Source organism: Vibrio sp. HS-50-1 (assembly GCF_024747315.1).
GTDB classification, from domain to species: Bacteria; Pseudomonadota; Gammaproteobacteria; order Enterobacterales; family Vibrionaceae; genus Vibrio; species Vibrio diabolicus.
The window spans coordinates 229672-287342 of the sequence record NZ_JAMPZF010000004.1 but is presented as its reverse complement, the minus strand read 5'-3'; the positions used below and the strand labels follow the sequence as shown (position 1 = coordinate 287342).

50 protein-coding genes (2 of these 50 only partly in view) are annotated in these 57671 nt (G+C 46.7%); 26 read left to right on the top strand and 24 right to left on the bottom strand.

The genetic code is table 11. The features are described 5' to 3' along the window. Positions 1-28 carry the 3' end of an RNA-binding protein gene (locus tag NDJ01_RS04440; RefSeq protein WP_005392166.1) on the top strand. The gene continues 212 nt to the left of window position 1, outside the view, so only the last 28 of its 240 coding nucleotides appear in the window; its start codon lies beyond the left edge, outside the window; it ends in the stop codon at positions 26-28. A gap of 58 nt (positions 29-86) precedes the next feature. On the opposite strand, the gene NDJ01_RS04435 is transcribed toward NDJ01_RS04440, so the two are convergent. Further along, entirely contained in the window at positions 87-641 is a 555-nt protein-coding gene (locus NDJ01_RS04435; protein WP_065645217.1) for a GNAT family N-acetyltransferase, read from the bottom strand. Between the two features lie 384 nt (positions 642-1025). On the opposite strand from NDJ01_RS04435, the gene NDJ01_RS04430 reads away from it, so the two are divergent. Beyond that, positions 1026-1274: a hypothetical protein gene (locus NDJ01_RS04430; protein ID WP_012842405.1), complete on the top strand. Its 249-nt coding sequence runs from the start codon at positions 1026-1028 to the stop codon at positions 1272-1274. 291 nt (positions 1275-1565) lie between these two features. Then, positions 1566-2042 (top strand): Lrp/AsnC family transcriptional regulator, encoded by a 477-nt coding sequence (locus NDJ01_RS04425; RefSeq protein WP_006740877.1) that lies wholly within the window; start codon positions 1566-1568, stop codon positions 2040-2042. A gap of 124 nt (positions 2043-2166) precedes the next feature. Here NDJ01_RS04425 and NDJ01_RS04420 read toward each other — a convergent pair whose 3' ends face one another. Both NDJ01_RS04420 and NDJ01_RS04415 read right to left on the bottom strand, forming a co-directional pair. Next, positions 2167-2874, bottom strand: a complete 708-nt coding sequence (locus tag NDJ01_RS04420; protein WP_005392172.1) for a DUF445 domain-containing protein — start codon at positions 2872-2874, stop codon at positions 2167-2169. A 591-nt stretch (positions 2875-3465) separates the two neighbouring features. Then, positions 3466-5316: an ABC transporter ATP-binding protein gene (locus NDJ01_RS04415; RefSeq protein ID WP_258586324.1), complete on the bottom strand. Its 1851-nt coding sequence runs from the start codon at positions 5314-5316 to the stop codon at positions 3466-3468. 403 nt (positions 5317-5719) lie between these two features. Here NDJ01_RS04415 and NDJ01_RS04410 point away from each other — a divergent pair, with 403 nt between their 5' ends. Beyond that, a complete protein-coding gene (locus tag NDJ01_RS04410) occupies positions 5720-6721 on the top strand; it encodes an arginine deiminase-related protein (protein ID WP_258586323.1) in 1002 nt (333 codons plus the stop codon). Positions 6722-6986: 265 nt separating this feature from the next. Further along, complete coding sequence (locus tag NDJ01_RS04405; protein WP_258586322.1) at positions 6987-8225, top strand: DEAD/DEAH box helicase; 1239 nt, start codon at positions 6987-6989, stop codon at positions 8223-8225. Positions 8226-8279: 54 nt separating this feature from the next. On the opposite strand, the gene NDJ01_RS04400 is transcribed toward NDJ01_RS04405, so the two are convergent. Further along, positions 8280-8984, bottom strand: coding sequence for an MOSC domain-containing protein (locus tag NDJ01_RS04400; RefSeq protein WP_258586321.1), 705 nt, complete (start codon positions 8982-8984; stop codon positions 8280-8282). A 111-nt stretch (positions 8985-9095) separates the two neighbouring features. On the opposite strand from NDJ01_RS04400, the gene NDJ01_RS04395 reads away from it, so the two are divergent. Beyond that, positions 9096-9911 carry a helix-turn-helix transcriptional regulator gene (locus NDJ01_RS04395; RefSeq protein ID WP_258586392.1) on the top strand — a complete coding sequence of 272 codons (816 nt, stop codon included), beginning with the start codon at positions 9096-9098 and terminating at the stop codon, positions 9909-9911. 88 nt (positions 9912-9999) lie between these two features. Then, the gene (locus NDJ01_RS04390) at positions 10000-10992 is read left to right on the top strand and encodes a zinc-dependent alcohol dehydrogenase family protein (RefSeq protein WP_053808200.1); all 993 of its coding nucleotides are present in this window, start codon (positions 10000-10002) and stop codon (positions 10990-10992) included. A 72-nt stretch (positions 10993-11064) separates the two neighbouring features. Here the strand turns inward: NDJ01_RS04390 and NDJ01_RS04385 are convergent, their stop codons facing one another. From NDJ01_RS04385 to NDJ01_RS04375, 3 genes are all read right to left on the bottom strand, one after another. Continuing rightward, entirely contained in the window at positions 11065-11760 is a 696-nt protein-coding gene (locus NDJ01_RS04385) for a VC0807 family protein (protein ID WP_046875662.1), read from the bottom strand. A 168-nt stretch (positions 11761-11928) separates the two neighbouring features. Continuing rightward, positions 11929-12414 (bottom strand): sigma-70 family RNA polymerase sigma factor, encoded by a 486-nt coding sequence (locus NDJ01_RS04380; RefSeq protein ID WP_047009687.1) that lies wholly within the window; start codon positions 12412-12414, stop codon positions 11929-11931. An 84-nt stretch (positions 12415-12498) separates the two neighbouring features. Continuing rightward, positions 12499-13185, bottom strand: coding sequence for a DJ-1/PfpI family protein (locus NDJ01_RS04375; protein ID WP_258586320.1), 687 nt, complete (start codon positions 13183-13185; stop codon positions 12499-12501). A gap of 126 nt (positions 13186-13311) precedes the next feature. Here NDJ01_RS04375 and NDJ01_RS04370 point away from each other — a divergent pair, with 126 nt between their 5' ends. Together NDJ01_RS04370 and NDJ01_RS04365 are read left to right on the top strand one after the other, a co-directional pair. Further along, positions 13312-14268 carry a LysR family transcriptional regulator gene (locus NDJ01_RS04370; RefSeq protein ID WP_258586319.1) on the top strand — a complete coding sequence of 319 codons (957 nt, stop codon included), beginning with the start codon at positions 13312-13314 and terminating at the stop codon, positions 14266-14268. Positions 14269-14395: 127 nt separating this feature from the next. Further along, positions 14396-14935, top strand: a complete 540-nt coding sequence (locus tag NDJ01_RS04365; protein WP_258586318.1) for a CAP domain-containing protein — start codon at positions 14396-14398, stop codon at positions 14933-14935. 77 nt (positions 14936-15012) lie between these two features. Here NDJ01_RS04365 and NDJ01_RS04360 read toward each other — a convergent pair whose 3' ends face one another. The 4 genes from NDJ01_RS04360 to NDJ01_RS04345 all read right to left on the bottom strand — a co-directional run bounded on the left by NDJ01_RS04360 (position 15013) and on the right by NDJ01_RS04345 (position 19399). Then, a complete protein-coding gene (locus tag NDJ01_RS04360; protein WP_025793617.1) occupies positions 15013-15432 on the bottom strand; it encodes a VOC family protein in 420 nt (139 codons plus the stop codon). Between the two features lie 921 nt (positions 15433-16353). Beyond that, positions 16354-17922 carry an alkyl hydroperoxide reductase subunit F gene (ahpF, locus tag NDJ01_RS04355; protein WP_258586317.1) on the bottom strand — a complete coding sequence of 523 codons (1569 nt, stop codon included), beginning with the start codon at positions 17920-17922 and terminating at the stop codon, positions 16354-16356. 157 nt (positions 17923-18079) lie between these two features. Next, positions 18080-18637 carry an alkyl hydroperoxide reductase subunit C gene (gene ahpC / locus NDJ01_RS04350; protein WP_005395542.1) on the bottom strand — a complete coding sequence of 186 codons (558 nt, stop codon included), beginning with the start codon at positions 18635-18637 and terminating at the stop codon, positions 18080-18082. 303 nt (positions 18638-18940) lie between these two features. Continuing rightward, a complete protein-coding gene (locus NDJ01_RS04345) occupies positions 18941-19399 on the bottom strand; it encodes a MarR family winged helix-turn-helix transcriptional regulator (protein ID WP_182019656.1) in 459 nt (152 codons plus the stop codon). 136 nt (positions 19400-19535) lie between these two features. Here NDJ01_RS04345 and NDJ01_RS04340 point away from each other — a divergent pair, with 136 nt between their 5' ends. Continuing rightward, entirely contained in the window at positions 19536-19958 is a 423-nt protein-coding gene (locus NDJ01_RS04340; RefSeq protein WP_258586316.1) for an organic hydroperoxide resistance protein, read from the top strand. A 58-nt stretch (positions 19959-20016) separates the two neighbouring features. On the opposite strand, the gene NDJ01_RS04335 is transcribed toward NDJ01_RS04340, so the two are convergent. From NDJ01_RS04335 to NDJ01_RS04315, 5 genes are all read right to left on the bottom strand, one after another. Next, positions 20017-20916 (bottom strand): GyrI-like domain-containing protein, encoded by a 900-nt coding sequence (locus NDJ01_RS04335; protein WP_139059674.1) that lies wholly within the window; start codon positions 20914-20916, stop codon positions 20017-20019. Positions 20917-21094: 178 nt separating this feature from the next. Beyond that, entirely contained in the window at positions 21095-22219 is a 1125-nt protein-coding gene (locus NDJ01_RS04330) for a lipocalin-like domain-containing protein (RefSeq protein WP_258586315.1), read from the bottom strand. Continuing rightward, positions 22219-24729 (bottom strand): ABC transporter permease, encoded by a 2511-nt coding sequence (locus NDJ01_RS04325; RefSeq protein WP_258586314.1) that lies wholly within the window; start codon positions 24727-24729, stop codon positions 22219-22221. The genes NDJ01_RS04330 and NDJ01_RS04325 overlap by 1 nt, the downstream gene beginning before the upstream one ends. A 22-nt stretch (positions 24730-24751) precedes the next feature. Beyond that, positions 24752-25450 carry an ABC transporter ATP-binding protein gene (locus NDJ01_RS04320; protein ID WP_258586313.1) on the bottom strand — a complete coding sequence of 233 codons (699 nt, stop codon included), beginning with the start codon at positions 25448-25450 and terminating at the stop codon, positions 24752-24754. 226 nt (positions 25451-25676) lie between these two features. Beyond that, a complete protein-coding gene (locus NDJ01_RS04315) occupies positions 25677-25922 on the bottom strand; it encodes a DUF3297 family protein (protein ID WP_005383498.1) in 246 nt (81 codons plus the stop codon). A gap of 266 nt (positions 25923-26188) precedes the next feature. Here NDJ01_RS04315 and NDJ01_RS04310 point away from each other — a divergent pair, with 266 nt between their 5' ends. Genes NDJ01_RS04310 through NDJ01_RS04290 form a run of 5 tightly spaced genes read left to right on the top strand, consistent with a single transcriptional unit; the run spans position 26189 to position 31060 of the window. After that, entirely contained in the window at positions 26189-27361 is a 1173-nt protein-coding gene (locus NDJ01_RS04310) for a glycosyltransferase (RefSeq protein ID WP_249373434.1), read from the top strand. 8 nt (positions 27362-27369) lie between these two features. Next, positions 27370-28320 (top strand): glycosyltransferase family 2 protein, encoded by a 951-nt coding sequence (locus tag NDJ01_RS04305; RefSeq protein WP_130545676.1) that lies wholly within the window; start codon positions 27370-27372, stop codon positions 28318-28320. Further along, positions 28307-28684, top strand: a complete 378-nt coding sequence (locus tag NDJ01_RS04300) for a GtrA family protein (RefSeq protein ID WP_025520528.1) — start codon at positions 28307-28309, stop codon at positions 28682-28684. The genes NDJ01_RS04305 and NDJ01_RS04300 overlap by 14 nt, the downstream gene beginning before the upstream one ends. A 13-nt stretch (positions 28685-28697) precedes the next feature. Further along, positions 28698-29414, top strand: a complete 717-nt coding sequence (locus NDJ01_RS04295) for a class I SAM-dependent methyltransferase (RefSeq protein WP_258586312.1) — start codon at positions 28698-28700, stop codon at positions 29412-29414. Next, positions 29411-31060 carry a glycosyltransferase family 39 protein gene (locus tag NDJ01_RS04290; protein WP_258586311.1) on the top strand — a complete coding sequence of 550 codons (1650 nt, stop codon included), beginning with the start codon at positions 29411-29413 and terminating at the stop codon, positions 31058-31060. Before NDJ01_RS04295 ends, NDJ01_RS04290 begins: the two co-directional genes overlap by 4 nt. A 29-nt stretch (positions 31061-31089) precedes the next feature. Here the strand turns inward: NDJ01_RS04290 and NDJ01_RS04285 are convergent, their stop codons facing one another. Continuing rightward, positions 31090-33081: a U32 family peptidase gene (locus NDJ01_RS04285; RefSeq protein WP_258586310.1), complete on the bottom strand. Its 1992-nt coding sequence runs from the start codon at positions 33079-33081 to the stop codon at positions 31090-31092. A gap of 227 nt (positions 33082-33308) precedes the next feature. Here NDJ01_RS04285 and NDJ01_RS04280 point away from each other — a divergent pair, with 227 nt between their 5' ends. Then, positions 33309-33755, top strand: a complete 447-nt coding sequence (locus NDJ01_RS04280; protein ID WP_023584460.1) for a DUF302 domain-containing protein — start codon at positions 33309-33311, stop codon at positions 33753-33755. A gap of 95 nt (positions 33756-33850) precedes the next feature. Here the strand turns inward: NDJ01_RS04280 and ptsG are convergent, their stop codons facing one another. Continuing rightward, entirely contained in the window at positions 33851-35293 is a 1443-nt protein-coding gene (ptsG, locus tag NDJ01_RS04275) for a glucose-specific PTS transporter subunit IIBC (RefSeq protein WP_258586309.1), read from the bottom strand. A gap of 253 nt (positions 35294-35546) precedes the next feature. Between ptsG and NDJ01_RS04270 the strand changes: the two genes are divergently transcribed. From NDJ01_RS04270 to NDJ01_RS04260, 3 genes are read left to right on the top strand one after another with little or no spacing between them, the layout of a single operon-like run. Next, entirely contained in the window at positions 35547-36254 is a 708-nt protein-coding gene (locus tag NDJ01_RS04270; RefSeq protein ID WP_258586308.1) for a response regulator, read from the top strand. Then, positions 36244-37674 carry an ATP-binding protein gene (locus NDJ01_RS04265; RefSeq protein WP_258586307.1) on the top strand — a complete coding sequence of 477 codons (1431 nt, stop codon included), beginning with the start codon at positions 36244-36246 and terminating at the stop codon, positions 37672-37674. Before NDJ01_RS04270 ends, NDJ01_RS04265 begins: the two co-directional genes overlap by 11 nt. 2 nt (positions 37675-37676) lie before the next feature. Then, the gene (locus NDJ01_RS04260; protein ID WP_258586306.1) at positions 37677-38921 is read left to right on the top strand and encodes an ABC transporter substrate-binding protein; all 1245 of its coding nucleotides are present in this window, start codon (positions 37677-37679) and stop codon (positions 38919-38921) included. A gap of 73 nt (positions 38922-38994) precedes the next feature. Here the strand turns inward: NDJ01_RS04260 and NDJ01_RS04255 are convergent, their stop codons facing one another. The 5 genes from NDJ01_RS04255 to NDJ01_RS04235 are packed head-to-tail and all read right to left on the bottom strand — an operon-like array spanning position 38995 to position 46243. Continuing rightward, on the bottom strand, positions 38995-40197 hold the full coding sequence (locus NDJ01_RS04255; RefSeq protein WP_258586305.1) for a type III PLP-dependent enzyme: 1203 nt from the start codon (positions 40195-40197) through the stop codon (positions 38995-38997). After that, positions 40190-42019 carry an IucA/IucC family siderophore biosynthesis protein gene (locus NDJ01_RS04250; protein ID WP_258586304.1) on the bottom strand — a complete coding sequence of 610 codons (1830 nt, stop codon included), beginning with the start codon at positions 42017-42019 and terminating at the stop codon, positions 40190-40192. The genes NDJ01_RS04255 and NDJ01_RS04250 overlap by 8 nt, the downstream gene beginning before the upstream one ends. Further along, the gene (locus NDJ01_RS04245; protein ID WP_258586303.1) at positions 41991-43196 is read right to left on the bottom strand and encodes an MFS transporter; all 1206 of its coding nucleotides are present in this window, start codon (positions 43194-43196) and stop codon (positions 41991-41993) included. The genes NDJ01_RS04250 and NDJ01_RS04245 overlap by 29 nt, the downstream gene beginning before the upstream one ends. A 6-nt stretch (positions 43197-43202) precedes the next feature. Further along, positions 43203-45035, bottom strand: coding sequence for an IucA/IucC family protein (locus NDJ01_RS04240; protein WP_258586302.1), 1833 nt, complete (start codon positions 45033-45035; stop codon positions 43203-43205). Beyond that, positions 45032-46243 carry an acetyl-CoA carboxylase biotin carboxylase subunit family protein gene (locus tag NDJ01_RS04235; RefSeq protein WP_258586301.1) on the bottom strand — a complete coding sequence of 404 codons (1212 nt, stop codon included), beginning with the start codon at positions 46241-46243 and terminating at the stop codon, positions 45032-45034. The genes NDJ01_RS04240 and NDJ01_RS04235 overlap by 4 nt, the downstream gene beginning before the upstream one ends. Before the next feature lie 250 nt (positions 46244-46493). Here NDJ01_RS04235 and NDJ01_RS04230 point away from each other — a divergent pair, with 250 nt between their 5' ends. The 6 genes from NDJ01_RS04230 to fecE all read left to right on the top strand — a co-directional run bounded on the left by NDJ01_RS04230 (position 46494) and on the right by fecE (position 54578). Beyond that, positions 46494-48530, top strand: a complete 2037-nt coding sequence (locus tag NDJ01_RS04230) for a TonB-dependent siderophore receptor (protein WP_258586300.1) — start codon at positions 46494-46496, stop codon at positions 48528-48530. A gap of 119 nt (positions 48531-48649) precedes the next feature. Continuing rightward, a complete protein-coding gene (locus NDJ01_RS04225; protein ID WP_258586299.1) occupies positions 48650-50785 on the top strand; it encodes a TonB-dependent siderophore receptor in 2136 nt (711 codons plus the stop codon). 100 nt (positions 50786-50885) lie between these two features. After that, the gene (locus NDJ01_RS04220; protein ID WP_258586298.1) at positions 50886-51809 is read left to right on the top strand and encodes a Fe(3+) dicitrate ABC transporter substrate-binding protein FecB; all 924 of its coding nucleotides are present in this window, start codon (positions 50886-50888) and stop codon (positions 51807-51809) included. A gap of 74 nt (positions 51810-51883) precedes the next feature. Beyond that, the gene (locus NDJ01_RS04215) at positions 51884-52843 is read left to right on the top strand and encodes a FecCD family ABC transporter permease (protein ID WP_370291695.1); all 960 of its coding nucleotides are present in this window, start codon (positions 51884-51886) and stop codon (positions 52841-52843) included. Then, positions 52840-53811, top strand: coding sequence for an iron ABC transporter permease (locus NDJ01_RS04210; RefSeq protein ID WP_258586296.1), 972 nt, complete (start codon positions 52840-52842; stop codon positions 53809-53811). The genes NDJ01_RS04215 and NDJ01_RS04210 overlap by 4 nt, the downstream gene beginning before the upstream one ends. Positions 53812-53813: 2 nt before the next feature. Beyond that, entirely contained in the window at positions 53814-54578 is a 765-nt protein-coding gene (gene fecE, locus NDJ01_RS04205; RefSeq protein ID WP_020841541.1) for a Fe(3+) dicitrate ABC transporter ATP-binding protein FecE, read from the top strand. Between the two features lie 117 nt (positions 54579-54695). Here fecE and NDJ01_RS04200 read toward each other — a convergent pair whose 3' ends face one another. Continuing rightward, entirely contained in the window at positions 54696-56582 is a 1887-nt protein-coding gene (locus tag NDJ01_RS04200) for a methyl-accepting chemotaxis protein (protein ID WP_053808230.1), read from the bottom strand. Between the two features lie 364 nt (positions 56583-56946). Here NDJ01_RS04200 and NDJ01_RS04195 point away from each other — a divergent pair, with 364 nt between their 5' ends. Next, on the top strand, positions 56947-57671 hold the 5' portion of the coding sequence (locus NDJ01_RS04195) for a pitrilysin family protein (protein WP_258586295.1). Its footprint extends 2026 nt past the window's final position; 725 of the gene's 2751 nt are visible here — the first part of the coding sequence; its start codon is at positions 56947-56949; its stop codon lies beyond the right edge, outside the window.

Below are 57671 nucleotides of genomic sequence, written 5' to 3'. Positions count from 1 at the left end.
GATTCGTGTGAAAGTCGCACAAGACTAGTATTTTTGCCTTTCAAGGTGAAAGATAAAACCAGCTGAGAGGCTGGTTTTTTAGTGCCTTAATTTTGAGAGGTTGCTACGGTTACTTGAGGCGAAAATATTTGCTGGTATACGCAGACTTCTCGTTCTTTTCCCTGCATTTTGATGATGTGATTGTCGATATACGTCATGCCCAACTTTTGAATGACTGATTGGGATTGTCTGTTTTCGACCAAGTGCATCGCTTTTAGGCCCGATAACTCAAAATGTGGTCTGGCAAATTGAATTAAAGCCATTGACGCTTCTTGAGCAAACCCATTCCCCCAATAATCGACGCCAAGCCAATACCCTAATGTGCCGACTCCCTCGGAGATGTTTAGCAGACTAACAGCACCAATTAACGCTTCGTCTTGACGTTGAGTAATGGCATATATGACCCCACTACGTTGGTGATATACGCCAACATGGCTCTTAATCCAAACTTGTGCCATCGGCTCTTCATAGGGATGAGGAATATTTGCCGTCATATCTGCAATGCTCTTGTCTCCTGCGAGTCGTGCGACTGTTGCGCTGTCTGTCGGATGAAATGGGCGAAGAATAAGCCTTTGTGTCGTGAGCGTTGGTTGAAGCGTCATCGTGCGTCCTTGAGATGAGTCAGTATTGTGGAAATGGCAGATTCACACTGTAAATCAGGCGTGTTTAAACAACCAAGTAATGCCCGAATAGGAAATGTGAGTGAAAGCCATATTTAAAACGCCATAGAACTGTTCATTGCAGATTGAAATAGCGAGTAGCAACAATTGCTTATGTGTGACGTGTCGTATTATTACACACATAAGCGCGTTCGTTCATAATAATGGTACAAAAGTTGAGGTCTGACCAATGTCTCAATTTTTTGATACTTTCGTCCAATTTTTTGAAGATAGGACACAAAAAAATAAAGGGGCTTTTTTATTGTGGAATTATTTTGAACAAAATATGTCAATTGTCAGTAGTACTGAAAAACAGGGAGAAGAGAAATGCCGGATATATATTGCGCAGCTTGTAGAAAATCAACGCAACATAAAGTGATCATGAAGCGTTGCGAGCCACAGCCCGTTGATTCGTTGACAGGTAAAGTGGTGAGTTTTACACAGCTGATGGCGAAATTTGTATCAGGTGAACACTACTACGAGATGGAACCACAATACTACTGCCGATGCTGTAATCATCGTGCAATTGGAGAAGTGATTCCTCATCCTACCAGGCATACGTCGGCAGCTCTCTAATTCAGAGCGATAGCTATGATTAATAGCTAAACAGGGCGGCTTGTCCCGCACGCCAGATCTATAAAGGCGTATCACACGCTTTCAAATTTGCGACTCTAAGGGAGCCGCTAGATTACTTTTGTTCTTCATACTCGGTTATGGAGAGAGCGGTAGTAATCGCAGCCCTTTCCTTCCTTAGTTATTTTCTAATTATTCTCTGCTGAATTTCACATGCTGTGCATTTGATGGTTTGCAATTGTTTGAGCAACGATTAATGTGATGCTTTCTAAGTGGTTACAAGGAAGTGGGTTAATGAGTTATCAATTGGACCGGATTGATTTACACATTTTGAGAGTGCTTCATTCAAGAGGCAGAATTCCAGTTGTTGAACTCGCAAAGCAGATCAACTTAACGACCTCGCCGTGTTCTGACCGCGTGAAGCGGCTAGAAAAAGAGGGGTATATCAATGGCTATCATGCGGAGCTGAATGCGGAAAAATTAGGGTTGGATGTGCAAGTATTCATCCATATTCGCTTAGACCAAACCAGTTTTTCCATTTTTGAAAAGTTTGCGAAAGCCGTCGAATTGATGCCGGAAATTGAAGAGTGTTATTCGCTCTCTGGGGACTTCGATACCATGATAAAGGTTCGTGTTAAGAGCATGAAAGCGTATCAGGAGTTTATGTCGAGTAAGTTAGGCACGCTTCCGGGCGTAATCCAGACTCGCAGTGAAGTGGTAATTGAAGAACATAAAACAGGATTTGGCGTAAACCCGGAGCTCCTTGGTTAGGCGAGGCTGATGTCTATGACCGCAGCGCTTATGCGTTGAGAATATTATTTAACGTGACTTGGCGTATTACTTTTTCAAGATCAAAAAAGGAGCCGAAGCTCCTTTTTGATAAATCGGTGAGCGACTATGCGCCGATAAAGGTGCTGATAACACCAATTAAACCGCCAAAAACACCGCCCCAAACGACTAGCCAGCCAAGGTGTTCTTTAATCATTTTTTGCACCATTTCTTTGACCAGTGCTGGTGTTAATTCGCTCAAGCGCTGATCAATGATGCCTTCAATGTTCTGCTTTATCTCATCCATCATAGCAGGAGATTCGAACTGCTCTTTCAGTGCTTCTTTGATGTTATCGCTCTTGCTCAACTCAATAATGGATTCTTGCATCTTTTCGACGAAAGGCTGCCGCATAGGTTGTAATGCCTCCGCACCGCCAAACATCGCTAGCATGCCGCCAAATTGAGAGCCTTCGATCACTTCTACCAAAGAGTCAAACGCTGGGTTTAAATCCACTTTCTCAATCACAGGTTGAAGATCTATGTTTACACCGCCCGCCATTTCTTTGTTCAAGAATCGATCGATGTTCGCTTCGGTAAAGAACTGCTCCATCATCAAGTTTTTGATAGCCAGTTTAAACTCTTCAAATCGCGCGGGGATCACGCCAGAACCGTATAATCCAGGCACTTTTTCAAACAGCATGTGGATGGCAAGCCAGTTAGTGATGGCGCCTGAGAACGCAAACAGCCCCGCATACCAAAGGTAGTCGTTTTGTAATTGATGACCTCCAGCCATCAAAGCGATAGCGAGGACATTCGTTAGCAAACTTTTGTTCATAGTGACCAGTTATATGTGAATATCGGAATAAATAAGTGGGCCTGATTCTATACCTAAGTCACATTGAGATGCTAGGTTTTGCCGTGATGAGTGACCGTGTTGCGAAGGGATAAAAATGGATGTGCAGAAAAACAAAACCCGACAGTTACTGTCGGGCCACTGCTTTTTCTTAGAAAAACTAAGATTCTATTTTTAATTTTAGATGCGGTAGATCTTACAACAAAGTTGGCATTTCCATCTTTCTGAGTAGCCGAATAGCTTGTCAGCCCAACTTGGTTTGAGTTGTACGATCTGCATTGAACCACATTTACACATAAGCTAATTACCTTATTGTTAATCTAATAACTAAGCCATCTATTGAGTATAGCTGTTTCTCAAAAAGTGAAATGACAAATGAAGACGGCTCAAAACTCTGTATTGTGTTCATTGCAATGGATACGCAACGAGGCGGTATATTAGCAGAAAAAATGTGAGCTTTATCATGGAGGATGTTTCATATATGAGAAACTATAATGGCTATATGAGTATAGGGTTATCAATAAAAATGAAAAACGGCGCTTCATGCGCCGTTTTTATTGGGTTTCTCGCTAATTAAGAAACGTGTTGATTTTCTAACTCTTCAGCGATAAATCCGCCAGTTTGATGGGCCCAAAGCTGGGCATAAATACCGTTGTTCGCGATGAGCTCTTGGTGAGAACCTTGTTCAACAATACTGCCTTTATCTAGCACGATGAGGCGATCCATTTGTGCGATGGTCGACAATCGGTGCGCTATCGCAATAACGGTTTTTCCTTGCATTAATTCATTCAAGCTTTCCTGAATCGCTGCTTCGACTTCTGAATCCAGAGCCGATGTAGCTTCATCCAGTACCAGCAATGGTGCATCTTTTAGTAGCACACGAGATATTGCGATACGCTGACGTTGGCCGCCAGACAGTTTCACACCACGTTCACCAACTTGCGCATCGTATCCGACGTTGCCAAATGGGTCGGTCAGAGTTTCAATAAACTCATAGGCATGCGCTTGCTTAGTGGCTTTCAACAAATCTTCTTCTGTCGCATCTGGGTTGCCATACAAAATATTGTCGCGAATCGAGCGGTGCAGCAGAGAAGTATCTTGGGTCACCATACCGATCTTTGAACGCAAAGAGTCTTGTGTGACTTCTGAGATGTTCTGTCCATCGATCTTAATGCTGCCGTCTTCGACATCGTGGAAACGAAGTAACAAATTCACCAGAGTTGATTTTCCGGCGCCGGAGCGCCCAACCAATCCTACTTTCTCTCCTGGTTTGATGTTGAGGTCGAGATGGCTAATCACGCCTTTGTTCTCACCGTAATGGAAGCTGACGTTATCAAAGTGAATGCCTCCTTCAGTGACTACTAAGTCTTTTGCGCCTGGTTTATCTTTAATATCAATAGGCTTAGAGAGCGTTTTCATTCCATCGACTACAGTTCCCATATTTTCAAAGAGGGCGCCAACCTCCCACATGATCCACATCGACATACCATTTACGCGTAATGCAAGGCTAACAGCAATCGCAATCGCGCCAACGCTGATGGCACTATCCAACCACAGGTAAATCGATAAAGCAGCAACGGAAAAGACCAAAATATAGTTTGAGATCTCTACAGCAACGTCGAAGCCGGTCACTAGGCGCATTTGACGATAGACCGTATTCAAAAATCCCTTCATGCCTTGCTCAGCATATTGGGTTTCGCGCTGGCTATGGGAAAACAGTTTGACCGTTTGAATATTGGTATAGCTGTCGACGATGCGTCCGGTCATTGTCGAACGTGCATCGGCTTGCGCTGAAGCGACATCTTTGAGCTTAGGGACAAAATAGATTTGGATAGCGATGTAAGCGAGCAGCCAGACGATCATTGGGATCATCAAACGCCAGTCTGCCGTCGCTAACATAATTATCATGCTTGTGAAGTAAACCGTAACATAAACAAACACATCCATAGCTTTCATGACGGTTTCGCGCACAGCTAGTGACGTTTGCATGACTTTAGTTGCAACTCGGCCTGCAAAATCATCTTGATAGAAGTTTAAGCTTTGATTGAGCAAATACCGGTGTGCAAGCCAGCGGATAGACATTGGATAGTTGCCCAATAATGTTTGGTGAACGAGCAACGAATACACGATCACCAAAATGGGCATGACAACCAACAATAAGGTTCCGTAGAAAATTAAATCTGCTTTATTGTCTTGCAAGAACGTTTCTGGATTGCTGGTAGACAACCAATCAACCAATTGTCCCATCGCGCCAAACAACATAACTTCAACGACAGCAACAATCGTGGCCATCAAAGACATGATGATCAAAGGCTTTTCGTAGCCGCGGGTGTAATAACGTAAAAAAGCGAGCACCCCTGAAGGAGGCTGATCTGGTGTGGATTTGGGGAACGGCTCTGTAAAGCCTTCAAATCGTTTAAACATAACTCATCCTAAAGTTAAAACAGTGCCATTTGGGGTGGCTAAATCCATCGATTCACGCAGCTTTGGACGAAGCCGCGTGTATAAGGGTTTTTGGCTGCTCCTCGAGAAAGCAGACGGATTGACGAGAGGGGCGAAAAAATAGTCTAACCGATTGTGTTTTAAATGTAACTAGTTGGTTATGGGTGTGGTTGTCTATGGTTCTGATTCTTATGATGAATTCTTAGCATGTTCATCGCGATGCCATAAAACCTTAAACCTGCATAGTGACAATAAAATTTCGGGAGAAATAAGCTAAGTTCAGTGAAAATTACTTCTAGATAATTAAATTAATTGTGAAAACAGCAAAACTGAAGTTAACAATAAATTTACAATCTCCTCATTCTAGTGATAAGGAATGTATTGGATGCTATTACACGAATCAGTGACCCAATTTGCTAATGGGAAAGAAGAAAGCACGCAAAGTGCTCAGCGCCAAACCGCAAACTGCGTAGTGATGGTGCCACCGAAAGAGTTTCGTTTTAATGAAGAAACCGCACAAGATAATGAGTTCCAACATAAAGTGTCACTCAGCCAAGAAGACGTTTCGCGTAGAGTGATGGCCGAGTTCGCGAGTATGGTAGCAACGCTGCGTCAAGAGGGCGTTCAAGTTGTTGAGTTTGATTATCCGGCTTCAGATGTTGCGACGCCAGACGCGGTATTTCCAAACAACTGGTTTAGCACTACGCTAGATGGCACGTTGTACACCTTTCCAATGGCCTGTGAAAACCGTCAAAAAGAAGTGCGTCCCGATGCGCTTGTGGCGGCACTAGCGCAAGCTGGGCGAGAAGTTCATCGACGTAGCAGCCTAACTGAATATCTTGATGAGCAAGCGTATTTAGAAAGCACGGGTGTGATGGTCTTTGACCACTTAAATAAAACGGTCTATGCCGCACTCTCACAACGTTGTGATCGTCTGGTTTTAGAAGATTACGCCGATCGTATTGGCTATGAACGAGTGATCTCTTTCCAAACTCGTTTGCCATCTGGTGCGCCTATTTACCATACCAACGTGATGATGGCTGTGGGTGAGCAGTTCTGCGTGATTTGTGACGAAGTGATCCCAGAATTTGAGCGTCGTTTTGTAATGAAGTCACTCGCCAAAGACAAGCAAGTCATCTCAATTTCGCTTGATCAGATGAACCAGTTCTGCGGTAACATTCTGCAACTGGAAACGATCAACGGCGACAAGGTGATTGCGATGTCGCAATCGGCGTACGATGCATTCTCACCAGCACAAAGAAACCAATTGGCAACGCACGGTAAATTGCTGCCATTCGACGTTTCTACCATAGAATCTATTGGTGGTGGCTCGGTTCGTTGTATGTTGGGTGAAGTGTTCTTACCGAATCGTAAAGCTGTGCTTTAATAAACTGCACATTTCTTTTCAGCCGCAGTGAAAGGCTGACGAAGCGTTCTCTTCAAGGGTTTTTAGCCGTTAGCTCTGTGGCAGTACAGACTAACGGCTTTTTTGCGCTTTTTAGTTTTCTGACGATTTGCGTAGGCGACGCTTGGTTTAAGCGCCTAAAATAGGATGGTTCACCTAGCAGATTGTGGTAAAGTCCGCGCCTGCGTTTTACCGCATCTTCATTATTTTTATTGCTTCTTCAACCCAAAGCACAAGGTTTTCGTTAATGCCATTTTCTACTCTCTCATTGAGTTCTGAGCTGATTCACGCACTGCCAAAAGATTTCAAGAAACCGACCGATATTCAAGCGTTGGCCATTCCTGAGCTGTTGGCTGGTCAAGATCTATTGGCTTTGGCAAATACAGGCAGCGGCAAAACCCTTGCTTATGGTTTGCCTTTGTTAGAAAAGCTGAGTGTCAATCCAGAGCAAAAAGCGCTGATTCTTGTGCCAACTCGTGAGCTGGCAATGCAAGTGAGTGAAGCAATTAACCAAGTTGGTCAAGTTCTTGAACTCAACGCAGTGTGTTTGTGTGGCGGCGTTGATAAAGAGCAACAACAGCAGGCGCTAGCGACAAATCCTCATATCCTTGTCGCGACGACTGGTCGTTTGGTTGACCTAGCAAATAATGGCTTGGATTTGAGCAATGTTCATTATCTAGTATTGGATGAAGCGGATCGTCTGTTGGATATGGGCTTTTGGCCTGACGTACAAAAGATTTCGATGCAAACCTTCAATCAGCGTCAAACCGCGATGTTCTCGGCAACGTTTTCAGATGAGTTGAAGGGTAAAGCGAAGCTGCTTATGCAGGCACCAAAGCAAGTTGCAGCGCATCAAGAAAACAGCACCAACCAAGATATTGCTGAAACGCTGTACCTCGTCAACAAAGGCAGTAAAACCAAGGCATTGATTGAACTGATTCAAAAAAACGCGTGGACTCAGGCATTAGTCTTTATTGGTGCGAAAGAGAACGCCGATGGCTTAGTGAAGAAGCTGAATAAAGCGGGCATCTCAACCAATGCGCTGCATGGCAATAAGAGTCAAGATGAGCGAGAAGAAGCACTGGCGCAGTTTAAATCTGGGCAAATTCAGGTGTTGATTGCCACCGATCTACTAGCGCGTGGCATTCACATTGAGCAATTACCTGTAGTGATCAACTTTGAACTGCCAATGTATGCAGAAACCTATGTTCACCGAGTAGGACGTACCGCTCGCGCAGGCGAACAAGGTGTGGCGATGTCATTGGTTTGTCATGGTGAAATGGACGCACTAAGCGCGATTCGTCACCTGACTCAACGTGCATTACCAGTGCAAGATCTGGCAGGTTTTCCAGTAACGGATAAGCCATCAACTGGCGAGAGCAAACGCGCGCCACGCGATAAAAAAGCCAACCGTCGAACTCATGCTAAGAAGAGCATTAAGCAGTTTCAAGGTAAGTCGAAACGCCCAGCCCCGAGTGCGAAGTAAAACAAAAAACACGCTCTTGACGGCATAGTCGGTTCAGAGCGTGGCTTACAAATTTTACTTTTGAGTATTAACGGCAGTTGGGCCAATCAAGCGCATTTCCCAATCCTCGACTTCGCCAGTTTCTAGGCGGCGCTCGACCAACTTGCCCCAAGACTCGACTAACGGCAGTTCAGACAACTTAGTGAGTTCTTCTCTATCTAAACAGCCAGTGAAAACCGCGCCCATGATGCGAGCCAATGGCCATTCTGGATAAGGTCTTTCACACAGAATAATCTCGTCACCTGCACCGATATCGCCTTCTTCCAATACTCGGAAATACCAGCCTGTTCGAAGCGTATCTTGCAGTCTTCTCGCCATGTCGTGTTGGTCAAATCGTACGTTAAGTTTCCAACAAGGCATGCGACCTTGCGACACTTCAAGTAGTGTTGAGCCGATACGGATTTTATCTTTCAAGCAAATCGTGGATTCGGTGACGCCCTCGGAGCTGATGTTTTCGCCAAAGCCGCCAGCGGATTGGAAAATAGTTCTTTCGCCTAATTCTTGTTGCCAGATTGGGTAGTGCTCGCTTGGGTAAATATGAAGCGCTTTTTGAATTCCACCATGAAAGCGTGGATCGCCTTGCTCATCACTGATAAAACCAAGCTCTGTTGCGTGCTGGCGCTCGGGCAACACTTGTTTGTTGATTGCGCTTTGCGCTCCATGAGCATAAGGGACAGTTTTCCCTGCTAGCAAAGCTTTTACGACGCCGATTTTCTTCATGTAACCTCCTTATTATTTGAATGAGAGATAAAGTGTTTACCTTCATTCGCGATGCGGAGCATGATAGCCTAGTGAACTTGTGTCGGAATAGGGGTGAAAAGACAATCAACAATGCTAACTCGCCAAATTGATTCGAAGTCAGGCGTCATGACCTCCAATGAGATGATGGTCGCTAATCCCCATTCTCCTGTTTTGGTGAAAACCATCGACATGCCAAAAGGTTACATTGATGCGCTGCACCAACACACTTGGCATCAAATCATCTTTCCTATCAAAGGGTTATTGCAAACACAAACGGAGCATTATCAGCATTTGGTTCCGCACACTTCTGCGTTATTTGTTCCTGCGGGTGTTCAACACGAGTCGATTGCTCTAAGCAACACGATATTTGTTGGCATTTACCTCAACCCTGAGTTTGGCGCAACGTACGAGCAACAAGTGAGAACCATTGCTTTAACGCCGTTTTTAAATGAGCTTTTACAAGAGATCCGCAGACAGTGTGAAGGTGAGACAAGCCACGAAGAAGTGCTGCATTTGCTGGTGGTGTTGCATGATCAAATTTTGAAAAGCAACGTGCAGACATTTCAGTTATTACTGCCACAAGATCGCCGACTCAAACTGATTTTCGAGCAACTGACTGACGAGCCCGCGTTGAGCTGTTCGCTAAAAGAGTGGGGGGAGAAAATTGGGGCGTCTGAGCGCACTTTATCACGGTTGTTTGCCAAGGAATTCAACACTTCATTTCTGCTTTGGCGGCAACAAATTCGGCTGATTTACTCGCTTTCTTTGTTAGATGAAACGTTGCCAATCCAAGCCATTGCAGACCGAGTGGGTTATCAAAACGACTCATCCTACATCAAAGCATTTAAAGCCTATTTTGATATGACGCCACAACAGTTTAGAGTGAACGGCGCATCGCGCAGGTAGAAATACAGAGCTTCGACTTCACTTAATGCTTTTGAGTAGAAGTCGCGAAACTTCCTTTTTGAATTTCAATTACATGGTATGAATAACAATGGCACCAACGATAAATACTCGAGTGAACCAATTCTGCTTTGGTCAGCCAAAAACGTCGCTGTCGTTGGAAAAAGTGCCCCTCAAACCGCTTGCTCAGGGCAAGGTTCGGGTGCGACTGGAAGCCACCAATATTAACCCAAGTGACTTGCTTTCCATTTATGGTGTTGGGCAATACCGCCGCGTTCACGTACCACCTCGCGTGCCGGGATTTGAAGCGGTTGGGCGTGTGGTGGAAGTCAGTGCAGTCGATCACACTGACCTTCAAGTTGGGCAAAAAGTGTTGGTGGCGATGAGTGGTACTTGGCAATACTACATAGATGCTTCGCCTGAGAATCTTTTTCCGCTACTTGAAAGTTTGGATAACGGCTATGCCTGCCAGTTGTATATCAACGCGCTAACCGCGTGGGTTATCACCACGAAAGTGGCTAAGTTGAACAAAGACGATGTGGTGATCATCAATGCGGCGGGTTCGGCGATCGGTAAGATATTTGCCCAGCTCGCCCATTCACTGGGTTTTACACTGATTGCTGTCACTTCAAAGCCAGACGAGTATCCGTACGATACGATTCCAGTGTTGGACGCGAAGCAAGACTTACACGCGCAACTGCAAACGCGCAAACTGCCACAACCAACGGCCGCTTTGGATGCGATAGGTGGTGAGGCTGGCACGTATCTCATTCGTACCTTGAAAGAAAATGGCCAATACATCAACTACGGAACGTTGTCGTTAGCGCCTTATACGCCTGCGTTTTTTGAATCGATGAAGACCAACAACATCGACTTTAGCACCTTCTTTTTGCGGTATTGGGAAGAATCGGTAGGTAAAAGCGTGAGAAAGGCGGTATTCGCTGAAATGTTAGACCACTTTATTGCCAACGATATAAAGTTAAATGTAGCGTCTGAGCTGCCTCTAGAGGATTTTCAAACTGCGATTGAAATGGTTGAGCAACGCTCATCGGCGGTGTCAGGAAAAATCATTTTGACGCTATGAATTACAGTGAGTCTGTTGAGAAAAGGGAGGATAAATCCTCCCTTTTTTGATGGGTTATTTGTAATGATGGGACTATTTTAAATGGAAAATTTGTTCTGTTTCGAGCGATGTCATCGTACGTACTTGACGCCAAATGTAATAAAAAATACCGAACATCATTAACATGCTTGGAATTGCAATCATCGGGTAGCTGTAAAGCGTCATCTTACCCAACTCTTCATTAAAGGCAGCCGTGCCCGAAGGACTGGTCACGATCCAAGTCGCAAGGAAGTAGTTCATCGCGGATGAGAACGCAAAAGTACTCGCAAACAGATAGTTTGATGACATTAGACAACGTTCAAATGCCTCTGATTGACCGTTCTCTTTCAAGCGTTCGTTAATCAGCGATAAATTCAATACCGTGTCATTCAATACTAACTTCTGCATCAGTGGGTAGCGGGTAAACGTTGAGCCCAAAACCGCTAAACCGATCAGGCCAGGGATCAGGGCTTCTTTCAAGGCTAACCAACGTGTATCGAGCTCTAACAAGCCAATGCCGCCAGTTAATAAAACACTGATAAAGCCAAGTGCAGAAATAAAGTTAAATTTCTTGTTCCGGACAAGGTCCATACCGCCGTAAATGATAGGAAATAGCAAAGCGACAACCAGCGCCATTGCTGTTCCTAGGTGTTCATCGCCGCTAAACTTCATCAAGATAAAGGAAGGGATGAATACGTTAAAAAGAATCTCGAATAGGGGATTCGGCTTTTTCGCCGTTGTGTTACTCATAATGTTTTACTGACTCTACTCTATGTCGGCTGTTATTGTACTTTGACGAGAAGTGTTCATCTAGTCGCGCTTGATGTAAAGCGTTAAAGCGCCGAGTTGTGTAACGACTTATGAAATAGACCGGAGCATAGCCAGTTAGTTGACATGATTGACTACTTTTTTTGTGTCTTAATCGCGCTCCCTCTGCGCAATGATCTGATTGCGTGCTCTGAATAATCGAGTCGCCACGGTGTTGTGATTAAGCTCTAATACTTGAGCAATTTCATTATGATTAAACCCGACTACGAGTTTTAAGACCAATGGTTCACGGTATTTGGGTTCGAGAATCATCATTTGTTTTTGAAGCCAATCTTGTGCCATGTCGTGGTCACTGCCAGGGTAGTTTTTTGCCTGTATTACACACTCATCAATATCGACAAAATCGTACTGCTTTTTATCAAAGCGCCGAGCATTCTCACGACGCAAAATGGTGATGAGCCAAGGCTTCGCGGCATTGGGATCATTTAAGTTATCAAAGAATCGCCACGCTTTCAGGAAGGTGTCTTGCGCCAAATCTTCAGCAAGGTGATGATCTTTGCATAGCCAATATGCGAGACGATAGATATCTTGGTATTGCTCCTTCGTCAGTGCTTCGTATCGTTTGTGTTTTTCCATAGCATTAAGATCAGAAGTGTAGAGCTGAGCAGCAAGGTAACCTCTGAAGCTTCAAAGGTTACCTGCGGTTTCGTCCTTGCCCGCTTAAAATGGCTGGGTAGAAAAACGTGAGTATTGAAGGGCGTCTGCGACTTCTTGAGCTTTAGATTCTGAAGTCATGAGATGCAGCAATTTAAGGGCGGCCTGATAGCTGACTAGGCTGCCGTTTGAGGTGATGACGCCCTCATCAACAACAAAATTCTGGTCGACCTGTACATCAACTGCTGGATAGTCTTTTTGTAATCCGTTTTCACCTCCTGCCCATGTCGTCGCTTTCTTACCGTTTAAAAGGCCAGCCTCGGCCAATAGATACGCACCAGAGCAATTACTTGCCATCCAATCTGCCGCCTTTGATGTGGTTTGAATAAAGTGAATGAGATCCTTGTTTTCGATTAGCGCATCCATGTCGTAGCTGGATGTTAAAACCAGCACGTCGAGTTCCGGCTGATCGCCAATCCAAGCATCCACACCAATTTTTAATCCCTCTTCAGTGGTGATGGTTTTCTGTTCAGAGACGGAAATAGTGACTACTTCATAATCGCTAAACCAAGTCAGACGACTTGCGACGCCAAAGACCTCTAAAGGCGCAGTAACATCAGAGGTCAGTACGCCTTCGTAAACCAGAATGCCAATGCGTTTATCCGCCGCATGTGCCGTTTGAAGCATCCCAAAGAATAGGACTAAGGTCGCTATCAATAGTTGTAGTGCATTCTTTAATCCATTTTTACCCATTGTTTTTTCCTCGCTAACAGAGCATCAAGTTATTGAGATTCATTATATTTGGGCTGATTGGTGATTGAAGAGCCACTTTGTCTTTACTAAAGTGAATAAAGTTCACGAATGGAGTGCACGAGTTTTATGGATAAGATACGGTCCCTACGATTTTTTATTGCCACTTTAGAAGGTGGCAGTTTTGCTGCGGCCGCCAAAGCGTATGGCACAGACCCTTCTACGGTGAGTAAGGCCATCCATCGTCTTGAAAGCGACTTGGGAATACAGCTTTTCCAACGTTCTACGCGACAGATCCGTCTGACAGAAGCCGGTCGTCGATACGCAAATACCGCTAGGTTTGTACTGGACGAACTGACGGCGTGTGAGGATTCATTGAAAAGCCACAATGATGCGCTTTCAGGACTGCTTAAGATTAATGTGCCGGTCTCTTACGGTCGCCTTTACATTCGCCCTTTATTAAAAGAGTTTTGTCGCCGCTACCCCAGCATCACGATCGATATTCATTACGATGATGCCTACGTTGATATTATTGAACAAGGGATTGATGTGTCGATTCGTTCTGGTGTTGTTCAGGACAGTCAGTTGATTGTGCGCCAGCTGAGTCCTATCGATTTTATTATCTGTGGCAGTCAGGATTACTTAGCGCGGCATGGTATTCCGAGTGGCCCAGACGCATTCAATGACCATTCTTGGGTTCGCTTTCGCTTTAAACAAACGGGGAAACTGTTGCCGATTCAGATGCCTGAATCAGACGGTGCAAGTGAGTATAACCCCGAGAGAAATTTTATTGTAAACGACGGCGAATCCATGGCAGAGCTTTGCGCAGAAGGCTTAGGGTTAACTCAGATTCCTCACTTTATCGCGAGAGATTGGCTCAAAGCGGGGCGTTTAGTGCCGATATTTCCGAGTATGCGCCAAGCAGGAAATGGCGTGTATCTTCTCTATGCCAACCGGGAATATGTGCCTGCTCGAGTGAGGGTGTTCATCGATTTTATCACCCAAGCGATACAGGATATGGATGAAACGCCATTCCATACGTGGGCTGAAACGTTGCCGATTTACCAACCGAACCAAGGAGATTGAAAACTTCATGTGAGTCTTTGGTTAAAACACTCCAAGCCATATGGTGCTTTTATGGGTTTTTGTTAGGTTATTGGGCGTTATTATCGACAAGCGCAGTTTGCTCTTCGTCACTCATAAAGGAAAGACAATGCCAACTAAGATCTTAGTGCCTGCTTTGGCCCTACTTCTCAGCGCATGTGGCGGCGATGGGGAGTCGTCAGCTCCTGTAGAAAACGGCTCACAAAACACAGGTTCCACATCGTCACAAGGCACATTTGCCGAGCAGATGCTCGCAGCGGTGAACAGCGCTCGCTCTACTACACAGCAGTGTGGGGCAACCACCATGCCACCTGTCGGGGCATTAACTTGGAGCTACGATTTGGAAAGCGCCGCTTATCGACACTCAAGCGACATGGCGAACAGCGATTTCATGACTCACACAGGCTCTGACGGCAGCAATATGTCAGATCGAGTCAACGCTACGGGCTATGCTTGGAGCGCTATTGGTGAGAATGTCGCCGTAGGGCAAAGTTCCATTAACGCCGTCGTTAATGCTTGGTTATCGAGCGAAGGTCACTGCCTCAATATCATGAGTGCGGATTTTGATCAGATGGGCGCGTCGCTTGTCGAAAATCACTCGGCAAGCTACGGGTATTACTGGACTCAGGTTTTTGCCAAACAGCGCTAATGCGATAAAGAAACCTGATAGATAAACTAAAACGCCAGCAGTAACCATCTGCTGGCGTTTTATTATTTACGTCTCTTTTAGCTTGTCAGGTTACGAAGTTTTGGATCATCCGTCAGGTATTCAACGAATTCGATCTCAAAACCTGCAGGGTCAACAAAATACACATTCTTTCGATATGGCTCATCAGCCCCAGGTTGGGCAATCGGATAACCTGCATCGGTTAGTCTTTTGATGATAGCATCGACGTTGTTGGTCACATAAGCAAAATGCGCTAGCCCTACTTGGTGGCCGCCCAACTCGCGGTTCTCTCCTTCACCGTGGTCACTCATGGCAATGTATTGATACTCGTCGCCAAAATGTAGCCAGTTTCTTGGCTTACCACTCCATTCGCCTTTCCCCTCATCACGCACGTACCAATGTGGAAATGCAGTTTGATAAAACTTCAGCATTTCAGGGATGTTTTTCACGACTAAATTAATATGTTCTAGTTGGATCATGATGTGCTCCTTTTTGTCATTTCCTAGCCAACGATGAACATGCTAAAACCTCAAGTTAAGTCGAGGTAAAGAGCTATTTTGGAATTTTTTATGCGCGCTCCTCGAAGCTTGATACAAGGGGAGGTTAGGTGGGTTTGGTGCTTTGAATCTGATAGTTGGGTTGTGTGCTTGCAACCCTCATTCATCTTTTGTTTGTTCGTGCTAATCATTTTCGAGCGAGTTTGTGGTGAGTAGATTCCCAGTCTCACCTAGGTTCGCGGGAATGACGTGAAGAGAGCGCTAAACGAACAGTGTCATTCTGAATGAGCCTAAGCGAGTATTCAGAATCTATTTGCAGCGCGTTTCGATGCTGGTGGTGTGAATTGAATTATCCGCGATTGTAGAACTTGCCACCTTGAGCCCGGAGTGTTGAGATCTTTAGAGTTTGATACAAGCGAAGGTTAGGTGGGGTTGGTGGTTTGAGGTTGAGAGGAGGATTATGTTCAGAACCCTCTAACCGTTGATGCGTTACGTGTATGTGTGTGAATTTCTTTCGTTCAAGCTTGCGATGGATAGATTCCCACTCTCACCTAGGTTCGCGGGAATGACGTGAAGAGAGCGCTTAACGAACAGTGTCATTCTGAAGGAGCCTAAGCGAGTATTCAGAATCTATTTGCAGCGCTTTGTGATGCTAGCGGTGTGAACTGAATCATCAGCGATTGTAGAGCCAATCTCTCCAGTTTGAACTCGGAGTGCTGGAGGATGTGCTTACACCCCTCCCCAAAACCAAAAAAGCCAGCAGTTAGTACCTGCTGGCAAAGTCTTTGGGCTTCTAGGTTTTTTGCTTTTATTTCTTGTTACTCATCGCTGTCACGGTGCCCCGATTGGTTTTCCGGGGAAGAAAACACAGCATCGTGCGCTTTGTGCTCAAGAAATTGGAGATTAACCTTGCTTACGGATTAGGTAGTCAAACGCGCCTAAGCTTGCTTTTGCACCTTCACCCATCGCAATGATGATCTGTTTGTAAGGAACCGTCGTTGCGTCACCCGCTGCGAAGACACCTTCTAGGCTGGTTTCACCACGGCTACCAACTTCAATTTCGCCGCGCTCAGAAAGCGCTACTTCTGAATCTTTTAGCCATTCTGTGTTTGGTACTAGACCGATTTGGACAAAGATACCTGACAGTTCAATTTCTTTGATTTCATCTGTGTTGCGGTCTTTGTACTTCAAGCTTGTTACGCGAGTACCGTCACCCACAACTTCAGTAGTTTGCGCCATCGTGATGATGTCTACGTTTGGTAGTGAGTTCGCTTTGTCGATAAGCACTTGGTCTGCGCGAAGTACGTCTGCGAATTCAAGAACCGTTACGTGTTCTACGATACCAGCAAGGTCGATAGCTGCTTCGATGCCTGAGTTACCACCACCGATAACCGCAGTTTTCTTACCTTTGAACAGTGGACCGTCACAGTGAGGGCAGTACGCGACACCTTTGTTGCGGTACTCTTGCTCGCCCGGAACGTTCATTTCACGCCAGCGTGCACCAGGGCTAAGGATGACACTCTTACTTTTCAGCGTTGCACCGCTTTCAAGTTGGATATGAATCAAGCCATCTTCTGTGTGTGCTGCGCCCATCAGTTTTTGCGCTTGTTGCTCAGTCACGACGTCTACGTCATATTCTTTTAGGTGCTCTGCTAGGTCAGTCGCCAGTTTTGGACCTTCAGTACGCTTTACCGAGATAAAGTTCTCGATTGCCATGGTGTCCATCACCTGACCACCGAAGCGTTTAGCGACAACGCCAGTGCGAATACCTTTACGCGCTGCGTATAGTGCTGCTGCACTACCACCAGGGCCACCGCCGACAACTAGCACGTCGTATGGGTCTTTTTCGCTCAGTGCTTTTGCGGCTTTCTCGCTCGCTTCGTCATCCACTTTGTTTAGGATTTCAGTTAGAGACATACGGCCTTGACCGAATAGCTCACCGTTCACGAATACGCTTGGTACGGCCATGATGTCGCGTTGTTTCACTTCATCTTGGAAGAGTGCACCGTCGATCATGGTTGCTTTCACTTTCGGGTTGATTGCCGCCATCATGTTGAACGCTTGAACAACGTCTGGACAGTTTTGGCACGACAGTGAAATGAACACTTCAACTTCCAACTCTTTATCTAGCGCTGCGATTTGTTCAATCACTTCCGGCTCTAGTTTGATTGGATGACCACCAGAGTGCAGTAATGCCAATACCAGAGAGGTAAATTCGTGACCCATTGGTAGGCCAGCAAAACGAAGTGCTGTGCCTTTTACTGGGTTCGTCACCGTCATCACTGGTTTACGTGCGCTTGCGTTGTCGTCACGTTCAACGGTGATAAAGTCGCTCATCTCTGCGATTTGGTTCGCTAGAGACAGAATGTCATTCGATGCTTTGCTTTCATCTAGACTAACCACTAGACGAACGTCTTCTTTTACATTAGCCAGATATTGTTTGAGTTGTTGTTGGATCGCTTGGTCTAACATAGTTGTTGTTACCTTAAATAAACAAAAGAGTGGTTACTCTGGATAAAATCAGTAGGGAGAGAGCAAACCAGGCAGAAGGTCGTCAAGGTATCTAACCTGGAATGCTCTCTAAGTTAAGCGTCAATTAGCATGTCAAATTGAGCTTAAATTCAGTGGCTTAGATTTTGCCTACTAGGTCTAGAGAAGGAGCTAGCGTCTCTTCGCCTTCTTTCCATTTTGCTGGGCAAACTTCGCCTGGGTGCGCTGCTACGTACTGAGCTGCTTTCACTTTGCGTAGTAGGTCTTCTGCGTCACGACCGATACCTTCAGCAGTGATTTCCATTGCTTGGATCGTACCTTCTGGGTCGATTAGGAACGTTGCACGGTCTGCAAGACCTTGACCTTCACGCATCACACCGAAGTTGTTTGTGATGTTGCCTGTTTGGTCGCCAAGCATGTAGTACTGGATCTTGCCGATTGTTTCTGAGCTATCGTGCCAAGCTTTGTGAGTGAAGTGTGTGTCTGTTGATACTGAGTACACTTCAACGCCGCGTTTTTGTAGCTCTTCGTAGTGGTCTGCTAGGTCACCTAGTTCTGTCGGACATACGAATGTGAAGTCTGCTGGGTAGAAGAAGAATACAGCCCATTTGCCTAGAACATCTTGTTCTGTTACTTCAACGAATTCGCCGTTTTTGTATGCTGTAGCTGCAAATGGTTTGATCTTTGTATTAATCATTTTTACTTTCCTCAGAATGTTTTAGGGTGAGCAGTTCTTGCTTTCGGAAAGTATATTCGCATTGGATTGTGTTTAAGAAAAATCGCTTGTAACTATCCTATTGATAGTCATTTCCTATCTTTATTAATAGGGAAGCCCGATGTAAGTGAGTTTGCTTTGATAGGTTTTATTGAAGAGGAAGGCCAAGTGGTAATAGAGAATACTGATGATGACCTTTAAGATATCGTCTGGCTAAGATCGAAAGAACCTGCATCTCGGCAGGCTCTTTCTAATAGGAAGTGGGGAAGCTGATGCTTTTATTTTTTAGTTCAGATTGTCGAGCACCTTGCCGCACAACTTCTTCAGCATGATCATTTCATCCAGCTCTAACGTGATTTTACACATCATGGCGTTTGGCACTGACTTGGCTTGCTCTTTGAGGTCACGACCTTGCTCTGTAAGGTTGAGTACGCGAACGCGCTCATCGGTTTCACTACGACCACGCTCTACATAGCCTTTTGCTTCTAGGCGTTTAAGCAGCGGCGTGAGCGTGCCTGAATCCAAATGCAGTTGTGAGCCCAATTCTTTAACGCTGGCACCGTCTTTCTCCCACAACACCATCATCACTAAGTATTGCGAATAAGTCAGATCAAGTTCGTCCAGCAAAGGGCGGTAAGCTCGGATCACCGCATTTGCTGCACTATAGAGCGGGAAGCAAACTTGGTTTTCGAGTAAGAGTTTATCGTCGTTGGTCATGGTGTTGTCGGTGTAACACTGGCTCATTGGCGTTGCCTACCTGCTCACAGAGAAAGAGAGTAATAAAATAAATTGTGCACAATATAGTTGCAAACGATCTTTACTTCGATATAAGATTGCAGGCAATTAAATTGTGTGCAACTTAAATGAAGAGGACACTCGCATGACTACTCTATACAAAACTCAAGCTACTGCTTTGGCTGGTCGTAATGGTCAAGTAAAAACAGATGACGGTCTTCTCGATCTAGAGCTGTCATACCCGAAGGAAATGGGCGGCACAGGTGCAGCAACTAACCCTGAGCAGCTTTTCGCAGCGGGCTATTCAGCATGTTTTTCTAACGCGATTTTGCACGTTGCGCGTGAAGCAAAAGTAGCGCTAAAGAGCGCACCTGTGACAGCTGAAGTGGGCATTGGTCCGAACGATAACGGCGGCTTTGCACTAACAGTGAGCTTAGCGGTAGAGCTAGATATGCCACAAGAACAAGCATTAGAGCTAACGCGCATTGCACACCAAGTTTGCCCATACTCAAACGCCGTTCGTGGCAATATTGATGTTGCTGTTACAGTAAATGGCGAAGCGATCTAACGATTTAGACATTATTTCTAATAGAAGGAAAGCCTGCGAACGTGCAGGCTTTTTTCGATTATTTGATAGCAGTGCAGAAGCTGACGTCTGCATGGTGCGTTTGTGGATCGTAGCTATGATAAAGTTCGAAGCAAGGTCGACAGTCGTTTTCAATACCAGATTCAACCACTTTGCTCATCAAATCATCCCATGCTTTAGGGTATTGGCTGAATTCGGTAATTTGCTGGCGCATCACCGCATATTGACCGCCGGGGAAGTCTTGCAGCTCAATGCCTTTTGGTACTTCGGTATCTTCTGGCACCATTAGACAGATGTCAGTTCGACACTTCTCGTCTGGCGTGATTTCTGGGTTATCGTGATAAATGAAGATACAGGTATTGCCCGCCAAACCTTTCATTCCTGCCCATTGATACAAGCGACCTGATGGTTCTTCATAACCTTGGCCATAAGGGCCGTTAACGCGAATGTAAGCCAATTTTGCTTTATCAAAGTTTTGCGTTTCCATATTGTTGCTCCATGTTGTGAGTTCAGAGTCAGTATATGAATCGCTTAGGGTTCGTTCGTTTCCATTCTTGCGCAGTGCGTGTCCAATCTTGCTGTTTCGCGCGAGTTCAGAAAATTGCTGGTAGTTTTTACAGTCGCGAAAGGCGGTTGGTGTTACGCCATAATGCTGCTTAAACGCTTTAGCTAGGCTTTGCGAACTAGAAAAACCGTACTCTAACGCGATGTTCAGCACTGGTTGCTTTGATTTGAAAAGATCGTCTGCTGCCGCCTCTAGCCGTAAACGTCGAATGAAGTCGGCTAATGTTTCGCCTTGTACCGCCTTGAAGGTACGGTGAAAATGATAGGGAGAGAGGTTGGCTAGCGCTGCCACTTCGAGCAAATTGAGAGGATCGTTAAAGTGCTGTTCCAGATAGCGAATAACAGGAACGAGTCGTTGGTGATAATCGACACGCATGAGAGGGGCCACCCTTGTTTGATTTGCTCAAAGCGTACCGCAACGAAGCAAGGATTCAAGGCTAGTATCGAATAAATGCGTCGTAGTCATTTATTTCTGATTATGATGCATTCTGTTGCGGGTAGGAGATGGTTCTTAAGATGGCTTCTCAACGGTAATTGAAATCCGTTCAGAGCGCTTAATATCCCGTCAGCTCCATATAACCAGTCCCAGAATGAGAGCCATCAATACGCACTGGACCTTCCCAATAAGGCACCGAAAGGGGCATTTTCGCGTTCGGGTTGAGTGCAGAAACGGTAAGCTCGATTTGCTGGTTAGGAATCGACACTTGCCACTGGGTTGGATACTTTCGCCCTTGGATTTCTGTTTGCTTAGTTGCCTTTAACTGAATGTCTTTTTGAGAAATGGCGATGCCAGAGCCATCTTGCTGCATCAGTCTTGCGTTGGAGTAACTGGCTGCTCCGGTTTTGGAATCCCGCAATTGGAACACCACCAAGCTGGTGTCGTCACTCAACCTTAGGGCAAACCAGTCCCAGCCTTGTTGTGAGTCGAGTAAGAATTGCGAGCTCCACTCTCGGTCTATCCAACCTTTGCCGGATACTTGATGGGTTTCGCCGTTGATCGTGACCTCACCGGACACATCAATAAACGGTTGGCTGTAGTAATACGAAGCCACCTGACCATCGGCGCTTTTGGTGCTGTACCCTTGCTCGCCTTGCTTTTGATAAGGTGCGCTGCTGGTAAGCGTCAGCGAATAGCCAAACTGTTCGGAGTTCGCCTTCAATGTGGCAGGGAAGAGGTCGTTGGTTGAAGAGGTCCACTGCCAATCATCGAGATAAACTCGAAATGGTGAGGTATCAACACCGGCTAAGGACGCTTGATCGCGCGACCATTTTTCATCGGCGTAGTGTTTGTCCGTTGTTGTGACCGCGCTGTGCGCCATGTAGATTTGCTGAGTTTGCCACTCGGTTTTCTTCACGTCATCTTCGCCTTTTGGTGGCGCAGCAGCAAAGCGAAATTGTGTCCATTGAACGCCAAGTGGGTTGCCGTCTTCATCAATTAAGTTAGCGGTTAAGTACCACCATTCATGACGAAAATCCGGGTGCGCTTGATGGTCTGCTGGGAAGGTGAGTTCAATCCCTTTTTCTACGGGTGTGAATGGGTTGCTCTCGCTTTGTGTATCTCCACTGCCCAATAGCATACCCATATTTTGCGTGCCCTTATCTCGTTGCTGTGTATCTTCACAACCGAACAAGAATAAGCTGCTTATGAGTAGAGTAAGTTTGCTTGCCAATCGAACCATCACAACACCTCGCTTTGCAAACTGGACACGACAGGCTTACTGACCAATCGCCACAGCGGAATCAAGGTTGCAATCACCGCCACCAAGATGGTGATCGCCGCAATGCTGAGGGCATCACTCCAATTCCACAGATAATTTAAGCTCCAACCAAAAGCGCGCAAGGTGACGATGTCTGTCAGTACATAACCCACCATCGCACCGAGGGGCAGGGCGATAACCAGAGTAAAGCTGACCAGAGCGACGATCTGTCCGACCACCATGGTCATTAATTTACGACGACTAACACCAAGTGCATACAGCCTTGCAATGGCGGCTTTGCGCGCGTCGAGCAACATAAAACAAGCACTGAACAAACCAATCACGGCGACCATCAAAGTCACGCCATTGAGCGCTCGCGTAATGGCGAAGGTCTGCGAGAAAATATCCAACGCGATGGATTTGATTTGCGCCTGATCGTAGAGCTGACTTGGATGCAGATTCAATTGCTCGCGCAGTTGCTCGTAGACGATTTGTGGGTCCCCCGAGACTTTAATGCCAAGGCTTGTCGGCAGGTCGGTAAATCCGCTCTCTTGCCATAATTTTGGTGCCAATAACACTTCACCATTGGGTGAGCCGTAATCATGGAATATCGCGCCCACAAGCAGGTTCTTATTTGGAATGGCATCAAGTGTGAGTTCGCTACCCAGTGATAAACCCAGTTTGACCGCAGTAGGTTCACTGATGGCGACCAGTTCACCTCGGTAAAAGCGTTGCCAGAAGTTCTCCAAGTGCGATTTGAACACCATGGTTTGTTCTAAGGTGTCTTTGTCTTTTGTGCCAAGCAAAATCGGTAACCCTTGCAGGTTATCGTCGACGTAGTATTGCTTGTAGACGGTCTCAACCTTGTCGAACTGTCCTAATGCGCGCTCTACATCTGCGATTTCTCCTTGCGCAGGGCTGACGTAAATATCGGCGTGTAGCCTTTGTTCTAACCACTGTTTTAGGGTGGACTCGAAGCTACCAACTAGCGTGTTCATGCCCATATTGGCTGTAACGGCGAGTAGCAGTGCCATCATGGCGAGAGAAAGCGGAGAAATCAGCTCGCGCAGCTCAGCAAACAGATACTGCATCAAACCAGAACTGGTGCGCTTTTCACACCAATTGGCTAACACGCTGAGTGTTTTAGGTAGATACAAAGGAATCGACACCACAAGTATGCCGAGCCACGCCATGGTGAAGCGGTGATGCTCACTCAGCCATAACCCTGCGAGTGCGAGAGCCGTCAACGCAGCTCCTATCACGAACAATTGGTTTTCGTTAGAGGTTTCAGGTGCTTGATAAAAGCCGCCATGAGAGGAAAGCGGCTGGCGCACTCGCTGTTTAAAGTGCTGCCAACATGCCAGTAGAGTGGCGGCTAACGTGAGCAGCAGTGCTTGTGCCCACCATTGCCACTGCCAAGTGCCGGGCAGCAGTGTCGCGCCATAAAGTTGTTCTAAAGTCAGTGCCACGGTCGGATGTAACCAGTGGCTAAGCTGCATGCCCAATACAAAACCGAGTGAAGCACCGATGGTAACGAGAATAGTGAGTTCAACTAACAGCGCAGAGAACACAATGCTCGACGCAACACCTGCCTGTTGAATTTGTACTAACAGCCGATTGCGTTTAAGCAAGCTGTACTTTACGCCGTTGTAAGCAATGAACAACCCGACTAAAAAGGCAAGTAAGCTCATCGCGGTGAGATTGAGGTGAAAGCTGTCGGTCAGCGAGCCAAGGTCTGTACTTTGGTTATTGGAAATCCATTGTCCTTGCTCACCAATGATGCTTTGCCAATTTGCTTGTGTGCCTTTATTCCCTTTATCACCCGAATGGAAAACCGCAATGTAACTGAGCTGCCCTTGTTTATTGAGCAGTTGCTGGGCAAAGCCAATGTCCATCAACATTCGGCTACCTAACTGCCATTCGTCTGGTAGCACCACTACTTGGGTTGGGATGTCGTCCAGAGTTAGGGTTTCTACCTCTCCTAAGTTTTGATGTTGAGATTGGCTCGTCATCACGATTGGCTTGCCAGCTAAAAGCTCAGGTAAAGGCAAAGCACTGTCGAACAAAGACACGTTCTGCTCATTACCTGATAAGTAGCGCGAACGTGAGGAAATTGCGGCAATCAACTCACTACCTTGCACCGACCAACGTCGCCCTTGTTCATCTCTCACTCGCCCCTCGATCACAGGTAGCGCTGCACTGAGCCCGTTTTGTCTAAGGGTGAAATAAAGAGATTCGGGCAGATAGTTTTGCCCTGCTGGTGGAATAATTAAGTTCTGAGCTTGTGCGCTAAGCTGCTCGGTAGACTCCGCATAACTGCGCTTGGCATTGAGGTTGATGGCTTGCACCGCAACAAACAAGGTCACAGCAAGTACGATACCGATCAGAATCGCAGCGGCTTGCAGCGGCGCTTGTCGATAATGTGCCGCAAATAGATTCAGGGCGAGTCGAGTATGCGTGAATCTGGTGTTTGGGAGTTTAGCTTGCTTCATGATGTTGCTCATTTACATAGCGCTAATTTTGCGTCAGTCCGCTTTGCAAACGACCATCCTTCAAACGCCCATCCTTTAAACGTAATTGGGTTTGCATAAACTCGGCACACTCAGGGCTGTGGGTCACCAAGAGCACGGCGGTATTGCCTTGGGTGGTGATTTCATTCAATAGTTTCATCACTTCCAAGCCCGCTTTTTGGTCAAGGTTACCTGTGGGCTCATCGGCGAGTAGAAGCTTAGGTTTGTGTGCTAATGCGCGCGCAATCGCGACGCGTTGTTGTTGACCGCCAGAAAGGGCAGAAACATGTCTATCGAGAAGTTGGCTGATGCCCAGAGTCTCGACCAAATAATCGCACCAGTCGTTCCATTTCTGTTGATTCAAATGCAGAGGGAAGGCGATGTTCTGCTGCACGTTGAGCGGCGTTAATAGGTTGAATTGCTGGAAGATAACACCGAGTTTTTGGTGTCGAAATTGGCTCCATTGTGGGTCTTTCCAAGCCGCTGTGTTATCGCCATCTAACCACAACTCACCTTCGGAAAGCGGCTCAAAGCCAGCGATGACATTGAGTAAGGTACTTTTGCCGCTGCCACTTGCGCCCGTCAGCGCAACACTCGCTCCTGTGTTCAACGTAAAGTCGACGCCTTCCAACACGCGATGTGTCTCTTTGCCATCGACAAAGCTTTTGTTGGCGTGTTTGAGTGTGACAAGTGGGCTTTCCATTTCCTCTCCCTACAATCAAAAGGTGTCGTTTCTTTTGGCAATGGCTATTGCAGTTCCTTCTTTAGAAACTTTAGACAACAATCAGATAAAAACAGCGATTTACATCGATTTCTTAATAACTTGTACTGAAAATAAGAGGGAATAGATTAAACGAGGAGGGTATATGACAAGCATTAAAAAAGCCCGAGTCAAACTCGAGCTTTCAAAGATATTCAGCGTGGTCAGCTTACACGTAGTACGCTTCAACTTCGCCTTTAAGTTTGATTAGCATTGGGTTACCGAAACGGTCTTTTGCTTTAGGAGAAGCAATTTTCACCCAACCTTCGCTCACGCAGTATTCTTCTACGTCTGTGCGCTCTTTGCCGTTAAAACGGATACCGATTTGGTGATCGAAACATTCTTTGATGAAGAATGGGCTACGTGGGTTACCCGCTAGGCGATCTGGTAGAGCTGGTTTAGCTGTATCTGTCATTTTGTGTGACCTTGAAGTCATTAAAAAAAGTGCGTCATTGTAGTCAGTGCAAGGCGAGTGTTCAAGGATTGTGACTGGTTTTAATGGACCGAACTGCAATAAAGCCCTGATTTTTATCTATCTCCTTTTGCTCTTTCGGTGAGCCCTTTTAAAACTAATTCAATCATTATCTTTTTATCATTTTGATTCTCTTACTAGTAAACAGTTTCTCAGGTTCTCGTTGTTTATACTATGGTTATTAGGTGCGATAAGTATTAGGAAAACAAATGGAACTTGTGATCTTAGCTATCGCTAGATTTCGAAGTGATCAAAAAGAAGCAATGAGTAAAAACTTCGTCAATTTAGCGCAGTGCTTAACTGAGAATGGACATCATGTTGTCACTGTTTCTCCAACTGAGTTTCGTTCTCATATTAAGGTTGAACAACATACCTTTCGTAATGAGAGTCGATATGAATCTCTGTTTGAGGGGCTGATGAATCTAATTTACTTATGTAGAGAGCTCAACAGGCTGCTCGAGAAAACCAACAGTGCGAAGGTTAACCTACACATTGCTACGCCTGTAGAACTATTGGTGGTTTTTTTCTTTTTAAAATCTCGATATCAAAAGCAGACGACTTTATCCATTTGGCAGTCATATTTGACCTTAGACGAGGTCCGTAATAACAAGCATTATTTTTTTCGGAATTGGTTTAAGTATTTACATTTACTTCTATTTAATTCGTTTATCAGTGCGCCTTTATACAAGAGTTTGTTAGACAATTTTTGTCAAGCGATTGTGCACAGTAACTACCAGAAATTTCAGTTATCTTCTCTGTCTCATTTGCCAGTATATTTCATTCAAAATGGGGTTTTTTCTGAGCACTTTTCGCGACCTAACCCTGCAAAGAAGACACAAAGAATGTCTTTACTTTATATCGGGCATTCTAAGCCATCAAAAGGCGTTGACGCTTTAATTGAATTGGCTGCAATACTAAAGAAGCGAGAATGTATCGATTTTGATCTAACGCTCTGTCTCAGTGGCTTCGGCGACCAAGCAAATATAGAGAAACTTGTTTCTAAACATGAGCTACATCACCAAATAGAATTTAAAGAGAGCATTGATATTTCAGTTGAGATGGCGAGTGCAGATTTGTTGGTTTTACCACTAAGGACATGTGTCGGAACGAGCCTAACACCTAACCTAATCGTGGAGGCGGTATCTTGCGGATTACCGATTGCGATTCCTGATTTCGAGCAATTATCGGATGTTATTCAATTTGGTTCTAATGCCATTGAAATTGATCTGGATGATTTAGAAGCGAGTGCAAGTGCGATAGAGAACGGTTTTAAGTTAGGTCAACTTGACCAGATGTCTAGAAATCAAATAGAGCAGTTTAAAGTTCGTTATACGTTAGAAAGTTTTGTGTCTGGCTATACGCGAACACTCGGCCTTGGGTAGGAGGGAGTATGGATAAAATTAGCTTTATCGCTCCGTGTTTTAATGAAGAGTCTGTCATCGAGGAGTATTACTCGCGTTTGTGCGAAATTGCTAAGCAATACGATCAGTATTTGTTTGAGTTTGTTGTAGTTAATGATGCTAGTGTTGATAAAAGTGCAGTAATTTTAGACAAGCTGGCTATGGCGGATGAACGATTAGTGATCGTGCATCTTGCTGCGAATGTAGGGCAGCAAACCGCTTTGTTTGCTGGAATCGAAGCTGCAACTGGAGATATTAATATTACCATTGATATTGATCTTCAAGATCCCCCAGAAGTTATTACACAGTTCTTGGAAGAGATTGATAAAGGCTTTGATATCGTCCATGCCCAACGCTTGTCGAGAAGAAATGAAACCGCTTTTAAGCTAATTAGTGCAAAATTGTTTTACCGCTTTTTATCCCTCACTTCTCCCGCTAATTTAATTGAAGATTGCGGTGATTTTCGGGCATTTACTAAGCCAGTTAGAGAGGCCATTTCATGTTACCGAGAGAAGCACAAATACTTGAGGGGTATTTTTGCCATTATCGGATTTAATCAAACCATTATTCAATATGAACGTGATGGTAGACATGCAGGAGAAACGAAGTATTCACTTACTAAGATGTTTGCTTTAGCGTCAGACGCGGTACTTAATTTTTCCCGCTTTCCTATTCAACTGATGTTTGTTATCTCAACATTGATGTGGTCACTTGGCTTGTTATATCTCACCAAAGCACTAGTAAGTAAGTTCGTTTTTGGCACAACTGTCGATGGTTGGACATCAATCATCTTTTTCCAAGTCTTTTTCTCAGGGATTTTATTGTTCTTTATTGCCTTAATCGGCTCTTACGTCGGGCGAATTTTCGAGCAAGGTCAAGACCGACCCGATTACATTATTCGTTACACAAGGAATATAAAGAGTAGCGATGAAGATAGTTAAGTTTGGTTCAGTGGGTATCATGAATACTCTGGTCAGTTACCTCGTTTTTTGTGTGCTTATTTATTTTGATGTCTATTATTTGACATCTTCTGTTTTGTCTTTTTTAGTGGGTTCTGCCTTTAGTTACATCATGAACTCAAGATATACGTTTTCTGTTTGTGCAAATGTAAGAAGCTTTTTTAAATTCATCACCATAACGGCAGGATCATTGTTCTTGAGTGTTTTACTGCTTTATATCTTTAAAAGTATTGTAGGCATTCATGTTCTCATTTCGCAGATTTTGGTCGTGTTGATTCGTTTCCCAATTGTATATCTATTAATGAAACGCATTGTCTTTAATCAAGCTCATTTGTTTCAGCGCTGAAAAGAGGTGACTTATGAAAACGAATCGGCAAGAAAAACAAGATTTCTACAGTGATTCTGAAACGGTGAAAAAGTATGAAGATCTACGTTTTTCAAATGTTGGTGGACAATTTGTACATCAGTCTGAAGTGTCTTTGTTTTCACAGTTTCTTAATATCTGCTCCTTGCAAGAGTCAATTCTAGATATACCCTGTGGCACGGGAAGAATGCTTCCAACTATTACGGCGTCTGGCTTTCAACAGGTTTATGCGGCAGATTACTCTGATGAGATGCTTGCAGTTTGTTACGAGAACCCTTTGTTCCAAAAAACACATTTTTCTAAACAAGACATCTATTCAACGACATATCCAGAGCAGCAGTTTTCAGTAGTATTATCTAGTCGTTTTCTGTTTCATTGCGATGATCAAGATCGGTTGTTTGCAGAGTTTGAACGGTTAATTGCACCAGAAGGATATCTTATTTTTGATAGCCTAAGGTGGTCTCCGCGAACTTGGACCCGACTTTTTTCGGAACAGCTAGGAGGAGATGTTTACACCAATAGCACATCTAGTATTTACAAGCTGGCAGATGCACACGGTTTCGAGGTTATAGACTCTCAAGTGATCCTGCTCTTTCCTAGCTTTGTTTATAACTTTATTCCAGGCATTTTAATGCGCCCGTTGATATGGCTTGAGTCAATTTGGCCGAGTTTACTCAAAACGAAACAAGTTTGGATACTTAAGAAGCGATGAGTGAAGAAAGAGTTAGATGGCTACTTGGGATTAACTTAAGTCTGTTATTCGGTTTTTATGTTTACATCATATTCAATCTCGCGCTCGTTAATGATGATTACATGGCGCTTTATACCACATGGTTAATGAGCGTTGGGAAACGGCCGAATCTTGACTTCAATGTTGATAGCTATACTTTGCTTTTTGATTGGATGACGCCAGTTTACTTTTTCTTTGGTGATCGATTCGAGCTTATTTACGTTTTTCGTTCGTTTTTTGTTTTGTTTTTGTTGGCGATAGGTTGGCAAGTCTATGTGCTTCTTCGCCAAATATTTACAGTCAATATTGCACTCACTACATTGTTATTGCTCTTTGCCTCTTCTGCGATGGTGATGCGTGGCATTGACCTTCGTCCTGACCTCGTTATTCTTTTTCTTTGGTTACAAATAATCATTGTGTTGTATGTGTGCCCAGGAAGTGATGCTCATAAATTGTTTTGGGTGGGGTTATTATTCGGGCTTGCGATACTCTTCAAATTTAAGGCGATTTTGATTGGCGTAGTGATTGGTCTCTTCGGGCTTATTCGGCTAATTCAAAAGCGCTCCGTACGTGACTTTGTCTTGGATGTCAGTGCGCTGTTGTTAGGCATTATCTCTTGCACGGCTTTGTTTGTTGCGACCGTTGGAATTTCTTCACTTGAACTGTTTTTGTACACGACGTTTGATTTATTTTTGTATTCGACATCGCATGTTAGTGACGCAAACTCTCTGAAGGTTGATGTACTGATACAGTACTTTTTACATGATATTGTTTATTGGCTGTTTGCTCTCATAGGCGTAGGAATATGTGTCGGTAAGTGGAAAGTACTGTCGTTTAAGCAAGCTCAGTTTTTGATAGCTCTGGTTATATTAGCTGTGTTGTCGGTTTTGGCTAACCCCCACTATCATGCATATAACTTGGTCACACTTTACCCTTTGCTTGCGGTATTTGTTGCGTTCTCAATCCAGTACGTTGTTTCATCTACTCGGGAGTGGTCGAAAGGAACGGTTACCACTTGTATCGTACTATTCTTGATTGTGATTGCTCGTATCATCCACTATCCGGTACAACATAATAATCAGCACCAAATCGCCCTACACACATTCATAGAAAGGCACACGCAAGTTGACGATGCGGTCTTTGCCTATGAAGGAATAGGTCTTTTTCGTCCATCGACTTATCATTGGCGAACATCTGCCATCAAGATAGACAACTACTATCGGGGTCAGTATGACGTTTGGCAGGAAATTCGTGCAGTAAAGCCGATACTCATCATCGAAAGTTATCGAATTCCTGATTGGTTATTAGAGGAGGACCGTGATGCTCTTCGGCAACACTATGTATCTATTGCTCCGTTTATTCTGACTCTTGGGTTAAAAACACAATCTAGTGTTCGAGGCGATTTACTGCGCTCGGGTTGGTACGTGCTTGAGAGTGATCGCTTGAACCGTTGCTTTATTGATGGTGTTGGTGTGTCTGTCGGAGAGAAGATATGGCTCAACTCCGGAGCGTATACACTGATGTCCCAAGATGGTACTTGTACTCTTCATTGGTATTTTTCTCATCTTGGCATTGAGGCGCTCAGGCAAAGCAATCCTGAGAGTTCCCCCTATTTGTTTGGCCCTTAGCAAAAGTTGTAGAACCTAGATATATCCCTCTACAACCCCTTTAAATACTGCGCGTTGGCTGTCGGTTGAATCATGGCATTCAACGTTTGGACGGTTTGTTCGCTGTACTCTTCAAGTAGAGTTAAGAACGCGTCAATCAACTCAGGTTTGCTTGCTGAGACTTTCGTTTCGGTCTGGATATCACGCAGATCGATCAACACATCGGTAAACAATTGCGGCAGATCGTGCAGTACTTGCAGGTTTAAGACGTTGTGCTCGCTGTAGATTGAATTGTGGCTGCCTTTCTGTTTTTGCACCACGTAAGGATTGTCTTTTAAGTTGATGATAGACGTGCGTTTATTACAGCGTTTCAAACAACCTTTGTTGACCTTCACCTTACGGCATCCTTCGGTTTGTTGGAACAAACATTGGCGGCTCGTGAGTAGGGTATTTGGATGATAAATGCTGTAGAAGCTGCGCATGTTTTTCGGACGCTTGATATGGCGCATCTGCTTCATATTCAGCTCGTTAGAAACAAACGCGCCACTTGCCGCGAACTCGTCTTGAAGGCATTTAAACGCGTATGAGTTCACCGTGTTCATTTGTGGGCCTGCCACCCAGCCTAAGCCGAGCTCTTTTGCGATCATGCCGACGCCTGAGTTGTTGGTGATCGACAACTCAGGTTGGATGGTTTCCAAAAATACGCGCGCGGCGTGGTAGTCTTCGCCAATCAAAATGGCAGGGAACCAAGGTTTGAGCATTGGGTTGGCTTGGAACAATTCAATCATCGCGCTCAGTTCACCAGACAATCCCATTGGCAACTGATAGTAAACATCAATGTCGCGGTATTCGCACAGCATGGCTTCTTGTGCTGACGAGATCAGAACCGATAATTTTGGCGCACCTTGGCGAGGGTCTGGTTGAGGTAACGCTGGCAGAGTTGGCACATCAATCGACCCTTTCAAGCTGCTGCCGGATACTTGTGTTGAAGTGACATCGAACGACTTAGTTTGCTCTGCCACTTTCTCAATGATCGCGGTTTTGTCGTCGTAGAGTTTCTTTTTCACCGCTTGCACATCATCAGCAGACTGGCATTGATAAACCTTCGAAAAATGCTTTACAGCGTGGTCGCGCGGGTTGTCGATGTACATCGCCTTGCCGAAATCACCTTGCAAAAATGCGTTGGAGAAATCGCGGTTGAACACCGTGTATAACTCGGTGGTGTCTTCAGAGAGTTCCAAACCCTCGCACAAGCGATCGATTTGCTGACGCCAATTATCGACCACGGTATAGACGTAGTGCGATTTCTTGATTCGTCCTTCCACTTTTAATGAATACACGCCAGCATCGGCAAGCGCTTTCACGTCCCCAAAGGCGGAGTTGTCTTTCATATTGAGTGGGTAGTTGTTGCCCGTTTTGGTCGTTTCGTACTGTTCGCGACAAGGTTGGCTGCAGCGTCCACGGTTACCTGATGCGCCATTGCGAGCGGAACTGATGTAGCAAATTCCGGAGAATCCAATGCAGTATGAGCCGTGGACAAACACTTCCATCATTACGTTGTGCTCGCGACCAAATTGCGCCAGATGTTTTATTTCATCGATGTTAAGTTCGCGAGATAAGTTTACTCGGCTTGCGGTGAGCTGGTTGAGAAAGAGGGTCTGACCTTCGTTATGCGTGTTTAGTTGCGTTGAAGCGTGCACATCCAAATCGGGAAAGTGATGTTTGAGAATGTAGGCCAGACCGAGATCTTGCACGATCACGCCATCGATTTTGGTGGTGTTCAGTTGGCTGAGTAAGCGAACAATCGCTGGAATTTCACTTTCTAAAATCAGCACATTCAACGTTAGGAAAATCTTACAGCTGTGCTGATGGGCCAACGTTAACACGCCATTTAAGTTATCTAAGGTGAGGTTGGTCGCTCGGTTACGAGCATTGAAGCGGTCGAGCCCACAGTAAATTGCATCGGCGCCAGCGGCAATGGCGGCTTTGATGGAATCTAAATCACCACCGGGTGCTAATAACTCAAATTGATCGCGTGTCACTACTTTTCTCTTTCTTACTAAAATAGGCTGCAAATGTTACGTATTTCACGCTTTTGATGCTCGGCTAGTTAATACTTTATTAATCTGAATCAATTAATCCGTGTTACACGGTCGACTCTTGAGTGGGTAGAGTGCAATTCGCGATAGCGGAATCTGACTTCTATAGTTTTCCTACACTTGGTTTTTCTATATTTAGTTTTCGACTCAGAAAGAGGAAGGGACGACAAATGAAAAAAGTAATCATCGGGTTGGTCGTGGCGTTGACGTCATTGAGTGCGTTGGCTGGTGAGGGTGTGGTAACCGTTGCGAGCACGCATTCAGCAAAAGATACGGCGGATAAATTTGTCGCTATCGCGCAAGAAAAAGGGTTGAACGTCTTTGCGCGCATTAACCATCAAGAGAACGCCGTGAAAGTCGATATGACGTTGCGACCAACCGAAGTTATCGTGTTTGGAAACCCTAAAGTGGGCACGCCACTGATGATCTGTGCGCAGGAAGTGGCGCTCGATTTACCCCAAAAAGTGTTGGTGTATGAAGATGCTGAAGGCAAAACGTGGTTAGCTTACAACGATCCGATGTATTTAAAACAGCGCCATCATATTGAAGGCTGCGACGAGGTATTGAACAAAATCAGCGGCGTGCTGGGCAATTTAACCAACGCGGCGGCGAAGTAGGGCTGGTTATTGGCTTCGCTTTTTTTACTCCGAAAACGAAAAAGCCAACCTCGCTGGGAGGTTGGCAAATCTTACCTAGATTGGGGGAGGTAAGATCAGGAGGTGGCGAGTACACTGTGCACTTCTGACTTAATTGAGTCAGACTGCGTACCAAAAATCGCTTGTAAACTATCGCCAATCACCAATACATCTCGCGCGCCAAGTGCTTTTAGCCTAGCAACATCAACGTGAGCAATGTCTTTCACCGAGACGCGCAGACGGGTGATACACGCATCGACTGACTTAATATTGGCTTTACCGCCCAATGCAGCCACTACATCTACCGCGATTTCATCAGGTTGTCCGGCAATCTTCACTTCCCCAATATCCGTTTCGCGACCCGGCGTTTTCAGATCTAATTTCACGATGAGGAAACGGAACAAGCCGTAGTACAGCGTCGCCCAAATTGGACCGATGATGATGAACAGCCATGCGTTGCTCGACATCGGGTAGTACAGGAAGAACTGGATCGCGCCATGAGCGAAGTCAGTACTGTGTTTGATTTCCAAAAATGCGGTGATCGCAAACGCAATACCGGTGAGGAAAATATGAATCACGTACAGCACTGGCGCGACGAATAGGAAGGTAAATTCGATTGGCTCAGTGATACCGGTTAACCACGAGGTCAACGCCGCAGACATCATCAAACCGCCGACGATTTTCTTGCGCTCAGGAGACGCACAGTGGTAAATCGCCAATGCCGCTGCTGGTAGAGCCCACATTGAGTACATAAAGCCACCAGACAGATAACCCGCGGTTTTATCGCCTGCGAAGAAGCGAGTGAGCTCACCGGTAAACTCTTTGCCTGTTTCTGGGTCTATATAGCTGCCGACTTCAAAGAAGAACGGCGCATTCCAGATGTGGTGCAAACCAACCGGGAGTAAAGAACGTTCGCCCGCGCCGTAAACCGCCCAAGCGAGTACAGGGTTTTGGTATGCTGCCCAATGAGAGAATGCATCAAGAAGTTGTCCGACAGGTGGCCAAGCAAACGCGAGAATCGCGCCAACGACGATCGCCGATAAACCAGTGACAATTGGCACAAATCGTTTACCCGCGAAGAAGCCCAAATATTCCGGCAGTTTGATGTTGTAGAAGCGGTTGTACATGATTGCAGCGACCGCACCGATAAAGATGCCGCCAAACACCCCGGTTTGCAGCGTCTCAACGCCCATGATGGTGGCGTCAGTTTCTAAGCCACGCAAGCCAGTCACGATACCGAGCGATGCGTTCATAATGATTAGACCAACTAAGCCTGCGAGCGCAGCCGCACCGTCATTGCCTTTTGATAATCCGAGCGCCACACCGACCGCAAACATCAACTGCATGTTGCCGAACACGCCTTCACCGGCGGCGAGCATCACTTTGTTGACCGCGTCTGGAATAAACGCAAAACCCGCGTTACCAATACCCAGCATCAAGCCGGCCACCGGTAACACCGCCACAGGCAGCATCAACGACCGCCCTATTTTTTGTAGTTGTCCAAATATACTTGCAAACATGGTTTCCTCCTGACGAATGCCAGTGTTGTAGGACCTGATTCCTTCAGGTCATGGTGTTTCACGTAAGGTCAGGATGATCATAGCGAGCGAGGCGGGTCCTAAGGTTACAAAAGGCAATCAGTTTGTAAGTGGCCGCTTACAAATCTCTAACACCGAGAAGTGAAAATTGTAATCGGCTCGATTGTGCATGGACGTTTAAGAATGCATCATATTGGTCGGCGCCAAACTCAGGGACGGGCACAGGGAAAGTAGGATGGAAAACAAGCAGATACTGGTCGTCGATGACAACCTAGACCTTCGCGAAGCATTGTCAGATTACCTTGGTCGCGCTGGATTTGAGGTGCTTTGCGCGGAAAACGGCGGCGTGATGTGGCAACTGCTCAGCGATCACCATCCTGATTTAATCATCCTCGATATTATGATGCCCGGTGAAGACGGCTTTACCCTGTGCCAAAAACTGCGCAAAAACTCCGATATTCCGATCATCATGCTGACCGCCGTCACTGAAGAGGCCGACCGAGTCGCAGGGCTAGAAATGGGCGCTGATGACTACATCACCAAATCATTCAGTCCGCGTGAACTGCTCGCGCGCATCAAAACCATTCTGAGACGTAGCCAATCGACCGCCAATAGCAAACTGACGCGTAAAGTGCGTTTTGACGATTGGTTGCTAGATACCGTGACTCGCCAACTGACCCACGTTGCTAGCCGCGAGGTTAAGCAACTTAGTGGCGCGGATTTGTCGCTGCTCGGTTTGTTCGTCAACCACGCGCAATCGATATTGTCGCGCGATGATATTGCGCGCGAGATCTGGGGACGCGATGCCGACCCGTTTGAACGCGGCATTGACGTGCAGATCAGCCGCTTGCGTCATCACCTTGAAGATAAAGACCGCTCGCTGATCTTAACGGTGCGCAATAAAGGCTACATGCTGACCACGGACGTGCATTATGAGAATTAAACGCTGGACGGGCTCACTGGTCGTTCGCACCAGTGTGTTCTTGTTGCTGGTGATCATTCTGGCACAGGTATTATCTGGGGTTATCTGGTATCAACACGCCAGCGAGCGCGATAAAGAAGGCCTGACCACCACGGTCAAAAGCTTAGCGTTGAGCGCTTCTTCCACCATCGCTTTCTTTCAAACTCTCCCTTCGGAATATCGCCACTTGGTGCTCAATCAACTACGCAACATGGGTGGTACGCGCTTTTTCGTCTCACTCAACAACCACCAGATTGATGTCGACCCGCTGCCAGAAAGCGAACGCAAAACGTTGGTCATCAACCAAGTTCGCGAGGTGTTGGAAAGCGAGCTGAGCGGTATTCCTAATATCGAGGTGGAGTTCACTCAGCGCGACAAACTCAAAGTATTCAACAACGAGCTACCTATCGACGAACTGCCGCTATTGTGGGCGCATTATTCGCTTTCGTTTGGTGATCTCAATCCGCCTATTCTGGTGATGCAGGTCGAAGTGGCGCAGAACGAATGGTTTTATCTCGCGGCGGTGCTGCCCGCGCCTTACATCAACCTAGAGACTAACTATTTTGAGCTGCGCCAATGGCTGACGTTATTGTTGTCCGCGCTAATGCTGTTGCTGTGTACCTGGTTTATCGTCCGCAAAGAAATTCAACCAATTCGCGAGCTGGCAAAAGCCGCAACCCTGATGTCGAGCCGATTAGACGTGCCCGAAGTATCCGAGCGAGGCAGTAACGAACTGAAAGCGGCAGTACGTGCGTTTAACAAAATGAATCGACGCATCGACAGCCATATTAAAGACCGCGAAATGTTGTTCAGCGCCATCTCCCACGATCTGAAAACGCCGATTGCCTGCCTAAAACTGCGGGCGGAAATGCTGGATGACGACGCCGACCGAGAACGCTTTATCCGCCTGAGTAACGACCTAGATTTGATGGTCAAAGGCGCATTGCAATGCATTAAAGAGACCGATATCCACGAGGAAATCGAGCCGATCAATTTCACCCAACTGATTCAGCACATTTCCTCTAATATCGCCGATGCACCGGACACGATTCGCATCCACGGCGAAATCCGCACCCACTTTGCTGGTAAACCGTTAGCGATTAAGCGCTGCATTCAGAATCTGGTCGATAACGCGCTCAAATACGGCCATCAAGCGGACATTACGCTGAGTGAAAGCCCAGAGTCGATCCAGATTGAAATTGAAGATCACGGTGACGGTGTTGACGATTTATTACTTGAAAAGCTCTGCCAGCCATACTTCCGCGCTAGCAACGATAAAGAAGGCAGTGGGCTGGGGTTAACCATTTCACAGAGCATTGCAAAGGCTCACGGCGGCAGTTTGTCGCTGAGCCATTCTCAGTTTGGCGGCCTCTGCGCCACACTGACTTTCCCGAGAGACTGACTATGAACAAACTGGCATTCTTGTTCCTACTGTTACTCGCCCCTTGCGTCGCTCACGCTGAGTCGCCACAAGGGGTAGAGTTTTTACATTGGTGGACTTCTGACGGCGAGCAGCAAGCGCTGCAAACACTTAAAGCTCAGCTAAAACAGCATGATATTGAGCTGCTGCAAAGCCCGGTGTTAGGCGGTGGTGGTGACAGCGCGATGACGGTACTGCAAGCTCGCGCGCTGGCGGGCAATCCACCGAGCTTCGCGCAAATCGAAGGGCCAAGTATTAAGGCGTGGGATGCCATCGGTATTTTGCACAACGTCAACGCCGTTGCCGATGAGCAGCGCTGGGACGAGGTGCTCTACCCACTGTCTATCGAAATCAACAAAACACACAACGGTTATATCGCCCTGCCACTCACGCTGCACCGCTTGAACTGGTTGTGGGTCAACCACAAGCTGCTTAAACAACTGAATCTGTCCGCGCCGAAAAACTGGCAAGAGATGTTCGCTGCCATGGAGCTTGCGAAGCAAAATGGCATCGTGCCGATCGCGGTCGGTGAGCAGCCGTGGCAAGTCGCCCAACTTTTCGAGAACTTAGTAATCTCCACTGGTGGTGTTGAATTCTACACCAATGCAATGGTTAGACTTGAGCGAGACAGCATCGACAGCGATACACTACGCCAAGCGTTGACGCAATTCCGCCACCTGAGCTTGTTGATCGACAACCAATTACCGAACAGTAAGTGGGACACGGCGACCCAAGCGTTAGCCGACGGTCAAGCGCTGTTTCAAATCGGCGGAGATTGGATTTTGGGTGAGCTACTCGCCAATCAAGTCTCAGTTCCGCAAGACATCGGCTGTTACCCAACGCCGGACAGCGATGGCGTGTTCCTCTACAACATGGACAGCTTGGTGTTTATGTCGAGTAAATCGTTTTCTGCCGAGGCGGCTGAGCAAACTGCAAGCGCGCTGGCAGACGTCGAGTTTCAAGCTAAGTTCAATAAGGTAAAAGGCTCGATTCCGGTACGCACCGATATCGACATCAGCGATTTTAATCCGTGTCAGGTCCAGTCATATCAAGACTTTCACTACGGCGTTAAACACAACCTCGCTGTGCCGAGTATGATTGATTCGATGGCGGTCAATCCGGTTGCTCAGCAAGCGATAAACTCGGAAATCTTCCGTTTTTACCGCAATCCCAAGATGGAACCCGACGAGCTGATTAAACGCGTTATTGCTATTTCGCAAAGCGGTTAATGGCAATGAATTTGTGCCGAGTGGAATAAAAAAGCCCCAATGATTGGGGCTTGAATGAAGCGAAGTATGCCGTTTAAAAATAGTGGAAGATCGGCGGTTCATGCATCAAGAAGTTTTGATGGGAGATGTTCCACGCATACGCGCCCGCTAAGGTAAACACAACGTAATCACCAATATCGACGTGGGCGACGTGTTGATTGCGTGCCAGCACATCTTTGGGCGTACAAAGCTGGCCGACAAAAGTTGCTTGTGCATGCTGAATTGGATGAGAAATTTCATGGTGTTGCTCGCTTTTCAGGATGACGAATGGATGATCATGACTCTGCGCTGCTGGCGTGCGGAAGTGGTGAGTTCCCCCGCGTGCGATGACAAAGTTTTCGCCAAGATTTTTCTTAATATCGAGCACTTCCATCACGTAATAACCGCATGCCGCCGTGATGAAACGTCCGCATTCAAAACGCAGTGTCCAGTCTTGCACTTGCTCTTTAGCGATCAGGAATTCCAACTTGTCGCAAAACTCCATCCACGGAAAGTGTTGCTCAGGGTTTTGGTAGTTAATCCCCATGCCGCCGCCCAAGTTGATCATCAGCTCACCGAGTTCAAACTCTTGTTGCCACGTTTTCACGACTTGGAAATAGCGCTGCATTAACGCTAAGTGACGTTCAACATCAAGCTGATGCGACATCAAGTGAAAATGGAAACCTTTCAGTGACACTTGCGGGAAATCGCGCAGCAACATTAAAGCATTACTCAGTTCGGACTCGTCCAAACCAAAAGGAGTCGGCTTGCCGCCCATCGCCAACTTGCTGAGCGTTATGTCGCCAATATCAATGTTCATACGCAAAAAGATCGAAGCAGGGCGGTTGAGGCGCTCGGTTATTGCTCCAATGCGTTGCAGCTCGGTGAGGCTTTCGACATGAATTGCATCAACATCAAGCTCAATCGCTTGTTGCAATTCACTTGGCATTTTTCCTGGGCCACCGAAGATCAATGGCTTATCGAGTTGCTGCTGGTGGAGGTGTGTCAACTCCCCGCCAGATGCCGCTTCAAAACCATCGACATACGGCGCGAGCGTTTTGAGAATCGGGCCCGATGGATTGGCTTTGGCTGCGTAAAATAGCTCGACATTTTTCGGCAAAACGTGACGCAGTTGTTTGATGTGTTCTTCTAAGGCGTTTAGGTCATACAAGTACGCGCACAAGGGTTGATTTTGCTGCTGTGCGAGCGTGTGAACTTGCTGGCTAACGCGTGTCGGTAGGGAGAGTGAATTAGACATGTTGCGCTCCTTTTTCGTATTGCTGCCAAGGTGTGGCAACTTGGGTATAGCCCGACTCCTTATCGGCTTTTTGCATCAAACGTGTGGTGAAATTATTTTTGCTTGGGAAGTGACCGCCATTCAGCAACACTTCTAGTTCCGGCTGTTTTCCATTCACTGATTGCCAACGCACAATGGCACTTTGCACCGCATTCCACAGCGTTTGCTCTAGTGGCTCATCACCTTCTGCGATGAAGAAAATCGCTTCGCTGATGTTGTTGATAAAGGTGCAGTATCCGATGCGATTCCAGCCTTGTTCGCGACTGTAGTAAACCGATTGTCGCGCGCGTTCAGACAAATCAGTTAATGTTTCTGCTGGCCAGAACTCTGGCAGTAATTTAGTGCCTTCCAAATCACGAATCCAAACACAACACGGCATCTCTTGCTCAAAGCCAATCAAGGTGTTTTGCAGATGCGGCTCAAACGCCACCCCGTGTTTGAAGTAGTAATTAAACACGCCCGGAATTAGGCAATGCAAATAGCGATCAAACCACAGTGTCGCGATGTCGGAATAGCGGCCTTGCGTTGTACGCGCTTTGTTTTTAAGGCGTTGAGCAATGCAACTGTTGCCGTTTTTGTCGTAAGCAAATAGAGCGCCGGCGAGGGTTGGTTTTAAGATGTCGACTTCGCTCAGCGAGAAATTTTCGCGATACAAAATACCAAACGATTCGCGCGCTTTGGTGTTGTCGTCCCAATTACGATCAGCGACGCTTTCTAGATTCAACGTGGTGGCGTAAGGCTCTGTCATCACTTTAAATACGGGGTTGTGCAGCTGTTCGTTTTCTCTAATTGGTTTAAGAATCGACGTGAGCTGCACGGCGCTGTCGAGTTCGTACCACGCGTTTTTGCGCACGCAATTGGTTAATCGTACGTTGATGGAGAATTTCGCAAACCAGTCCATGTCTGGGTGGTAGAGGGTACGAACCGAAGAGGTCGGCTGCATCTTTTCACCACCTAAACCCAGTGGCGTGATCTTGCCTTGTTCAATGGCACGCTTCACGCTTGGGTTGCTCAAAATGGTGTAGCTTTCCCAAGGATGACAAGGGTAGAGGGTCTTCCCATCGCTGGTGGCGTGTTGTGGCGCGAGCTGTTGTAGCATGCGTTGCGCAGGGTTAGCGTCTCCGTCGGAACTCAGCACATCAAGTAAGGACGTATCCACTTCAAACCAGTACAGCGGGACTTGCGCGCCGACTTCTGGAGAAAACGCCAAGAGATCATCCATGGTGACGCCCGAACGACTTTTTGGGGTCGGATGGAAAGTGTGCCCCCAAATCAGAGACTGTTCCGAAGCGATAAATTCGTTGTGATGCGATTTGGGCGCGACGTTGAGAAACTGCTCGGTAACCAGCACGCTATTTTCCAGTTGTTCGATCAGCTCATGGTTAAATGGGGTCGCCAACACCTGCTTGAGATAGTTAAGCAAAAGCGTAAGAGTTTGCGTGGCATCCAATTTCGCCCAACCAGAGCCCGGCATTTTCGCCCACGGCAGTTCTGCCAATTTGATTTTGCCCAGTTTGCTCGCGTAGTGAATCGGCAAAACCAACACGCCATTTTGTTGAGACAGATGAACGGCTACCCGTTGCTTAGCGGAATAGTTGCGTTTTAACGTTTGGGGTAGCGATGTCGATTGGTAGTGCCATTCCACTTGTTGATTCGGTAGCGCAAATTCACGTAAGTAACAATTAAGAACACCCATTATCGTGTTGAGTTGGGCCTTCTCACGATTGAGCTGCACATCATGCGCGCGCAACTCGCTAGTCTGAGAGGATTGAGTTTGTAACATGTTGATTTCCAAATTTTGAATGGAGAACCAGCGCGATCAAGGTGATTACGCTGACTATCGCAGAAAGTAGGAAAGGAACCTCAAGTAGCCCCAAGCTAGAAATGAAAGAAGCGCAAAATCCCGCTGCCACGCCACCCCATTTGGACATGGCATCAAAGCGAGAAAATACTTTGCCACTGAGTTTGCGATCCAGATTGCTCGCAAGATGCTGATGCAATCCGTGATAACAACACACCATCGCGATGCCGAAGATAATTCTCGCAGCAATGAGTGCGGTTTCGGACGCAATCAAATGCAAGGCAGAGCTCACGGCAAGCAATGCAAATCCGAGCCACAACGTGCGCAGCGGTTGATGGCGATTCAGCCCATCTGACCACACGTGGATTTTGCCTGCCAGCAACAGATAGACGCCATGCGGCAGTGCGTACAAAAAACCGATCCATGCGTGGTTAGTGATGCCATATTGCTGCACAAACGGCGAGAAATAAGGAAAGGTCACCACCATGGAAAACGCAAACCCGAACTGAGCAAAGAAGATCCAGCGAATGGCATGCATTGCGTTTTTCTGTGCAATGGGTTGTTCTTGCTGAAATTCTGAGTTTGGCTTTTCGAGGTTTTGTTCGGCGGGTTTATCCACTGGCAGTGTTAGCGTGATGCCCATAGCAATTAAAGGCAAAACGCATAACCACAGGTACGCGTTGAGCGGGTTGGTCTCTGACAAGTTCCAGCCGAGCCCAATGGGCGCAACGATCAGCGCCAAGCGAGCAGATAGTTGGGTTTTATTGAGTGACTTGCCGAGTGTTTTGGCTTCTTTAATTTGACTAGATAAGTAGCTGTTCGAGGCGGCCATGGTGCCGCCAAAGGTTCCTTGAACTATAAGACCAAACACAAACATGGCGAGGTTGTCTGCCAAGCCGCACAGCGCAAACCCTGCTGCAAGGCCAAGTTGTGCACGCAAGAGTGAGCGGCGGCGACCGTAGCGATCGGCAAAGTTGCCCCAAAATCGTGCCGCCAACGCAGTACAAAACGTAGGTAGGATAAACAATACCCCTGCCCAGTCCGCATCAATGCTTGCGCCTAACGTTGGCAACACGACGGGTAGAAATAGCGGCATACCTAACGCGGCAAACGAAGCGATAAAGTGGCACAACAACACACTGTAGATGAGTTTGGTCATAATCGTTTAACGTACGCTTTTTTTGATGGCTTCTAAGTAGGCGCGTTGCGCTTCTTCGCTAGAAAGCAGCAAGAAGTTCGGAGCCGACAAACCATAGAACTTATTGATGTCACTCGCGCCGGAGGCTTCTTTCGAGAGCAAACTGCCAGAGCTCAACAAGTACTTGGCGTACAAATCAGGCGCCTCTTGCAGTAACTCGCGTGCCAGTTTTGTCTCTAACCCTTCGCCTTCCAATCGGTTGAGTTGCTCTGCAATGCTTTTGGCCACGATGGCGTAAAGCGATGCTGAAGAGGCAATGCCCTTCGTAGCCATGGCTTCTACAATCGCTGCGATATCCAGTTGTAATGTGATGGTGGTAAACATCTGACCGAGCGCCAATTCATTGTCGACTTTGATGCGTTGGTCGAGCAGTTCATCACAATCCACGGGAGTTGTTCCTGCGCCGTGTTTTTGGGCAGCAGGCTCTGTTGTAAAGTGGAAGCGCTCAGGCCAAATTCGCGCCGCGTCGTTGTCTTTCATCGCAAGCGTCATTTTGCCCTGTTGATCAAATGCAACGATGGCGTTTTGCTGGTTGGACTCCAATGCAATGCCATAACGAAGCCACAAGGTGAGGTGTACTTGGCATAATAGGTCGACATAATCTTTGAACCACGCCAGCGTATCTTGTTGATAGTAATGCTCTGCCAAATGTTCTAAGAACAAGCGGTCGTCAGGCATTGGGCTTGCCAGTGCTGCAACCGGAACTAACGCTTTGTCTTCGCAATGAGTAAGTGGGTACTCACGTACGATGTACGCAAAGGTTTTATCCTCGCCGACGTGTCCACCGTGTTTTTCGTTGCAATGGAACAAGCGAGTGTTTAAGTCGGCGTCCGTTTGTTCAAGGTGGCTGAGTAGGCGTTCAAACCAGTGGCCGTCATACAGTGTTGAAGGTTTGATTAAGCGAATGTTTTTCGTGCCTAGCGATCGCATGATCAGCGGAACTTTGATGTGAATATGCGGCGCGTCGTTGACTACCACTGTACGAACGGAAAGCGTTGGCGTCACGTCTAGGTACGTAAACGGCGCTTCTATCATGCCTTCGGGTAAGGCTTCTAAAGAGCGAAGGGTGAGCGGATGCGCAGGGAACAGTACGTGGCTCAGTGCAAAATCAGCAGGAAGCCCCACTTGCTCCATCGTCGGCCAGCAATCAGGTTGTTCGCTGGTTAATGTCACCAGTGATTTTTCAATCGCAATCCAATGCAGAGCAAAGCTTGGTGCAAACTCGGGCGCGTACTTAGCAAGGTCTTCATCGCTCAGACCAAACTTCGCCCGCGCAGTTGGATAGTACGGATGGTCAAGGTAAGAAGCGATCTGGTCGGCTAGCAGCAGTTTTTGATGCCAAGAACCAAGCTCAGATATTGGTTGAGAAATGTGGTCTGCGTGATGATGAAACGCTTGGTCACACAGCGCTTTGTGTTTCTCTGCACATTCCAGTTCTTGAAGATACCCCGCCAACAATTCGTGAGAGCTCTCATGCGCCAGTGTCGTTAGGAGTGCAATCCACTCTTTGTAATGTTGTTGATGCTCGACTTGGCCATTTTTCTCCACCCACCAACCTTGTAGTGTTTCGTCATTGGCATGACCGTAGCGCCAGTGCTGCATGTAATACGTTGGCGCAACAGGTAAATACAACGTGAAATCAGAGTTGGCAAATATCAGCCAGACATGCTCGCCTTGAGGAACAATTACTCCTTTTGGCGCGTCGCTACTGAACTTGGCCTTCGACAAAATGCCAAACATGTCTTCGCGTAAGCAAGTGTCGATCAATCGTTGCGTTAGATACAAAGCGTTGTCATTCATGCTGCCACCTCACGATTCGGAGCGAGATCGAAATTGCTAAGCGCGTTCTGCAGCGCTTGGTCGAGGTTTCGTCCTGATGGTGAGACAATCGAAATTCGGGCGAGATAATCCTTGTTGGAATAACTCTGTTGGAAGAGTTCTCCCGCGGTTTTTAGTACCTGTTGCTGGGTGATGACATCGCCATCGTGTTGGATGAAGGAGGTCGAATCTCCATCAATCACACCACTGTGTTCCGCAACCACATAGTGCACGTGTGCTGAGCCATGAATTTGGTAATCGCCGTCCAATCTTCGGCCTAAATGCAGACCTAAAATTGTGCTAAACCAACCGAAGTGAGCGAGATTGTTGAGTAAGAATTCGCGACCATCTCCAATGCTGCGGTAGTTGATTTCCACCAGAACTGGGCCGTTTTCCGTGATGATAAATTCGCTGTGGCAAACTCCAAAACCAACGCCGAACGCTTTCAGTTGGGCCAAGCACGCTTCTCGGTGAGCAATGCCGTTTGGTCCGTTCCAGTCTGCGGCTGTTTCGATAAAGTAAGGCGGCTCAGAGAGCGACACATCAAAACCGCCGACGGCGATAAGGCGCTCACCATCTCCCAGAGTTTCGAGCGTAACCAAAGGCCCTTGAAGGAAATGCTCCACCAGAATGGCGGCGTTTGGGTGTTTTTGCCAAAACGCATCGCAGTATGCGTCGAGCTCTCTTTGGGAGTCACAGCGCTGCACATCTAAACTTGCCACGCCTTCTTTGGGTTTTGCTACGACAGGGAAGGCCATGCCTAATGCCACATTCGAATGGCGGTGCAACAAACAGCTTTGTGTGTTGGGTAGGGCTTTTTCATTCAACACTTGTCGAGTTAAGTGTTTGTTTTTGGCCTTTAACGTGACAGACCAATCTTTGGCCGGTAGACCAAAAAATTGTGCGCAGATGGCGGTGGAAGTTTGTAAGTGATCACTATTGCTGAAAATAGCGTCTGGCTTTAATTCATGCTCCGTGATGGTTTCGATGAGTTCTAATGGGTTGAAGACATCACATTCTAGAATGGTATCCGGATTAAAGTGACTATCACGACTCGCCAGCTCTAAATGGCTGAGCTTATGGTCGGTGATAAGAACGACGTGAAGGTCCATCGCTTTAGCTGCAGGCACGAAGCCGTGAGTGACTGCATCGTTAACGACATGACTTACGATAATCATCGTAGATTTCATGAGCTTTCCTAATTTTCTAACATTTTCTTCTAACGTTAATAAAGTCGCTCACGGTCGTCTTCCAATGTGCCTCTCGCGAGACGGGGGGCAGAATTTTTAGTGTTTATTGTTATTATGTTTGGTTTTTTTTGTTGTTAGTTGTGTTTTTAGGGTAAATAAATATAGAGCATAAAATTAATATTGCAAATAGAAATAATATTTGTTCTTATTTCCATCCGTTGGCTTTATAACAACTAAACGGAATTATGGAATGAATAAATTATTGACCCTGACCCCCTTGGCGGTCGCGATTGGTTCTTCATTAGTAGCACCAAGCGCAGTGGCTTCAGAAGAGACGAACTCAACCTCATCAGCAACTGAAACGATTCAAGTCTTCGGTCATCAGTACGAAGGTTATGCTGAACACATGCCTCAATCAGGCACCAAAACCGATGTGGAATGGCTTGATGTGCCACAAGCGGTATCTGTAGTAACGAAAACAGAAATGCAAGACCGAGGCGCGGTGCGCTTAGTGGATGCGCTAGATGGGGTAGCCGGGGTCAATAACACCTTGGGCGAAGGCAGCCGTGACCAGTTCATGATTCGCGGTTTTGATTCACTCAACGATATGTACCGTGATGGCTTGCGAGATGACGGTACGTTGCAGTCTTACCGCAGCTTAGCGAACGTTGAACGCGTTGAAATTGTGAAAGGCCCAGCGGGTGCTTTGTATGGCCGTGGTTCGGCTGGGGGCATCATCAACTTGGTGACGAAACGCGCTAACGGTGAGAATTTTACTCACGTAAACGGTAGTGTTGGCAGCAACAACCAGTATGTCGGTCAGGTCGACAGCTCAATGGCGTTTTCAGATAAGGTCAACGGGCGTATTAACTTGGAATACCGTCAAGCCGACTCGTACGTTGATCATGTTGATTCAAACGATTTCTTCATTGCACCGACCATTCGTGTGTTACCAGCGGATGGTCACACCATTGATATTGACGTGGAATACGCCCATCAAGAACTAGTGCCATATCGTGGTGTGCCATCAAAAAATGGCAAGCCAGTTGATTTGCCAGTAAGCACTTACTTTGGCGGTACAAACGACTATCAGGAGTCAGACAGTCTCCGTATTGCGGTGGATTACGAATGGCGTCTGAATGATCAATGGGTATGGAACAACCGAGCGGCGTTCAACCATATCGAACTTGAGCAAAAAGGCACGCGTCAGGGCAAAGTGACGGGTAATGAAGTGTCTCAAACCGTTAACAACTTTGGTTACGATCCACGTACTACGACCACTTTGCAATCTGAGTTGGTTTGGGAAACCAGGGACAATCAATTGATGGTGGGTGCAGATTTCAACCAGATCGATATCGACCTAACGTTGGCAAGTGATAAAACGCTTCCTCCGCAAAATATCTACGACCCAGTCGTTGGTCCAACGACTGATCCGGGCTTTAAGCCATTTCGTGACAATACCACCACCACGATAGGTTTGTATGTGCAAGACGTCTATACGTGGGGCGACCTTTCTTTGATCGGTAACGTGCGTTACGACTCGATGGAGCTCGAACAACAAAAAGCGGGCTCAGATAAGGAAAAGTTGGATGATGACAAAGTCAGCTACCGTGCTGGTTTGGTATACCGTATCAATTCCGACACATCCGTATACGCCAGTTTAGCGCGCTCTTGGCAGTTACCGTACGCTGGTATCTACATCAATCCAAAATTGGCGGAATTCTTCCACACCGACTTAAAAGAGGTGGGTGCAAAAGCGTACCTTTTGGATAACGCATTAATGTTGAATGCGGCACTGTTCCAGATTGATCAAGAGCAACCACAAACCAACGTGGACGGCGATGTGATCGATAAAATTGAAGTGCGTCACCAAGGCATTGAATTAGAGGCTCGCGGTCAAATCACCAAACAGTGGGACATCTCTGTGGGTTACAGCTACTTGGATGCGGAAGACAAAGCCACAGGCAAAAAGCCTAACGATGTATCAGACCACTTGTTCTCTCTTTGGAGCACTTACCAATTGGATGACAACTGGCGTTTAGGCGGTGGTGTGAAGTACGTGGGCAACCGTTACGCAGGTAACGACGAAGCTGTCGCACTTGGCGATTACACCACGGTGGATTTGATGGCGGCGTACACCGCTGGTCGTCACAAAATCCAAGCGAACGCTTACAACATTTTGGATGAGAAATACATTCTTGGCGCAACAAACGGCACGTCTGGCTTAAACCAGATTGGCTACGGCGCACCAGCCGAGTTCATGCTCAGCTACGGATATCAGTTCTAGGCTTTTGTGCGTAGTTAGCGCCTGTTAGCCAATTTTTACCTCATATTGAGGATGTTTATCCCCGAGAGCCTACGGGATGTATTCTGCCCGAGGCTCAATTTCTCGCAAAGGAGATCTTAATGTCTTACCAGAATTTGGATGGTAAAGTGCGTGTACGTGCTGGTTTGTCTACCACTTACAGTGTGCTTGCGATTGCTATCGCTTCTGCCACATCCATGAGCGCGGTTGCCGCTCCTGCCGCAAAAAACGAAACCACCGTGATGGAAACGGTGGTTGTCACTGGCAGCGTGATTGGCAACTCTGACATTGAAGACGTCAAAGAGTACCCTGGTGCTCGTACCGTCATTACCCGTGATCAAATTGAGAAAACTGCAGCGGGTTCGATCGATAATGCGCTACAGCGTGTTCCGGGTATTAAAGTTCAGGATGAAAGCGGAACGGGCGTATTGCCTAACATTTCCGTACGTGGTTTGAAAGCAAGCCGCAGTGGTCATGCGCAGTTCTTGATGGATGGTGTGCCGCTAACGCTCGCGCCATACGGCCATACTGGTCAGTCTATCTTCCCAGCAACACTGTCGATGCTTGATCGTATTGACATTGTACGCGGTGGTGCCGCAGTACAGTACGGCCCAAACAACGTCGGTGGTGTGATCAACTTAGTGACCAAACCGATTCCACACACGTGGCAAACTGAAATCAGTAACCGCCTTACCGTGTTTGATGGCGGTGATGCGCCGCTGAATGATTTTTACCTACGCACGGGCGGCTGGTTAAGCGACACATTTGCACTGCAGTTGGAAGGTAACTTCCTAAAAGGTGAAAGCTTCCGTGAACATTCTGATACGGACGTGAAGAACTTTCAAGCTAAAGCTCAGTGGCTACTGAGTGACACTCAAGAGATTCAAGCATTCCTGCAACGTTACGATGCTGAAACGCAAATGCCGGGCGCACTTTCGCCACAAGATTACGAGCAAGATCGTCATCAATCGAAACGTCCTTACGATGATTATGAAGGTAAGTCGACGCGCTGGAGTGTTAAGTACATCCACGATTTGCCATTTGCCGACAGTGCCGAGCTAGAAGTGCTAACGTTTGGTCACAAGTCAGAGCGTCTTTTTAAGTGGGGCTTTAACAGCGCGGGTGGCCATTGGGCGGATCCGGCTCTGCCTTCTACGAAAGTAAGTACTTCACCACGAGAGTTCCGTGTTTATGGTATCGAACCTAAGCTTGCTGTTTTTGTTGATGGAGGTGCCATTACGCAAAACTGGATTATAGGGACTCGTTACATTAATGAAGACATTCAATATAAAGTGACACAAACACCAGTGTCAGGCGGAGCCACAAATGTACCGCGAAACTGGCACCTTGATACCGATGCGTACGCAGGCTATGTGAGCAACGAAGTCGGGTTGTTTAATGGTGCGTTAAAAGTCACGCCCGGACTTCGTTATGAATTTGTTGATATGTCCTATAAAGATTTGGGCAGCGGGCAAGAATCTGGAAATAAGGTGACTGAATTATTGCCTGGTGTGACGATCGCATATAACTGGAATGAACAATGGCTGAGCTATGCCAATGCCCAGAAATCTCTTCGTGTTCCTCAGCTTGTTAATGTTCGAGGGGTCGGTGAGGAAAGCAGTGAGTTGGCTTGGAACTACGAACTTGGTGTTCGGTATGTTCAAGATTCAACAAGCTTCAATGCAGCTTTGTATCGCATTGACTTTAAGGATCAGTTGCAGTGGCGGAGTGCGACAAATACGTCTGAAAATATAGGTAGAACTCTTCACCAAGGTTTAGAACTTTCTGCTCGTTATGTGCCTGAAGCGCTACCTGCACTGAGTTTAGGCGCAAGCTATAACTATCTAGACGCTACGCTTGAAGAAGAAGGTGAGAATAAAGGTAATCAACTGCCTTACACCTCTAAGCATCAGCTTGGTTGGGATGCAACCTACGCATTTTACGGCATGGACACCACGCTATCGGGCTTCTACTTCAGTGATTCGTATACCGATAACGCTAACACCAGTGCCGAAGACGCAATAGGTGAAACGGGCAAAGTGCCGTCTTACATGGTGTGGAACTTCAACTTAGGTACGGATTTATACAAAGACGACAAAGGCAAGTTACGCATGAATGTTGCAGTAAACAACTTGTTTGACGAGGAGTATTACTTCCGTGGGATTGATACCAGCCCAGTTGGTCGATACCCAGCTCCGGGACGCTCTTACACACTGGATCTGAACTATCAGTTTTAAGCGTTTCGTTCGCCGAGTTTGAAAAGAAAAGTCGCCAATTTACCTTGGCGACTTTGCCGATCTTAGGTAATGGAAAACTCTTAGCACTGGAAAAAGCAAGATGAAAAATAAAAAACAATTTACGATCAAACACTTTTCAACCGTTTTGCTGATGCTGTTGAGCTCAGTTTTTATGTCATTTTCCGCAAGTGCTCAGGCGCGCAGCGTGCAAGATGAGCAAGGCACTTTTGAGCTAGAAGCGATACCACAACGTATTGTGGTTTTAGAATTTTCGTTTGTCGATGCATTAGCGGCAGTCGATGTTTCACCGGTAGGCGTCGCCGATGACAACGATGCCACACGAGTTATCCCTGCTGTTCGTGCCAAGATCGAAACTTGGCAATCGGTCGGCATGCGCTCACAACCGAGTTTAGAGGCGATTGCGGTGCTCAAGCCGGATTTGATTATCGCCGATGCAGAACGTCATCGCGCGATTTATCAAGATTTGCAGCGAATTGCGCCAACCTTGCTGTTAAAAAGCCGTGGAGAGACATATCAAGAAAATCTCGAATCCGCACAGAAAATCGGGGTGGCGATTGGCAAGCAAGCGCAAATGACGCAACGAATCGACCAGCACAAACAGACCATGGCAGAGTTCAAACAGCATTTTGCGACACAAGAAACCATTCAGTTTGGTGTGGTTTCCGACAAAGGGATGTGGATGCATAGTCCGGTTTCTTACGCTGGTGGCGTTTTGAGTACACTAGGCATCCAAAGCCCGCTGGCTCCATCTGAGCAAAAAGCGTATATCCCAACCAGCTTCGAACTTTTACTAAAAACCAACCCTGATTGGTTGTTAGTTGGACTTTACTCTCAACCAAATATTGTGGATGAATGGCGCAAAAATCCATTATTTAGGCTGCTAACTGCTGCGAAAAAACAGCAACTGGTCGAAGTCTCTCCGGAACTGTGGTCATTGAATCGCGGCATGTTGGCGGCGGAAGAAATTGCTCGCAACCTTGAAGCGTTATTGGAGCGCTCATGAGTGCGGCGATAAGCTCAGAAAGCGCGTCTTCGGTTAGCAAACCGCATTGGAAAGCGAGCGTGTTTGTCTGTGCTATGGCGTTGTGTACGCTGTCTGGTTATGCTGCCTCAATGATTGGCTGGTCCAACTTTTCTTTGAGTGTTAATGATCTGACAAGCTATTGGTTTGCGTTTGATGAGGGCAATATGCTGCATCAAATCCTAGCGACGCTGCGTGCGCCTCGTGCCTATGCTGGGTTATTAATTGGCGCTTCGCTTGCGGTATCCGGAGTGCTGATGCAAGGATTAACTCGTAACCCTTTGGCGTCGCCATCCATTCTCGGCATTAATGCAGGTGCGGCGTGTTTTATGGCCTTGGCCTCCATCGGCGTACCATTCTTTAGTCAATTGAACCCCATCATCAACGCAGTATTCGGCGCGCTACTAAGTGGTGGTGCGGTCATGTTGTTGGGCGGTTTTTTCTCCGCGCGTTCGCACCCATTGCGTTTAGTGCTAGCGGGCATTGCCATCAGTGCACTGCTGATAGGGTTAACTCGTGCGTCGGTAATTTTGGCGGATGACATGGCTTACAGCGTGTTGCATTGGTTAACGGGTTCACTCTCTGCGGTAGATTCTCAGCAGTGGCAGCAACTGTGGCCTTTTGCGACTTTAGGTTTGGTGCTCGCTATGGGCTTAGCGCGAAACTTAAATTTACTCGCGTTGGGGGACGAAGTTGCTGTCGGGTTGGGTGGTAACATTCGTCTTACTCGATTAATCAGTGGTTTAGCGGTTGTGCTGTTGGCGGGTACTAGCGTGGCGATTGCTGGGCCAATTGGCTTTGTCGGGTTGTTAGTGCCGCACTTGGTACGCCCGATTGTTGGTCACAACTATCACATCCTCATTCCGGTTTCCGCTTTGTGTGGCGCGGCATTGGTGACGTGGTCAGATGCTTTATCACGCGCGATTGCCTTTCCGGCCGAAACGCCGGTGGGCGTGATTACCGCACTGTTGGGCACTCCTTGCTTTATCGCGATTGCAATGAGGAAATCATCATGATGAATCAAACCAAACTGATGGCACTGCTTGGGCTTTTGCTGATTGCGTCGTCTCTCACACTGTTTGTTGGCGCGGCGAATCTGTCGGCTCAACAGGTTTTTGCATTGTTGTTTTCTTTCTCTGATTCGGACTTTGTGATTCACCAATATCGACTGCCGAGAATGTTGCTCGCCATTGGCGTGGGCGCTGGGTTGGGGCTGTCAGGCGTCTTAGTGCAAGGCGTCATCCGTAATCCACTTGCCTCCCCAGATTTAATGGGGATAAGCGCAGGGGCAGGGCTTGCGGCTACCGTTTGCTTGGTGTTGTATCCGAGCGCGCCGGTGGCAATGTTGCCGATGGTCGCTATGGCGGGAGGTTTGCTTGCTGCTGGCTTTATTGCTGTGCTGGCTTACTGGTCGAAACCAACACCAGCACGTCTGGCGCTGATTGGTGTTGCTGTCAGCGCATTTTTAGCCAGCGGTATCGACTTTCTTCTGATTGTGCACCCTATTGAAATCAACACGGCGATGGTCTGGCTAACCGGCAGTTTGTGGGGACGAAACTGGCAACAAGTACCGTTTATTTGGAGTGCTCTAATGCTGCTACTGCCATTGGCGTTTTGGCTGGCTTGGCGGCTAGATGTGATGGGGCTGGGAGAAGAAAGTGCCACTACACTTGGCACGAAACCAAGACAGATCCAAATTCTTGCGTTGATTGCTGCCGTGCTATTGGCGAGCATCAGTGTGTCTGTGGCAGGCACGATCAGCTTTGTTGGCCTGCTTGCGCCGCATCTTGCGCGTTTGCTGTTTGGTCACAACCACAAGTTGTTGATTCCTGCTTCTACAACCCTTGGCGCGCTGTTGGTGATTTGCGCCGATGGTCTAGCGAGAGGCTTACAGCCACCAATTGAGCTGCCAGCGGGTGTGCTGACTTCTGTTATTGGCGCGCCATATTTCATTTTTCTTTTGTATCGTTATCGAGGTTGGTAAGCATGTTACGAACGCAGAACTTATCCGTCGCGTACGGCAAACAGACCATCATTCCAGATCTCTCTTTGTCGATTCCTCAAGGTAAAATTACCGCACTAGTTGGCCCAAATGGTTGCGGTAAATCGACATTATTAAAAACCTTGGTACGCATTAACAAGCCAGCTTCCGGCCAAGTGTTGTATGACGAAAAACCACTAAGCAACTACGGCGATAAACGCTTGGCGCGTTCGTTGTCTTTGCTGCCGCAAATTCTTGTCAGCCCTGAAGGTATTACCGTCAGAAAACTGGTCGAATATGGCCGCTCGCCTTACCTCTCTCATTGGGGCAGGTTAAGTCAACAAGACAAAGCCTTAGTCGAGCAAGCAATGCAAGATACTGGCGTGATAGAGTTTGCTGACAAGCCAGTTGAATCGTTGTCTGGTGGTCAAAGACAAAGGGCGTGGATTGCGATGGTAATGGCGCAAGATACTGACGTAGTGATGCTTGATGAACCAACCACTTACTTGGATCTCTCTCACCAAGTTGAGCTGATGAAACTTATGAGGCAGATGAACGACAAAGGCAAAACTGTAGTGGTAGTGCTGCACGATCTAAACCAAGCTTGCCGTTACTGTGATCATTTGGTGGTGTTGGAAAAAGGTCAGTTAGTCACTCAGGGAACGCCGCAAGAGGTACTAACAGAGGGCATGTTGGCATCGGTGTTTGATTTACAAGCGAGAGTATTTAACGACCCAATCTCAGGTACGCCGATGTGTGTGGCGGTGTAGGTTTACGTCTTTCGAAAGCTATCTGCAATAAAAACGTCGAGCCATAAAAATAAACCCCGCTAGTTATACATTTGCTAGCGGGGTTTGTTGTTTTTAAGTGCGTTCCTAACGTGGCGTTTAAGCCAGTTTAAACGTCGCTACTTTCGAGTTGAGATCCTCGGCTTGTGATTTCAGCTCAGCAGATTGATTCATCGATTCTTCGGCACCAACCACCAAGTGATCAGTCACATCTTTAATTGACGTGACGTTTTGTGTGATTTCATTTGTTACGTGCGTTTGCTCTTCGGCTGCGGTCGCGATTTGCGTTGCCATATCGCTGATCAACGCAACGGCCGCGTTGATTTCATCCAGAGCCAGTGCTGCGCGATCGGCATCTTCCACTGATCCTTGGGCAAGTTGAGAGCTTGTATCCATGATGGTCACAGCGCGTTGTGTGGTCTGTTGCAAAGTTTCGATCGTCGAGCGAATCTCTTCGGTTGAGGTGTGTGTGCGTTGTGATAGCACGCGCACCTCGTCTGCAACAACGGCAAAACCGCGACCTTGCTCACCTGCACGCGCCGCTTCAATCGCCGCATTCAGAGCCAGTAAGTTGGTTTGCTCTGCGATGTCTCGAATCGTTGATAGTACTGTAGAGATGTCTTGCGCGTGCTGGTTGAGCTCGCCGATGACAACGCTCGCTTGGTTGACTTCAGAAGACAAATTGTTGATGGACGATTTGGAGTTGATCACCAGTTCATGACCATTTTGTGTGCTCGCTGAAGAGTCTTGTGCGGCTTTGGCCGTCTGCTCTGCATGCGCTGCAATCTCTTGCGTTGCCGATGCCATTTCGGTCACAGCGGTCGCCACCATAGTAATTTCTTGTTGCTGATGGTTCAGATCAGAAACCGACTGATTCGCGCGAGTCGTGCTCAGCTCCGATTGTTGGCTCAGTTCTTCCGCTTGGTGACGAATGTGACCAATAAGTTGCTGCAAACTTTCAACGAACTGGTTAAAGTTTTCAGCCAGTTCACCAACTTCGTCACGGTTTTCTACTTTGATGCGTTGAGTCAGGTCGCCGCTACCGTTGGCGATTTGCGCGAGCGCATTCGAAACATTGTAGAGCGGACGGAACAAGATGTTACATAACAGGTTAAACAAAGCCACACAGATAACGACGACGATAGTGGTTGCGATGATTTGATCCCAAACAGCATCGTAAAGTGGGGCAACCAACGAGTTTTGATCTAACACTGTGACCGTTGTGAGTTTGGTGCCCTCAATATGGCGCGCGTAAACCACATATTCGGTGTTGTTAATCGAGACACGACGCTCTGTGCCGGAACGTGCGGCAGAGGTAATATCGCTGTTGTTTAGGCCCAGCTTGCTAACAGGTTGATTCAGCAGCTTACCGTCGTTATGGGTGAAAATATTGCCCTGTTCATTGGCAATAAACATATAGCCTTCACCCGGCAGGATCACTTGGTTGAGGCTGTTTAAAATATCTCCAATTTCGACATCTGCACCCAGAACGACGGTTTGACCATGTAGTTGCAGGGCTTTACCGAGCGACACGACGTTGGCCCCCGTGGCCGCTGCGACGGTTGGGTTATCCATAAAGACTTTCGATGGATTGGCAATGGCGTTGGTGTACCAACCCCATTTGCGTGGGTCGTTATTACCTGGTGGCAAAACCACCCCATTGGCGTTGTCTTGTGAGCCGTCTGGGTAAGCGAGAAAGACGTTATCAAACGCGCCAGAGTCTCGGACTTGTTTCAAGTGCGTAACCAGAGAACGCTTCTCTGAATCGGAAGAGAGTGACGTCAATGCTCGCTCTTTTGAGAGTAACCAGTCCTTTACGTATTGATTGTAAGATGCGCTGGTGCTTTCTAGTCGTTGCGCGACTTCTACATCCAGTCTGTTTAATGAATCTCGAAAAGACAGCCCTTCTACCAGCACTCCCCCGAGAATGATGGCAGCACTGGCAGAGATTGCCAGTTTATTTTTTAATGATAGATTTTTGAACATAAAGCGAATAATAGATCTTTGAATAATAGCTGTTGTGTTTTTATTCTCATCAGGACTCACCGAGTCGTTGAATATGCAGCAGAAAGTCAGATTCGAATCTGTTCAATAATTATATTTTATTGCTCAAAATAAATACTGACTCCATGTCGCGATTTTGAGTTTTACATCAAATAAGAAAAAGGCTTTTAAGCTGTGTTATTTATCTATTTGTAAAGTAAGGATTTGTCTATTTTTGTAAATGATAATTGATTTCATTAAAAGGTGATTTACGTCACGTTTGAGTAGTAAATAATCCATTAAAAATGTGAAGGTCATCGAACGAGGATTATATTGATCGGCTTAATCATTGTTATGGACAATAGTTATGCGCAGTATATTGTTAGTCCCCGCGTTATTACTGTCAGGGTGTGCTCTGACACAACAATCGACGCCGATTCAGCCTGACGCCAATTGGCATGTCGACCAGTTATCGAACGGTATGAAATACCATCTTTACCCAACAAAAGACCAAGAAGTATCGGTCCGTTTGGTTCTGAATGTCGGCTCATTCCAAGAAGAAACCAATCAAAAAGGTTACGCTCACTTTGTTGAGCACATGGCGTTTAATGGCAGCACGCATTTTACCGGCAACGACGTTGTTAAACTTTTCGAGCAATCTGGTGGTAGCTTTGGTGCCGATATCAACGCCTTTACCACTTATCAGCAAACTTCTTACCAACTTGATCTTGCCAATAATACAAAGCTGGAAGATGCCCTGAAGTGGATGAGAGATATCGGAAACGGACTTCAGTTTGCTCCTGAACAAGTAGAGAAAGAAAAAGGGGTGATTCTTGGTGAATGGCGACGTGCTAACCCGGATGATAAGTCCTTTTCTATGCATGCTTATCAAGCGTCGATTGAAGGCACTATGTATGGTGAACACGACCCAATTGGTACTCGCGAAGCGATTCAAAATGCCTCATCAAGCAAGCTAAAAGCGTTTTACGACAAGTGGTACCAACCACAAAATGCCGAGTTGGTTGTGACCGGTAATATCGACGTGGATTCACTGTCCAATATTATCAAAAACAAATTCTCGAACTGGGAAAG

Excerpts from the sequence above, each read along its gene's own strand:
- NDJ01_RS04435 (WP_065645217.1), bottom strand. The coding sequence starts at position 641 with ATGACGCTTCAACCAACGCTCACGACACAAAGGCTTATTCTTCGCCCA.
- NDJ01_RS04430 (WP_012842405.1), top strand. The coding sequence starts at position 1,026 with ATGCCGGATATATATTGCGCAGCTTGTAGAAAATCAACGCAACATAAA.
- NDJ01_RS04425 (WP_006740877.1), top strand. The coding sequence starts at position 1,566 with ATGAGTTATCAATTGGACCGGATTGATTTACACATTTTGAGAGTGCTT.
- NDJ01_RS04420 (WP_005392172.1), bottom strand. The coding sequence starts at position 2,874 with ATGAACAAAAGTTTGCTAACGAATGTCCTCGCTATCGCTTTGATGGCT.
- NDJ01_RS04415 (WP_258586324.1), bottom strand. The coding sequence starts at position 5,316 with ATGTTTAAACGATTTGAAGGCTTTACAGAGCCGTTCCCCAAATCCACA.
- NDJ01_RS04410 (WP_258586323.1), top strand. The coding sequence starts at position 5,720 with ATGCTATTACACGAATCAGTGACCCAATTTGCTAATGGGAAAGAAGAA.
- NDJ01_RS04405 (WP_258586322.1), top strand. The coding sequence starts at position 6,987 with ATGCCATTTTCTACTCTCTCATTGAGTTCTGAGCTGATTCACGCACTG.
- NDJ01_RS04400 (WP_258586321.1), bottom strand. The coding sequence starts at position 8,984 with ATGAAGAAAATCGGCGTCGTAAAAGCTTTGCTAGCAGGGAAAACTGTC.
- NDJ01_RS04395 (WP_258586392.1), top strand. The coding sequence starts at position 9,096 with ATGCTAACTCGCCAAATTGATTCGAAGTCAGGCGTCATGACCTCCAAT.
- NDJ01_RS04390 (WP_053808200.1), top strand. The coding sequence starts at position 10,000 with ATGGCACCAACGATAAATACTCGAGTGAACCAATTCTGCTTTGGTCAG.
- NDJ01_RS04385 (WP_046875662.1), bottom strand. The coding sequence starts at position 11,760 with ATGAGTAACACAACGGCGAAAAAGCCGAATCCCCTATTCGAGATTCTT.
- NDJ01_RS04380 (WP_047009687.1), bottom strand. The coding sequence starts at position 12,414 with ATGGAAAAACACAAACGATACGAAGCACTGACGAAGGAGCAATACCAA.
- NDJ01_RS04375 (WP_258586320.1), bottom strand. The coding sequence starts at position 13,185 with ATGGGTAAAAATGGATTAAAGAATGCACTACAACTATTGATAGCGACC.
- NDJ01_RS04370 (WP_258586319.1), top strand. The coding sequence starts at position 13,312 with ATGGATAAGATACGGTCCCTACGATTTTTTATTGCCACTTTAGAAGGT.
- NDJ01_RS04365 (WP_258586318.1), top strand. The coding sequence starts at position 14,396 with ATGCCAACTAAGATCTTAGTGCCTGCTTTGGCCCTACTTCTCAGCGCA.
- NDJ01_RS04360 (WP_025793617.1), bottom strand. The coding sequence starts at position 15,432 with ATGATCCAACTAGAACATATTAATTTAGTCGTGAAAAACATCCCTGAA.
- ahpF (WP_258586317.1), bottom strand. The coding sequence starts at position 17,922 with ATGTTAGACCAAGCGATCCAACAACAACTCAAACAATATCTGGCTAAT.
- ahpC (WP_005395542.1), bottom strand. The coding sequence starts at position 18,637 with ATGATTAATACAAAGATCAAACCATTTGCAGCTACAGCATACAAAAAC.
- NDJ01_RS04345 (WP_182019656.1), bottom strand. The coding sequence starts at position 19,399 with ATGAGCCAGTGTTACACCGACAACACCATGACCAACGACGATAAACTC.
- NDJ01_RS04340 (WP_258586316.1), top strand. The coding sequence starts at position 19,536 with ATGACTACTCTATACAAAACTCAAGCTACTGCTTTGGCTGGTCGTAAT.
- NDJ01_RS04335 (WP_139059674.1), bottom strand. The coding sequence starts at position 20,916 with ATGCGTGTCGATTATCACCAACGACTCGTTCCTGTTATTCGCTATCTG.
- NDJ01_RS04330 (WP_258586315.1), bottom strand. The coding sequence starts at position 22,219 with ATGGTTCGATTGGCAAGCAAACTTACTCTACTCATAAGCAGCTTATTC.
- NDJ01_RS04325 (WP_258586314.1), bottom strand. The coding sequence starts at position 24,729 with ATGAAGCAAGCTAAACTCCCAAACACCAGATTCACGCATACTCGACTC.
- NDJ01_RS04320 (WP_258586313.1), bottom strand. The coding sequence starts at position 25,450 with ATGGAAAGCCCACTTGTCACACTCAAACACGCCAACAAAAGCTTTGTC.
- NDJ01_RS04315 (WP_005383498.1), bottom strand. The coding sequence starts at position 25,922 with ATGACAGATACAGCTAAACCAGCTCTACCAGATCGCCTAGCGGGTAAC.
- NDJ01_RS04310 (WP_249373434.1), top strand. The coding sequence starts at position 26,189 with ATGGAACTTGTGATCTTAGCTATCGCTAGATTTCGAAGTGATCAAAAA.
- NDJ01_RS04305 (WP_130545676.1), top strand. The coding sequence starts at position 27,370 with ATGGATAAAATTAGCTTTATCGCTCCGTGTTTTAATGAAGAGTCTGTC.
- NDJ01_RS04300 (WP_025520528.1), top strand. The coding sequence starts at position 28,307 with ATGAAGATAGTTAAGTTTGGTTCAGTGGGTATCATGAATACTCTGGTC.
- NDJ01_RS04295 (WP_258586312.1), top strand. The coding sequence starts at position 28,698 with ATGAAAACGAATCGGCAAGAAAAACAAGATTTCTACAGTGATTCTGAA.
- NDJ01_RS04290 (WP_258586311.1), top strand. The coding sequence starts at position 29,411 with ATGAGTGAAGAAAGAGTTAGATGGCTACTTGGGATTAACTTAAGTCTG.
- NDJ01_RS04280 (WP_023584460.1), top strand. The coding sequence starts at position 33,309 with ATGAAAAAAGTAATCATCGGGTTGGTCGTGGCGTTGACGTCATTGAGT.
- ptsG (WP_258586309.1), bottom strand. The coding sequence starts at position 35,293 with ATGTTTGCAAGTATATTTGGACAACTACAAAAAATAGGGCGGTCGTTG.
- NDJ01_RS04270 (WP_258586308.1), top strand. The coding sequence starts at position 35,547 with ATGGAAAACAAGCAGATACTGGTCGTCGATGACAACCTAGACCTTCGC.
- NDJ01_RS04265 (WP_258586307.1), top strand. The coding sequence starts at position 36,244 with ATGAGAATTAAACGCTGGACGGGCTCACTGGTCGTTCGCACCAGTGTG.
- NDJ01_RS04260 (WP_258586306.1), top strand. The coding sequence starts at position 37,677 with ATGAACAAACTGGCATTCTTGTTCCTACTGTTACTCGCCCCTTGCGTC.
- NDJ01_RS04255 (WP_258586305.1), bottom strand. The coding sequence starts at position 40,197 with ATGTCTAATTCACTCTCCCTACCGACACGCGTTAGCCAGCAAGTTCAC.
- NDJ01_RS04250 (WP_258586304.1), bottom strand. The coding sequence starts at position 42,019 with ATGTTACAAACTCAATCCTCTCAGACTAGCGAGTTGCGCGCGCATGAT.
- NDJ01_RS04245 (WP_258586303.1), bottom strand. The coding sequence starts at position 43,196 with ATGACCAAACTCATCTACAGTGTGTTGTTGTGCCACTTTATCGCTTCG.
- NDJ01_RS04240 (WP_258586302.1), bottom strand. The coding sequence starts at position 45,035 with ATGAATGACAACGCTTTGTATCTAACGCAACGATTGATCGACACTTGC.
- NDJ01_RS04235 (WP_258586301.1), bottom strand. The coding sequence starts at position 46,243 with ATGAAATCTACGATGATTATCGTAAGTCATGTCGTTAACGATGCAGTC.
- NDJ01_RS04230 (WP_258586300.1), top strand. The coding sequence starts at position 46,494 with ATGAATAAATTATTGACCCTGACCCCCTTGGCGGTCGCGATTGGTTCT.
- NDJ01_RS04225 (WP_258586299.1), top strand. The coding sequence starts at position 48,650 with ATGTCTTACCAGAATTTGGATGGTAAAGTGCGTGTACGTGCTGGTTTG.
- NDJ01_RS04220 (WP_258586298.1), top strand. The coding sequence starts at position 50,886 with ATGAAAAATAAAAAACAATTTACGATCAAACACTTTTCAACCGTTTTG.
- NDJ01_RS04215 (WP_370291695.1), top strand. The coding sequence starts at position 51,884 with ATGGCGTTGTGTACGCTGTCTGGTTATGCTGCCTCAATGATTGGCTGG.
- NDJ01_RS04210 (WP_258586296.1), top strand. The coding sequence starts at position 52,840 with ATGATGAATCAAACCAAACTGATGGCACTGCTTGGGCTTTTGCTGATT.
- fecE (WP_020841541.1), top strand. The coding sequence starts at position 53,814 with ATGTTACGAACGCAGAACTTATCCGTCGCGTACGGCAAACAGACCATC.
- NDJ01_RS04200 (WP_053808230.1), bottom strand. The coding sequence starts at position 56,582 with ATGTTCAAAAATCTATCATTAAAAAATAAACTGGCAATCTCTGCCAGT.